Below are 57,671 nucleotides of genomic sequence, written 5' to 3' on the forward strand. Positions count from 1 at the left end.
GTCCCGGTCGACCTGGCCCAGCTGGGGGTTCCAGCCGATCGCCGTCGTCCCGTCGCACCGGGCCGCCGTCCGGTTCCAGGGCCCTGAAACCATCGTGAAACCGCGCTGAATGCGCCCTGCCGCAAGCTCTGCGGCATGACGACAGCGACATCGCACTCACTCGCCATCGCGGCCAAGGGGCTGCGCAAGGCCTACGGGGACAAGACGGTCCTCGACGGCATCGACCTGGCGGTGCCGGCCGGCACGGTCTTCTCCCTGCTCGGCCCGAACGGCGCCGGCAAGACCACCGCCGTCAAGATCCTCTCCACCCTCGTCACCGCCGACGCCGGCGACCTGCACGTCGGCGGCCACGACCTGGCCGCCGACCCGCAGGCCGTGCGGGCCGCGATCGGCGTCACCGGGCAGTTCTCCGCCGTCGACGGCCTGATCACCGGCGAGGAGAACATGCTCCTCATGGCGGACCTGCACCACCTCTCGCGCCGCGAGGGCCGCCGCACCGCCGCCGAGCTCCTCGGGCGCCTCGACCTGGTGGAGGCGGCCAGGAAGCCCGTCTCCACCTACTCCGGCGGCATGAAGCGCCGCCTCGACATCGCCATGACGCTGGTCGGCGACCCGCGGATCATCTTCCTCGACGAACCGACCACCGGCCTCGACCCGCGCAGCCGCCACAACATGTGGGGGATCATCCGCGAGCTGGTCTCCGGCGGCGTCACCGTCTTCCTCACCACCCAGTACCTGGACGAGGCCGACGAACTCGCCGACCGCATCGCGGTGCTGAGCGACGGCAGGATCGCCGCCGAGGGGAGCGCCGACGAGCTGAAGCGGCTCGTCCCGGGCGGGCACGTGCGGCTGCGGTTCTCCGACCCGTCCGCGTACCGGTCCGCCGCCGTCGCCCTGCGCGAGGTCACCAGGGACGACGAGGCGCTGTCACTGCAGATCCCCGGCGACGGCAGCCAGCGCGAACTGCGCTCCATCCTCGACCGGCTGGACTCGGCCGGCGTCGAGGCGGACGAGCTGACCGTGCACACCCCTGACCTCGACGACGTGTTCTTCGCCCTGACCAGCGGCACCGACGCCCCCGACCAGCCCCAGGAGACCGTCCGATGAGCGCCCTCTCCCTCGCCGTCCGCGACTCGACCACGATGCTGCGCCGCAACCTGCTGCACGCGCGGCGCTACCCGTCCCTCACCCTGAACCTGCTGCTCACGCCGGTCATGCTGCTGCTGCTCTTCGTCTACATCTTCGGAGACGTGATGAGCGCGGGTATCGGTGGCGGCGGCGCCGACCGCTCCGAGTACATCGCCTACATCGTCCCGGGCATCCTGATGATGACCATCGGCAGCACCGTGATCGGGGCCGCGGTGTCCGTCTCCACCGACATGGCCGAGGGCCTCATCGCCCGCTTCCGCACGATGGCGATCCACCGCGGCTCCGTGATCATCGGGCACGTCGTCGGCAGCGTGCTGCAGGTGCTCGCCAGCCTGGTCCTCGTCGGTGCCGTCGCCGTGGCCATCGGTTTCAGGTCCACGCACGCCACGGCCCTGGACTGGCTGGCGGCGTTCGGGCTGCTCGCGCTGTTCGCCCTGGCGCTCACCTGGATCGCGGTCGGGATCGGCATGGCCAGCCCGAACGCCGAGGCGGCCGGCAACAGTGCGATGCCGCTGATCCTCCTCCCGCTCATCTCAAGTGCCTTCATCCCGGCCGACACGATGCCCGGCTGGTTCCAGCCGATCGCCGAGTACCAGCCGTTCACGCCGGCCATCGAGACCCTGCGCGGCCTGCTGCTCGGCACCGGGATCGGCGACAACTGGTGGATCGCGGTCCTCTGGTGCGTCGGCCTGTCCGCGCTCGGCTACCGCTGGTCGACGGCGTTGTTCAACCGCGACCCGAAATGAGCGCGCGGGCTGCCTCCCGCAGCTCGTCCCGCCCCAGGGCGGCGTACTCCGACACCGCGTCGGCGTACGCCGCCCGGTCGGCGTCCTCGGCCGCCCTTCGGGCGCGGTCCGCCGACATCGTCGGCTGGAAGTCGCGCAGCACCAGCAGCCGTTCGGCCAGCGCGATCATCCGTACGGTACCGGCGTCGCCGGACGCGAGCCCCGCCAGGCCGAGCGCGTGCAGCACCGTCCCGAACACCGGGAGCTCCATGGGCAGGCGGGACGGGCCGGAGAGCAGCGTCCGCAGCCGCTGCCGCAGCCGGTCGACCGGCTCCGCGACCAGCGCGATACGGCCGGCGTGCGCGTGCGCCGTCACCGACGCCGACTGGATCTGAAGCGCCCACGGGTCGAGCCGGGCGTCGTCGCCGTGCGTCGAACCGGCCGCGAGCATGCGCTCCACGGCGCCGCGCCACAGGCCGAGCCCGGTCTCCGTCAGTCCGCGGGCGAGCGCGATCTCGGCGCGCCCGCCGAGGTCGGGCCGGTAGAAGGCGTCCCGCTGCGGGGTGTCGTCGCTCTCCGTCTGCCGCAGCCAGTGCTCGGCCTCGTCGGGGTCGTCGCGCTGCAGGCAGGCGAGGACGAGGAGCGAGCGGATGCCGATGTGGTCGTGGCCGTCGCCGAGCCGCGGCAGCACCCGGAGCGACGCCTTGAGGTGCTCGTACGCTTCCTCCCCCTGCCCCGTCCGCAAGCACAGCTCGCTCAGCCGGGAATGCACCATGAGCCGCACGGAAGGATTGTCGACCGGTGCCAGTGCGACGACCGTCCGGCGGGCCGAGGCGAGCGCGCGGTCGATCTCGTGCTCGTGCTCCCAGACGTAGGAGGCGATGCACTCGGCGACGCCGGCGACCAGCGGCTGCTCGCTGTCGCAGAGCTCGCGCAGCACGTCGTAGTCGGGAGGCAGCATTCCGGGGACCGCGCTCAGCACGAACGCGGTGGCGCGCAGCAGCGTGTCCGGCGGGGCCGGGGGCAGCCGCCGGAGGGTGACGAGCTGGCGTACGGCGCGCGGGCCGTGGCCCATGAACAGGCTCGCCGCGCACAACACCGCCGCGGTTCGGGCGACTTCGACGTGTTCGGGCCCGGGGTGGTAGTGCGACAGCGGCGGGCCGGTCTCCGCGGCGAGGGCGGCGAGGCGGGGAAAGCTGGAGTCGGTGGACCACAGAGCGGCGAGCACGGCGGTGAGGGCGGCGATGCTGGGGCCGTCGGTACGGGCCAGGGCGTGCCGCAGGGCCGGCACGAGGTTGTCCTGCTCGGCCTTGATCCGCTCCCAGGCGGCCGTCGACTCCGAGGCGAAGAGCGCGTCGTGGTACGCGACCCCGAAGTCCCGTGCCCAGGCGAGGAGCCGGCCGACGGCCTCGTCCTCCTCGCCCGCCGCCGTGCGCCGGGCGGCGCTGAACTCCCGTACGGTCTCCAGCATCCGGAACCGCACGCCGGCCGGGGTGTCGGCGACGGTGAGCAGCGACTGATCGGCCAACTGCTCCAGGAGAGCCGGCGCGTCCTCGCCGAGCACCTGCTCCGCCGCTTCGCCCAGGAAGCCGCCGGGGAAGACGGAAAGCGTGCGCAGCGCCGCCCTGGCGTCCTCGGCGAGCAGGTTCCAGCTCCACTCCACGACCGCGTGCAGCGTGCGGTGGCGCTCCGGCATGTCCCGCGCCCCGCCCCGCAGCAGCGCGAACCGGTCGCCGAGACGGCGGGCGATCTCCGGCACCGACAGCACCCGCACCCGCGCCGCGGCCAGCTCCACGGCGAGCGGCAGCCCGTCGAGGTGGCGGCACAGCTCGGCCACCGCGTCCGGCGGCAGCCCCACGCCGGGCCGGGCGGCCCGGGCCCGCTGGGTGAACAGCTCGACCGAGGTGTCGAGACCGAGCTCCGGCAGTGCGTACACCGCCTCCGATGTGAGGCCCAGCGGGGCCCGGCTGGTGGCGAGCACCCGCAGGTCCTTCGAGGACGAGACCAGGGCCTGTACGAGGTCGGCGGCGCCCCGGACGACCTGCTCGCAGTTGTCCAGCACCAGCAGCGCGGGCCCGGAGCCGAGCACGCCGAGGATGCCGGACACCGGGTCGGCCGAGGCGTGGCCGCTCACCGCGCCGGGCCGCCCCTCGCCCGCGCCGAGCGCGGAGGCCACCTCCGCGGCCACGTCCTCGTCCGCGGTGACGCCGGCGAGCGGCACGAAATACACCACGCGCTGCTCGGCCCGGCGGCTGACGGCGTGCGCGAGCCGGGTCTTGCCGAGGCCGCCGGGGCCGACGACGGTGACGGCGCGGGAGGCGCGCAGCAGCCGTTCCACCGCCGCGATGTCCTCGTCCCGCCCGAGCAGCGGGTTCGGCTCGTGCGGCACGCCGTGCCTGACCACGGGCGCCTCGCCGCGCAGCAGCTCCCGCTGTACGGCCTTGAGCCCGGCGCCCGGATCCGTGCCGAGTCCGTCGCGCAGCTCACGGCGGTACGCCTCGTACCGCGTCAGCGCGGCGGACGGGCCCGCCGTCGCCGCCTCGCCGCGCAGCAGTTCGGCGAGCACCTCCTCGTCGCGCGGATGCGCCGAGGCGGCGACGGCCAGTGGCCCGGCCGCCTCCGCGTGCCGCCCCAGCCGGGCGAGCGCGAGCGCCTGCGCGCGTACGAGCGTGCCGCGGACGGGGGCGCGCTCCGTGCGCAACGCGGCTATGGGGCCGGTGTCGGCGGCCGCGTCGGGGGTGCCCTTCCACAGCGCGAGCCCGGCATCGGCCGCGGCCAGCGACCCCGCGTGGTCCCCGGCCCTGGCCCGGTCCGCGCTCGCGGCGGCGTGCAGCAGCAGGGCGGAGCTGTCGACCTGGTCCTCGCCGAGGGTGAGCCGGTATCCGGTCGGCGTGCTGACGATGACGCCGGCGCCCAGCTGCGCCCGGGCCCTGGACACGAGGACCTGCAGCGCCTTTCCCGGCCGCTCCGGCAACGCGTCCGGCCACAGCCCCGCCACCAGCCGCTCGGTGCCGCAGCCCGTGCGCAAGTCGCCCGCGAGCAGCGCGAGGAGGGCACGGAGCCGGGGCGCGGTGACCTCCTGTCCGCGATAGGCGACACGCGGCAGCAGGGTCAGGTCGGTGGTCACCTGGGTAGATTAGCCAAGGCGCCGGCCACCGGAACTCCCGCTGCGCGGGCCCCGCACTCCCACCGGCCGAACTCCCGCTGCGCGGGCGGCCCTTGCCCAACGCGCTTCCGCCCACACGAAACCCTGATCGGCAGGACGGTTCCCGTGCGGGGGGCCGGAGTCGGCCGACGAGGTCAGCAACGGCCGCCCCGGGTCAGTCGCGTCCTCGGTGTGATGCCCACCAGGTGAGCGGGGCCGGCGGGAGGCAGACCGTCAGGTAGATCGCCACCGCCGGCAGCACCGGCTCGCCCAGGCGGTGCTGGTCGGCCGCGAGCAGTCCCAGGAAGAGCACCAGCACGCCGTAGACCGGCCACGGGGCGCGCTTGGTGATCCTCATGCCGCACTCCTTGGTCGGGCGGGCTGGGCGTTCTCCAGGTCTCCGCTGCGGCTGATCGTGGATGTCCGGTTCGCCGGCGGGCCGGCGGGTGGGCGGGTCAGCGCCGGATCGCGGGGGCGGCGGACGCGCCGTAGGCCCGCAGCCGTCTCTCCCGGCCCTGGGGCCGGACCCACCCCAGGTCCGTTCCACAGACGCCGAGGACCGTGCCGAGGGCGTGGCTCATCGCCGCGTGGACGGCGGACCGGGCAGCCGTCGCCGACCCGGCGGCGGGGGAACGGCTGTCGGCGAGATCGGAGAGCCGGCGGGCCGGGTTCCAGCCGAGGTCCACGACACCGGCGGTGTCGTCCTCGTCGCCGGAGGGAGGGCACGGTCCGAGCGTGACACCGGGAGCGCCGAGGTGGCCGGCGACGGGCAGCCCGGCGAGAGCGGCGCTGCGCCGGACGGCCCCGACGGCCTCGGGGCCCAGCCCGAGTTCGGCCGGTGTCCGCCCGGGCGGACGCCGCACCAGGACATCCGGCGGAACGTGCACCCCGCTGCCGCGCGTACCGCCGACCCGCAGTTCCCAGCCGAGACGGTCCCGGCGGGCGTCGAGGCCGAAGGCCGGGAGGAACTCGGCGAGCGCGGTCTCCATGCTCGCGGTGACGGTCTGCCGGGCCGCGAAGGCCGGCTGCTGGGGCCGTTCCATGGCTGCCGCGTCGGACAGCCGGCGGGAGGACCGCCAGTGGAGGGCTATCAGCCCGTCGCACCGGTCGTCATCGTCGAGCGGATCCGCGGGGCACAGGTGCACCCCGGGGCCCTGGCCGCCGAAGGCGACCGGCAGGCCGGAGAGGAGGACGGCCTCGGTGATGCGGTCGGCCAGCAGCGGATCGACCTGCCTCGGCAGGTGCGCGAACCGCCCGCGGATCCCGTCCAAGAACACCCCCCGTTCGACCGGTCGGGCCGCCGGCGAGCACCCGCCGCGAGGTTACCGGCGCACCCGGGCGGGCCGCCCGCGAATCCGGAATCTGACCGGATTCCGCCGGTCGGCGGCGCCGAGTACCGCTGCCGGCCGCAGGGTTCGCGGCTCTGCCCTTACGGGCAGTACCGACCGGCGGACGGGCCAGGTTCGCGGAACCACCTTGACATGGCGTCGGCGGGGCGATGAGGTCCGTCGGCGTGCTCGCCGAGGCCCTCGTCTCCGGTCGGCGCCAGATCGCCACCGAGCTGCGGGCGGGCGACCGTCAGTGACGGCTGCCGGCCGCTCCCCGGGTGGGGAGCGGCCGGCAGGCGGTGCCGCGGCCGGGCCGCCGGGCCGCCGGGCTCAGGAGGCCGGGTTGCCGACCAGCTGGAGCGGGCCGTTCAGGGTGTTCGGAGTGCAGCCCGGACCGGCCAGGGTCAGCTGGTCACGGGTGTTCACCACGCTCAGCGGGCCGGTCAGGTTGGTGCCGCAGAACCGCACCGTGCCGGCGCCCACCGCCTGGACCGGGCCGGTGAGGTCCGATCCCGTGACGACCAGGCTCGCCCCGGCGCGGACCACGACCGGGCCGGTCTGCTGGGCGTCGGTCAGGCAGGTGGTGCCGGTGCCGACCACGAGCGGGCCGGTGTGGCGGCCGGTGACGGTGCTGGTGCAGGCCGGGCCGGTCGCGACCTTGGCGCGGAAGTCCAGGGCGTAGGCGAGCTTGCCGGGCTTGGCATCGGTGATCGGCGCGCTCAGCTTGCCGAACTCGCCGCCGGTGGGCTTCTTTCCGGCGTTCCACGGGGTCAGCCGGCCCAGCTGGTCGGCGGTGCGGCCCTCGGCTATCACGGTGTCCCCGGGCGCGGCCGACATGGCCTGGGAGGCCGTTCGGACCGCCGCCAGGTAGGAGGCGGAGTCGGCCGGGTCGTAGGAACCGGGCAGGCCGATGCCCTGGCCCCGCAGCCAGTCGCCCCAGAGGAACTCCAGGTACTCGGCCGCGTCGTCCGGCACCGAGTAGCCGATGTCGCGGGTGAAGTAGACGAGGCTGCGGTACGGGTCGTCGTGGAAGTACGCCAGACCCAGGTGCTGCGGCAACTGCTCGACGGTGAGCGGCTGGTTCCTCTCGTCGACCAGGCGGACCCAGTCGCGGGCCCGCATGGCCTGCCAGAAGGCGGCCGGCGACAGGTCGCTGAAGTCGGCCCGGACGATCAGGCGGATGTGCAGCTGCGGACCGCCGTCCGGGGCCTCCAGGAAGGAGGTCAGGGTGTGGTGACCGTCGGTCAGGTAGAGCGCGCCGCCCGGTCCCACCACGACGGTCTTCATCCCGGCGCGGCTGGCGGCGGTCTCCTGGCCCGGCGCGAGGGCGCAGGTGAAGGTCGACGGGTCGGCGAGCCGGGCGCCCGGCCGCACCGTCACGGCCTCGCCCTGACCGTTGGTCTCGCACCAGTCGTTGAAGCGCTTGTTGACGGACCCGTTCAGCTCGTCCTTGGGCGAGGTGTAGCGGCCGAGCTTGTAGTAGACCTCGTCGTAGCCGATCGAGGACTGGGTGGGGCGCAGCTGGTCCAGGCTCACGTCCAGCAGGTCGCCGGGCTGGGCCCGCAGGGCCGCACCCGCGGCGGGCGCGGTGGCCGCACCGGCCGGGGCGGCGAGCCCCGCCAGGCCACCCAGTGCGAGCGCGCCGGCCGCCGCGGCGGCGAGCAGCCCGCGGCCCGGGCGACGACGCCGCGACAACGGTGCGGGGGTGGGGCCGGTGTTCATGGTTCTCCTGCGGGTCGACGGCTGACGGCAATGCGGTGCTGGCGCATATCCATCCATCACCTGCGGCTCGACCGATAGCCGCAGGGCGGCATCGGGGTGGCGGGAGCGTGAACTCTGTTCGTCACGGCGGCCGGCGGGCCCGCACCGGCCACCGCAGGACCGCCGGATCCCCGCCCCTGTCATGCACGCACGACCGGCGGTCCGCCCGGGTGGAGCAACCCGTTCACCTGACCGCAGCAGCACGGGTATTCGTCGCACGACCGGTCAGTTCGTCCACTGCTAGCGTCGCGTTCGGCGAATGCGCCATGCTCGCCGTCCCCCGCTCCTTCCGAAAAGGAAGAAGAAATGGCCACTACGGCTCCTGACATCATCACTCTCAAGATCGAGAAGATTTTCAATGCCCTCGACACCGACCACAACGGGTACGTCGAGTGGAGCGACTTCCAGCAGCTCGTCGACCGGCTCCTGACCGAGTACCGGCTGGACCGCGGTGACCGCCGGGCCACGGCCCTCCACGCCGGGTACGCCATGTTCTGGCAGGAGCTCGCCCGCCACGCGGACGCCAACGGCGACCAGCGGATCTCCAAGGACGAGTACATCGCGGCGGCCCGCGCCTCGATCCTCGACAACAGCCGCTTCGACTCGGTCGACGGCCTGAGCAATGTGCTGTTCGACGTCATCGACGTCAATGGCGACAACGAGATCGACAAGAGCGAGTTCGCCCGGTTCCTGGGGAACGTCTGGGGTGTTCCGGCGCCCGACACCGCCCAGGCGTTCGCGGCCCTGGACACGGACGGCGACGGACGGATCTCCCGTTCCGAGTTCGTCCGGGCCGCGCGTGAGTTCTTCATGTCCAACGACCCGGCGGCGCCCGGCGGTCGGCTGTTCGGAGCCGTCTGACGCCTTCTGGATCAGTCGGTTCGCGGCCGGGCCCGGTCGCACGGCGCGCAGCCGTGCGGCCGGGCCCGGCCATGTGTCACCCGGCCGACGGCCGGATCCGTGGCCGGTGGTTGGGCCGGTGGAGTGAACCGCTTCGAGGTGGCCCGGTATCTGTCCGCGGTTCACCGTCCGCGGCAGTAGGTTCCGGCAGCGGGCAGGCAGGCGTGGTGCGGAAGAGGTGCGTGTGATGACAGGGGTGCTCGACTGCCGGGGTGTCACGGCCGACGGCCTGATGCGGGTCGATGACGCGGACTGCGGGCCCGAGTGGCTCAGGGCGGCTCTCCAACTCGCGGTCCTGCTGGAGCTCGCCACGATTCCCGTCTACTCGTGCGGCCTCTGGTCGATCAAGGACCCGCACGCCGACGACGCCGTTCACACGGCGCTTCGCGACATCGTCTTCGACGAGATGACCCACCTCGCCCTGGCGGCCAACATCCTCCGCGCCACGGGCTCCGCGCCGGTCCTGACCGACCCGCGCACCGTGCCGGCGTATCCGGGGCCGCTGCCCGGGGGCCTTCGGCCCGGCCTGACGGTCCACCTCACCGGGCTCGACCGGCAGGCCGCCGACATGTACGCGCGCATCGAGCTGCCCGACCGCCCGCTCGCCGCCGACGCCGGTGCCAGTACCGGTGCCGGCGGCACCATGGGCGCGTTCTACGCCAAGGTGAGGACGGCCGTCGCGCACAACCGGCACCTGTTCGACGCGGACCCGGGCCCGCAACTGGACGTCGACCTCTCCAAGCGGTACGCCGGCGGCAGCGCCATCACCCCCATCCGCGGCTGGCAGGCCGCGGACACCGCCATCGGCGTCATCATGGAGCAGAGCGAAGGCACCGGAGACCGCCCGGACAACCCCTACCCCGCCGGCCCGGGCGAGCCGGCCCACTACTACGTCTTCCGTGAGATCGCCCGCGGCCGCAAGCTCGCCAGAACCGGCGAGGACGGCGAACCCGGCGTCCCGGCCTGGGACTTCACCGGCCCTCCGGTCCCGATGCCGGCGACCCACCCCATGGGGCGCGTGCCCGGCGGGGGCTGGGCGAACGACCCGGTCAACAGGCCCACCGGCGGCGTCGAGGTCGTCCTCGACGACTTCAACGCCCACTACAGCTCCATGCTGCGGGCCCTGGAGTCCGTGTGGCGGGCGACGTCGAAGGCCGCCCAGTACGCCGAGCTCAGCAACGCGATCAGGTCCATGGGGCACATGCGGGCCCTCGCGCGCGTCCTGGTCCGCATCCCCCTGCCGGACGGCCAGGGGGCCACCTACGGACCGGAGTTCCGCTACGTCGACCGGGAACCCTGACCGCGCCTCCGCCGCCCCGCCGGGCGGGATCCGTACCGCCGAACCCCGAAACGAGAGGAGAACCGGTGACGCCCCCCGCGTACACCCTGGCCAGTGCCCCCGGTGCGCTGCCCCTGCTCGGCCACACGCTCGCGCTGGTACGCAGGCCGCTGGAGCTCGTGGCGTCCCTGCCCGCCCATGGCGACCTGGTGCGTATTCGCATGGGCCCGCACCGGGCGTACGTGGTCTGCCATCCCGACCTCGTCCACCGCGTCCTGACCGAGGACCGCACCTTCGACAAGGGCGGCCCGTTCTACGACAAGTTCCGTGAGGCCGCCGGCGACGGGATCTCCAGCTGTCCGGCCTCCGCCCACCGCCGGCAGCGCAGGCTCGTCCAGCCCGCGTTCCACCACACGCGGCTGCCGGGCTACGCGGCGACGATGACGCGGGAGATCGCCGCCCTCACCCGGCACTGGCACCACGGCCAGGTCCTGGACGTGCCCACCGAGATGAGCCGGCTCTCCGCCGCCGTCACCGCCGGATGCCTGTTCACGCTCGACAGCACCGCCCTGCCCGGGGTGTTCGACAGCGTCACCGCGATCAGCACCTCCGTCGCCCGGCGCGTGATGCTCGCGCTGCCGATGGCCGACCGGATCCCCACCCCCGCCAACCGGCGCTTCGCCCGGGCCCGCGCACACCTGCGCGAGCTCACCGAGGTGCTGATCGCCGACCGCCGCGCCACCGGCGTCCACCAGGACGACCTGCTGTCCACCCTGCTGACCGCCCGGGACCAGGACGGCCGGGGCCTGACCGACACCGAGATCCACGACCAGCTGGTCACGTTCGTCATCGCGGGGGTGGAGACCACCGCCTGTACGCTGTCGTGGGCCTGGCACCTGCTCGGCACGCGCCCGGACATCCGGGCCCGGGTCCAGGCCGAGGCCGATGCCGCCCTCGGCGGCCGCACCGCCCGCTACGAGGACCTGCCCGCGCTCGGCCTCACCCGCCGGGTCGTCGCCGAGACCCTGCGCCTGTACCCGCCGGGCTGGCTCATCACCCGGAGGACCACCGCCGACACCGAACTCGGCGGCCACCACCTGCCCACCGGCACCACCGTCGTCTACAGCTCCTACCAGCTCCACCACCGCGCCGACCTCCACCCCGACCCGGAGTCCTTCGAGCCCGACCGCCCGCACCGGGGCCCGAAGCCCGCGCACGGCAGCCTGGTGCCGTTCGGCGGCGGCGCCCGCAAGTGCCTCGGCGAGACCTTCGCCCTCACCGAGACGGTCCTCGCCCTCGCCTCCATCGCCGCCCACTGGCAGCTGCGGCCCGTTCCCGGACCGCGCGTCCGCCCCTCTCGCCGCGCCACCCTCGGCCCCCACCGGCTCACCATGCGCCTGCACCGCCGCCACGCGACCGGCGCCCTGGCCGGCTGAACCCGGGCACGGCAACGAGCCACCACCAAGGAGACACCCAGTGCCCAGGACCAGCGTCGCGGTGATCGGCTCGGGAGTGGGCGGGCTGACCGCCGCCCACCTCCTCCAGCGCTCGTACGACGTCACCCTGTACGAGGCCGCGCCCAGGATCGGCGGCCACGCCGAGACCCACACCGTGCCCGACGGGGCGGGCGGGAGCGTCGCGGTCGACACCGCCGTGATGATGGTCCACGCCCGGGGCAATCCGCACCTGATGCGCCTGTTCGACGAACTCGGCGTCACCACCAGGCCGTTGGGAGAAATCACGCTGAGTGTCGTCTGCGAGGAATGCGGATTCGGGAACCCGGACGCCCACGACCTGCACAGGCCCCCGCCCCAGCCGCAGGCGGTGCCCGCGGCCGCGTGGCAGCGCGTCACCGAGCAGACGAAGCGGTTCTCCGACGACCTGACGGCCGCACTGGGCGCCACCGCGGCCGACCGCACCCTCCACGAGCTGATCGACGCCGGGGAGTACGGCGACTACGTCGTCGAGCACGTCATCATGCCGGTCATGGTCACCATGGGACTCGTCCCCGCCGACCACGTCCGGCGTTTCCCGCTCGGCCACCTCTTCGAGACGCTGGACCACAACGGTGTCCTGGCCGGTGACAACGGCTGGCGCTCCGTCGTCGGCGGCACCGCCTCCTACGTCGAACGCATCGCCGCACGGCTGACCACCGTCCTGCGGTCGACCCCGGTCCGCTCCGTGCGCCGAACCGCCCGCACCATCGACGTCCGCGACGCCACCGGCACCGTCCGCTCCTTCGACAAGGCCGTCATCGCCACCCACCCCCGGCACGCACTGGACCTGCTGGCCGACCCGTCCGGGCTCGAAACGCGAATCCTCGGCGTCTTCGACTACGTGGCCAACCCCGGTGTCCTGCACACCGACGCCTCCGTACTCCCCACCGCACCGGGCATGCGCCGCACGCACAACTACCGCCAGAGGTCGTGCCGCCCCGTGAACGCGGCACCCTCGCTGAGCATCGACCTGAACCGGCTCCAGGGCATCGCCTCGGCCGCCCACCACATCGCGTCCTACAACGACGAGGCCCGGCGGGCCTCCCCCGCCACCGTCATCGCCCCGCTCAGCTACGAACACCCCGCCTGGACCCCCGAGAGCGCCGCCGCGCAGCGGCTCCTGCCGCTCGTCTCCGACCACCGGCTGGCCTTCGCCGGCGCCTACCACCACGCGGGCGGCTACCACGAGGACGGCTGCCTGTCCGGAGTGCGCGCCGCGGCATCGCTCGGCGTCCCCTGGTGACAGACGGCTCCCCCGGCACGGCGCAGCGGCCGCGCCGGGAGCGCCCTCCGCCACCGGGCCCGTCACCCGCCGCGTACGGCCCGTCCGCGCGGCCCGGGCACCACCGCGTTCCCGCCCGTCACAACGAGGAAGCGTTCCAGCCCGGGCGTGTACGTACTCACCGTCGACACGCCGTTGGAAGCCCGGTGCAGCACGCACGCGAACGGCCGGAACCCGCGCGCGCCGAGCATCGCGACCAGGTCGTCCAGGTGCCCCCGGGCCGTGGCCGGTGCGGCGGTCTCCCGGAACGGCACCTCCACCGCACCCGCGAGGTGCGGCCCGAAATCCGCCCGCCCGGCGGCCAGCAGCCGCGGCCGGCGCCTCAGCGCCCCGAAATCGCGCGGCACCCACAACGCCCGCTCCGCGGGCGCGGAGATCTGCAGCAGCTCGCGCAGCGCGCGCCGCACCGCATGGGCCGCCGACAGCGAAGCCCCGTACCCCTGGAACCTGAACCCGCCGTCCGGCGCGGCATGGGCGCAGTAGGCGGGCACCCGCAGATCGGTCGTCATCTCGATCAGCCGGACCCGCCGCCCCACCCGCCGCTCGGCGTACCCGAGCAGAGCGGCGAGGGCGTCCGGCAGGGTGCCGGGGTCGACCAGCCGCAGCCGCGCCGGAGACGCCGCGAGGAAGGTGTCGACGAGCAGGAGCGAGAAGGCGTCGCGCTCGACCGTCTCGGCCAGCGCGTGCACCACCGCTTCGGTGGTCGAGGCACCGCTCGCGGTACCGCTGTTGTTGCTGTAGCGCGAGGCCGACGCGTACGCGAACGTGTCACCGGCCAGGCCCCGCAGCCGAGCGCCCTCCGCGCTGCTCACGTACGAGGGACAGGTGAGCAGGAGCGGAACGTCGAGCGTCCCCGTGCCGCACAGCGCGGTATGACGGCGGCAGGCCACCCCTGCGGCGGGGCTCCGTGCCAGCAGGGGGACCCCCGGTTCGTCGGCCAGTTCGCCGGCGGCGAGGTCGCCCGCGCGGTGCCGGACCAGGTCCTCGGGGCGCACCCGGGCAGCGTGACTGTGGTAGTGCTCAAGTGCCTCGAACAGCGCGCCCACCCGTGCCGCGGCCGGGTCGCCCTTGCCCGATCCGGTGGCGCCGGGCGGCCGGGAGCCGTCCGTGCGCAGCAGGTCACAGCGCCACGCGTCGCCACGGTCCGACAGCCGTGCCGCCAGGCCGGCTTCGGCCGCGGCGTCCTGCCCGCGGCTCCACGCCTCGACCAGGTCCAGTTCCCGCTCCCCTGCCTGGACCGGGGTGGTGGTGGTTCGGGGTGATGTCGTCATGGTCCGGCCCGGCCCGGGGCCGGGCGCTCCTTCCTACGGCGTGGTCGGTGCTGCGGACACACGCCGGGTGGGCGCCGGCCCGATGCCGTACGCCCACCCGGATGTGAGCCCCGGAGGTCAGTTCGCGTCGCCGGCGCTGTTCTCGATCTCGTCGAGCTGGCGCTCCTCCGCCGGGGTCAGGTCCTCCCCTTCCGGCGACGCGTCGTTCAGGCACCAGGCTGCATCCGCACCCATGACATCTCTCCCTTCGGTGAAATCGAGTAGCCGATCGGCTACGGCAGGGGGCGTTCCCCGGGGCGTCGGTGGCGAGCACCTGCGGTGGCCGGAACACCGGGACAGCGCAACGCTTTCACCCGCGCGGGGCAGCCGGCGCCCGTCGCTCGGCCATCCGGCGGACCGGGCCGACCGGGCCGGGCCGCCGGGGCGGGGCGGGGTGGACGATGGAGTGAGTGGCGAGTCGCGCTCCGCCGACCGTCCTGGCCGGGCCCAGGAACCGGGTGGAGGGTGCCGCGAGGAAGGAGCCGGAGATGGCAGCGTCCGCTGGAGGCCTCGTCCGCACGGTGGCGTGGGTGGTGGAACGTCCGGGCCCGATGGCGTCGGGCCCGTTGAGACGCGTGGAGCGAACGGTCTCCGAACCCGGTCCGTGGGAGCTGCTGGTCGAGGTGGCCGCCTGCGGTGTGTGCAGAACGGACCTCCACCTCGCCGAGGGCGACCTCGGGCCGCACACCCCGCGGTGCACGCCGGGCCACGAGGTCGTGGGCCGCGTCCTTCACCGCGGCCATGAGGTGCGGGACTTCTCCCCCGGTGACCGCGTGGGTGCGGCCTGGCTGGCGGGTACCTGCGGCGTGTGCCGGTACTGCCGGGCCGGCCGCGAGAACCTCTGCCCGGACTCGCGGTACACCGGCTGGGACATCCACGGCGGCTACGCCCGGTACGCGGTGGTCGACGCCCGCTTCGCCTACCGGCTGCCGGAAGGGCCTCCCGACGAGGAACTGGCGCCGTTGCTGTGTGCCGGGATCATCGGCTACCGGGCCCTGGAGCGGGCCGAACTGCCGGCGGGCGGCAGGCTGGGGATCTACGGGTTCGGCGCCTCCGCGCACCTGACGGCGCAGCTCGCCCTCGTCCGGGGTGCCACCGTGCACGTCCTGACGCGCGCCGAGGAGGCCCGGCGGCTGGCGCTGGAGCTGGGCGCGGCGTCCGCCCGGGGCGCGTACGAGGCACCGCCGGAGCCGCTCGACGCGGCGATTCTCTTCGCGCCGGTCGGCGACCTGGTACCGGTGGCCCTGTCCGCCCTGGACCGCGGCGGAACGCTGGCGGTGGCCGGCATCCACCTCAGCGACATCCCCGTGCTCGACTACCAGCGGCATCTCTTCCAGGAGCGGACGCTTCGCAGCGTCACCGCCAACACCCGCGAGGACGGCCGCGCCTACCTGGCCGAGGCCGCCCTCCACCACCCGACCGTCCGCGTTCGGCGGTACAGCATGGACCGGGCCGACCGGGCGCTGGCGGACCTGGCGGCCGACCGGGTCACCGGCGTCGCCGTCCTGCTCGCGGACTGACAGCGCGCGGGAGAACCCGGACGTGGCATTTCGCGACGGCGGCCGGCTTCGACCGGGCTGCTCTCGTCAGGACGCCGGGTGGATCCGGGGGAACCGGGGCAGGGCAGCTCAGCGGATGCCGCGTTCTCGCAGGCAGCGGCTCGGCGTGGTACCGAGGGTGCGGCGGAACGCGGTGTGGAAGGCGCCCGCGGTGGCGTAGCCGACCGCGTGGGCGCGGCCGTCGACGGGGGTGGGGGCCTCGACGGGCAGGGCCGGGAGCGGTCGCAGGAGGTCGAGGACCACCGCCGCGGCCCGGTGACCGGCCCCGGCGGCCCAGGGCCGAGATCGCCTTCCGGGCCGTCAAGGCCGGGCGGGCCGGGCGTCTCCGCGCCCGGCGGCGGAGGAACCCGGTCGCCGGGAGGGGTCAGGCCGACGGTCCGAGCAGGAATCCCAGCAGGTCGAACTCGCCCGGCGAGGGCAGCGCCTTGCGGTGCAGGCCGGCGAGCATGGCGGCCACCGCGGTGGTGACCGGGGCGGTGCGGGTCCGCTGCTCGGCCCAGCGCCAGTCGCCGTCCGGGTTGACCTCCAGGAAGACCGGCGTGCCGTCGCTGATCAGGAAGTCGAACGCGCCGTAGCGCAGCGACATCGCGGCGGCCAGGGTCCTGGTGGCGGAGGCCACCGCCGGCGGCGGCGGCACGGGGCGGATCTCCATCCGGTCGGGTGCGGTCCAGGGGTCGGCGGGTGAGGCCTTGCCGACCTGGAACGTGTGGAGCCGCCCGGCCACGTAGTAGACGCGCAGCTCCGCCTCGTGCTCGACGTACTCCTGCACGATCACGGGCGGCCCGGGGCACGGACCGGCGGGCAGGCCGTGCGGGCCGTCCCGCTCGACGACCGTGGGGAAGACCCCGGTCAGCCGCCCCGGCGCCGGTTCGACGAAGTGGTGGTGTGCCGCCTTGACGACCAGCCGCGGGCAGTCGAACTCGTCCCGGGCGTGGGACGGGTCGGTGGTCAGCATCGTGCGCGGCACCGCGATCCGGTGCCGCCGGGCGAGCCGCAGCTGGGAGAGGATCCCCGGCCGGCCCGGGCGGATCGTCGTCCCGGAGACCGCCGCCAGCTGGCCGGCCGCGGCCTGCCAGGACTCCCGTACGAACACGGTGTGGGCCGGATCCCGCGTGCTCTCGATCGCGGACACCGAGAAGTGCCTGATCCAGGTCACCGTGGGGGTCAGCCAGCGGCCGTTCAGCCGGACCGCACGCCCGTCCGGGGCGACGAGCAGGTCGGTGGCGACGAGTTCCTCGGCGTTCAGCCGGGCCGACCGGATCCCCGCGGCACCGAGCAGGTTCTGTACCGCGTCCAGGTCGCCGTCGCACGCGCGGCTGAGCAGCAGCACAGCCGGGACGGGCCGGGGCCGGACGTCGACGACCCGGGCGGGTTGCCCGAGCTGGGCGAGAAAGGCCGGGTGACCGTCAGCCATCGCCGGTCAGCCGTCGCCGTCGGGCGGCAGGTCGTCGGGCGGCAGGTCGTCGGCCAGCAGCTCGTCGGCCATCACCAGGAGCTTGGCCACCGTCGCGCCCACCTGCTCGGATGCCGTGGGCAGCCGCTCCGCCACCCGTTGCAGCAGGGCCGTGTCGAGCCGCGGGAGCCGGGCCTTCCCGGCCCGCGCGCCGTGCTCGGCGTCCCTCGACCGGAGCTGGAGGAGCAGCTCCAGCACCGTCGCCATCTCGGTCGCCAGCAGCCCGAGGGAGGCCATGTCGCCGAGGTCGCAGCGCTGCCGGCTGTCGCGGTCCAGCACCTCCAGCACCCCGACGCAGTCGCCCGCGCAGATGAGCGGCGCGGCCATGATGCTGCGCGGCACATAGCCGGTGAACTCCGCCGCCTTGCGGGCGAACCGGGGGTTCTCCGACACGTCGTCGATCACCAGCGGCTGGCCGGACACCATCGCCCAGCCGGCGATCCCGGTGCCGCCCGGAAACCTCGTCCCCAGCAGATGGTGCTCGCCCTCGCCGGCGACCGCCTCGAAGACCAGGTCCCCGTTCTCCTCGTCCACCAGGAGAACGGAGGCGGCGGCCGCGCCGAAGACGCTGCGGGCGACCTCCACGATCGACTGGAGCAGTCTGCGCTGCGGGATCTCGGCACTCTCCAGCGGGTCAGTCGCCACGTGGGCCTCCATCGGGTACGGCTACGTTCTCGGCGGCCAGGTAGAGGACGGACTTGAGCTGGAACGGCGTGAGCGAGCGGTGCTTGCTGAGGATGAGCGCGCAGATGCCCGCGATGTGCGGGGTCGCGAAGCTGTTGCCGGTGCTGAGCAGCTGCCGGTGGCCGGGGCCGGCCACCGGCACCCGGACACCCCGTGCGTAGAACTCGACCGGCGGTGACGGGTTGTAGTAGTAGGTCATCGGGTTGGGGACATCGTGGCTGGCGACCGAGATGACCGAGGCGAACGGCCACGGGTAGCTGCGCACCGGCATGTTGTGGGCCGACGCGACGATGACACAGCGCCGGAAGTAGGCGGAGTCCGACAGGTCGCGCAGGCCGTCGCGGAAGTCGGTCTTCGTCGTCGAGAGGCTCATGTTGATGACGTCGAAGCCCTCCTCGATGGCCCAGGTCAGTCCGGCCAGCAGGGCGGCGCCGCTGCCGTGCCTGCCGCTGGACAGGACGCGCACCGAGGTGAGCGACACCGCGGGGGCGATGGACCGGATCACGCTCGCGCAGGCCGTGCCGTGCCCCGCCGCGTCGCCGGGTTCCGTGGGCGTGACGGTGAGGTCGCCGTCCTCTCCCCTGGTCACGTCCATGGCCCGGTCGAGCCCGCCGACCAGCGGGTGGTCGGCGTCCACGCCGCTGTCGAGCACGCAGACCCGGACCCCGGAGCCGTCCGCGTCCCCCCAGGCCCACTCCGGGGTGACCGGGCCGAGCGGGCTGACGTCGAAGGGCTCCTGCGGCATCACGGACGCGGGCATGCTCCACGCGGGCACGCCCGGGAAGTGGTCGCGCGGTGGCCTGCGCCAGGGCGGGAGGTCATTCACCGGTACCACCCGGCCCCGGTTCGCCGGCATCGAGCCACGCGCGGACCCGGGCGGCCGGCAGCGTGGCGCCCTTGGCCTCGAACCTCCGCAACGCCTCGGTCCCTTCGGCCGTCGCCCGTCCGGTCGTCCCGGCCGCTCTGAGCACGATCGCCAGGTCGAAGAGGGCCTCCCCGGTCAGGCACAGGTCGTCGGAGCCGGCGGCCAGGGACCGGGCCGCCATGGCTTCGGCGACCGCCTCCTCGTGGCGCCCCCGGGCGGAGGCGATCCGGCCGCGCAGTGCGGCCGAGCCGAGCCGCGCCCGCAGGCCCGCCGTCCCGGCGTCCCGGTCGATCCGGTCCAGCGCCGACGCGGCGACGGCCACCCGGCCCTGGGCGAAGAGCTCCCTGGCGATCGCGACCTCGGTGCTCCGGGTGTCCGGGGCGTGCTCCGCGGCGCGCAGCACGCCCAGGCTCTGGCGGTATCGCGCTTCGGCCGCCTCGTGTGCCCCGGCCAGCGACTCCACGAAACCTGAGGCGTCCAGCACCACCGCGTCGGCCAGGTCGAGGTGCACGTCGCGGGAGTACGTCAGCGCGTCGGCCAGGGTGCGTCGTGCGCCGTCGAGGTCGCCGCCGAGCGCCTCCAGGTGCGCCCGGGTCACCAGCACCGGGATGAGCAGGGTGCGGCCGGCCGCGAACCGGTGGCCGAGCATGGCGCACAGCTCCAGCCCGGTGGCCACCGGCGTCGGCGCCCACTGCGCCAGCTCGCAGACGGCGCAGAGCAGCCGGTCCTCCTCGTAACGGTCGTTCATGGCCCGCGCCCGCGCCAGCGCGAGCCCCAGCGAGGCTTCGGCGGACGCCGCGCGCTCCGCGGCGAGTTCGAGGTAGGCCCGCAGCTGGTGCAGCCGGCACCAGCTGAGTTCGTCCCCGGGGTCGTGCTCCAGCTCCGCCGCGATCCCGGCCGCGGCCGCCGCCACGGATTCGGGCGGCGCCAGGCCGAGCCGGAGCTCGACGATGCCGCGCTGGACCGCGCAGGTGGCCGCGGACCTGCGGTCGCCGGGCAGCGCGGCCTCGGCGGCGGCGAGCGCGCCGCGGCACCGCTCCTCGTCCTGCAGCCAGAGCCCGGCGTCGCAGAGGTGCAGTGCGAGCGCCGTCTGGCGGGGATCCCCGCTCGGCAGCAGCTCCCGCCCGCGCTCCAGCAGCTGGACCGCCGCGGGCAGGTCCTTGCGGGCCAGGGCGTTCATGCCCTCCGCGATCAGGGTGTTCGCCGCCGGCCCGGCCAGCACGGGCAGTCGCGGGTCACCCGGCCGCAGCTGCCGGCGCAGTCGGCAGGTGGCCTCGACGTGGTACGCCACGGCCATCGCGTCCTGCGGCTGCTCCCGGGAGAACCATTCGGCCAGGAAGTCGTGCCAGCGCTCGCGGCGGGTCTTCGGGGTGAACTCGTAGGCGGTGTCGCGCAGCAGTGCCTGGGCGAAGCGGAAGGTGCCGGCCGGGCCGCGTTCGAAGACGCGCCGCCGGGCCAGTCCGGCCATCGCCGCGTCGGCCGCGGCGGCGCCGGTGCCGTCCGCTTCGGCCATCACCCGCAGCAGCTCCCGGGTGAACTCGCGCCCGATCACCGCGGCGAGCTCCAGCAGGCCGCGTTCGGTTCCGGGCAGCTGGTCCAGCCGGGCGCCCAGCATCGCCTGGATGGTGGGCGGGATCTGGGTGCCGGGGGCGGTCTCGGCGAAGACGTCCATGAGCTGCTCGGCGAACAGCGGATTGCCGTCGCAGAGTGCGGCGACCCGGCTGTTCACCTCCTGGTAGCCCTGCGGATAGACGTCGTTGCGCAGCGTCAGCTGCCCGACCAGTTCGGCGGTCTGATCGGTGGTCATCGGTCCGAGCTCCAGCGTCGTCGCGCAGGGCTTCCCGCCGCCCCAGGCGCTGCGGATGTCCAGCAGTTCGGGGCGGGCGACGCACAGCAGCAGCACGGGGACGCCGTGCAGCCAGGTCGCGACCTCGTCGATGAGGTCCAGCAGGGTCTCCTCCGACCAGTGCAGGTCGTCCCAGACCATGATCACGGATCGTGACCGGCCGAGGGCTTCCAGGAGGGACCGCACCGCCCAGGCGATGTCCTCGACACCGACCTGGCCGGGGCCCCCGTCCTGGTCGACGACCGTGCCGAGGGTGTGTGCCACCAGGCCGTGGGCCGGCGTTCCGCCCGCCGGGTCGGTGTCCTCCGCCAGGAGCCGGGTGAGTGCCGGCCAGCCGCCGGGGAGCGAGCCGAGCATCTCGGCCAGCGGCCGGTAGGTGATCCCCCGGCCGTAGGACGAGCAGCGTCCGGACAGCACGGTCACCTCGCCGTCCGGCAGGGTGGCGAGGAACTCCCGTACCAGACGCGACTTTCCGATTCCGGGCGCGCCGATCACCGTGGCCAGGCACACCTGTCGCCGCCGCCGGACCCTCCGGAAGCTGTGCTCCAGTTCCTCCAGTTCGTCGGCCCGGCCGATGAACGGGGTGGTCGGCGGGGCGTCGGCGACCTGCACCGGAGCGGTGACCCGCCAGGCCGGCACGGGGTGGGCCTTGCCCTTCAGCCGCAGCGGGGCGACGGGCTCGATGCCGACCTGCGAGCGCACCATGGCGGCGGTGTCGGCGCAGAGCAGCACCTCGCCCGGCCGGGCGGCCGTCTGCAGCCTGCTGGCCGTGTTGACCGAGTCCCCGATGACCCGGAAGTCGTCCCCCGCCCTGGTGATCACCACGACGTCACCCGTGCAGACGCCGGCCCGTGCCTCCAGCTTCACCTGGTACTCGGCGTCGAGTGCGGCGGCGAGGCCGGCGAGCGCGGCGAGCGCCCCGGTGGCGGCGCGCACCGCGCGCACCGCGTCGTCCTCGTGGGCCACGGTGGCGCCGAAGGCGGCGAGGATGGCGTCGCCGATGAACTTCTCCACCACGCCGCCGTGTTCGGCGATGCAGGCTTCGCAGCTCGCGAAGTACCGGTCCATGACCTGCCGCAGCGGCTCCGGGTCCAGCCGTTCCGCGAGCGCGGTCGAGCCGACGAGGTCCAGGAACAGCATGGACACCTTCCTGCGCGTCTCGCGCTGTGCGGCGTCGGCCGCCAGCGGCGCGCCGCAGCCGGCGCAGAACCTGTCCGAGTCGGCGGCGCTCCGTCCGCACGCGGGGCAGTTCACGGTGCGCCCTTCTCCAGGGCGGGTTCGGACGGCGCCGGGTCGGTCGGCGCGGGGTCGGACGCGGCCGGGTCGGTCGGCGCGGTGCCGGAAGCGTCGGCCGGCGCGGTGTCCGTGACGGGGAGGGCGATCCGGGCGTAGACGCCGGAAAGGACGATGACGACTCCGGCCGTCGTGAGGATCGTGTCGATCGGGCCGAACCGCAGGCCCGCCACCGAGCCCGAGAAGTCCCGCAGGCCGTTGCTGGCGAGCCAGCCGGAGACCACCGCGGCCAGCATCGACGCCAGTTGGGTGGCCGGATAGAACACCGCGACCACCCGGCCCCGGAACTCCCGGGGGGCCGCGGCGAGCAGCAGCGGTGACATCGCGGTGTTCAGCATGGTGAGCGGAACGGCGAAGACGAAGAGCAGCGCCACCGCGGCGGGGAAGACGACCTGCCGGGAGTACAGGACCAGCAGGGTGCCGCTCACCAGCAGGCCCATCCAGGTGGTTCTCCGGGCGCCGATCCACTGCACCACCCGGCCCGAACCCAGCGCGCCGAGGATCCCGCCGATCCCCATCGCCATGCCGAGGTAGCCGTACAGCCGGGCGGACACGTCCAGGTTCCTGGTGGCGAAGAAGACGTTCAGGGTGCCCAGGGCGCCGATGCCGAACTGGCCGATCACGGCGAGCAGCAACAGCGCCACCAGGAACCGGCTGCCCGCGAAGAAGCGCACGCCCGCCGTGAACTCCTTGACCAGCCCGGGTCGTTCGGCGCCCGGCCGGTCCCGGCCCGCGGCCGGTGCGGGCCGGACGTCCACCGAGCGGATGGCGATGTACGACACCAGGTAGGAAACCGCGTTGAACAGCAGCGCCCACTGCAGGCCGACCGTGAACAGCAGCGGCGCGGCGAGCGGCGGTCCGATGATCCAGGCGGTCTGACCGGTCGCCTGGGCGATGCCGGCCGCTCGCGCGCGGTCGGCCTCCCCCGTGACGAGCTCCGCGATGACCGAGAACCGCGCCGGTGCGAAGAACTGGCTGGCCGCGTTGAGCACCAGCACCGTCCCATAGATCAGGCCGAGCCACACCCCGATCGGGAGGTCGCCGGCCGGCAGGAAGGAGACGGCGGCCAGCACGGCCACCAGCCCGCCGCGGACCACCTCGGTGCGGAGCATCGTGGCGCGCTTGTCCCAGCGGTCGACGAACACGCCCGCGACCGGGCCGACGCACAGCACGGCTATGCCGGTCGCCAGCACGACACCGCTGACCGCCTGCGGTGCCCACGGCTTCCCCTTGACCAGCACGGTCGCCACCCACAGGACCAGGGTGGTGCTGAAGACGGCGTCTCCGACGGACGAGACCGCCTGCCCGAACCACAGGCGGGTGTAGTCGCGGTTGATGAGGGTCAGCCGAAGCCTCATGAGGCTCGCGCCGATGAGACGGCCAGCGACATGAGGGCGGTCACCAGGGTCGTGTGATAGGCCTTCTCGAAGAACGCTCCGGCCGGTTCCGCCGCCGTGGCCCTGGTACTCGCCGACCGTCCGGGAATCGCGCCGTCGGGCCGCTGGGCCCGGGCCAGGCACTCGACGGCGGCGACGCCCAGGGGCGTGCGGAGCGGATCCGCTCCCAGGCAGGCCTGGGTCATGACGAGTTCCGCGACCAGATCCCACCAGTCGTGCCGGACGCAGTACTCCAGCGTCCGGCGGACCAGTTCCGTCGCGCCGGCCACCGCGTCGTCGGACAGCGCCGGGCCGGTCCGGCCGAAGTCGCTGAAGTAGAAGGCGGAGTGGGTGATGCCGTACGCCTCCGCGATGGTGACCGGCGGCGCGTCGTCCGGCGCCGTGCTGTCCGGCGGCGTGCCGTCCGGCGCCGGCTGGTCCGCCTGGTCCGGCCGGTCCGTTCCCGGCGCCGCGGCGGCCAGTGTGACGAGCACGTTCTGTCCGGCGAGCTCCTCGTAGGGTTCGATCGTGTGGCGGACCCCCGCCTTGTCCGCGTAGTACCGGAACTCCAGTCGCTGGTAGGGCGACTTCCCGCGCGGTGACAGGTCGTCGTCGGTCAGCCGCGCCAGCCCGGCCCGGCACTGCGTGTCATCGATCCCGTCGGGTGCCAGCGCGGCGTAGACCAGCGCGTACTGGGCGGCGTACCTGGGACTGCCGGTGATGAGCCGCGGGAAGTCCGGGTGCTGCCAGACCGTGCGGACCACGGCGGTCGCCTTGCCCAGCCGGGCGTCGTCCTCGTCGCCCAGCCGCGCCCAGCAGTGGCAGAGCAGCGCCAGCTCCAGCGCGGCCTTCGCCTTCCCGTGCTCCAGGGGCCGGGCGCTCGCCGAGTACGGATCGAAGTGGTCCAGGTTCCGGACCAGCCAGCCGAGCGCGCCGGCCGACAGCCGGTCGAGATCTGATGACATGTCTACAGTCGCCCCGTCTCATCCAGGTAGTCGAGCAGGGCCGCGTCCACGGTGTCGTGGAAGGCCGCCAGCGTCCGCTCGTCCTCGCCGTGCCGGTACAGGTCCTCGCACCCGACCCACCGCTCCCGGGTCTGTGCGCCGGGCAGGTATCCGCCGGTGACCGTGCCGACCTCCCAGTCGGGCCTGCCCGCGGTCTCCCAGCAGCTCGACAGCGTCCCGTCCGCGCTCACCACCGCGCCGTAGCGGCCGTCACCGTAACCGCAGGTGGAACACGGCTGATGGGACTGCGGGCGGCTCACGCCGAACCCGAGGTCGAGCGCCCGGCGCTGCCACCTGGTGAAGCGGGCCGACAGCTCTCCACCGTGCAGCAGGTCGTTCCCGTAGCCGACGCCCACGTCCCCCACCTGGGCGAAGTACAGGGTGCACCGGTCGGGGTCGAGCGCCGCGGCGAGCCGGTCGATCAGCGCGTCGACCCCCTGGAAGGTCTCCTGGGAGACGTTCACCCGCAGGATCCACCGGACCGGGGCCGCCTCGGACGCCCGGACGATGTTGCGGACGATCGTGTCGAAGGTCCCGCTGCCGTGCGACCTCCGGACCCGGATCCGGTCGTGGTCGGGGCGGTCGCCGTCGAAGGTGACCTGGATGGACTCCAGCCCGAGCGCGGCCAGTCGGCCGGTCAGCGCCGGGGTGAGCAAGGTGGCGTTGGAGATCATCCAGGCGGACACCAGCCCGTGGTCCGCCGCTCGCTCCAGCAGTTCCAGGCAGCCGCGCGGGTTGAGCAGGGGCTCCCCGCCGAACAGCAGGATCCTGAGCCGCTCCAGGCCGGCCGCGGCCATCTGCCGCTCGGTGAAGTCGAGGATGGAGGTGATGGTCTCCGAGGTCAGACGGGTCTGGGCGATCCGCGGCGGGCGGCTGCCGCCGGCCGGATCCTGCTCGGTGTTCTGGAAGCAGTAGCCGCAGCCCAGATTGCAGTGCGTGCTCGTCAGCACCGTCAGCGCGTAGGTGCGCGGCGGCGCGGCGGGCAGCAGTCCGTGCTCGCGGAGCCGGCGTTCGGTGCCCGGCCGCAGTGCTCCGTCGGCGGTCAGCTGCCCGGGACGCAGGCGGGCCACCCCGCCGCCCGGGCCCAGGAACCACCAGTTCCGCTTGCCCTGGAGGATGCGCACGCCGTCGACGCGGTCGGCCTGTGCCCGGCTCACAACGCCTCCCGCACGGCCGGTGACCGCTCCTCGGTGACCACGCCGCCGGCCGGCCGGCCGGCGGCGTGTCCGCGCGAGACGATCACTGCGGCCAGCGCCGTCACCAGGGTCGCCTGGTACGCCACCCGGAAGAACTCCACGGCGGTCGCGGCCGCGTCGGCCCGGTCGGTGGCGGACCGTCCGGGGATCGCGCCGCCGGACGACTGGACCTCGGCGAGCATCGACAGACCGGCCGCCCCCGAAGGGGTCCGCAGCGGATCGATGCCGAGGCAGTACTGCGCGAGCACGAGCTTTCCGACGAGGTCCCAGTCCCCGCGGTCCACGCGGTGGTCGGTGAGCCGGCACACCGTGCGGCGGGCCCGCTCCAGGTCCTCGCCGGTCAGTCCGGGATCACGGAAGCCGAAGTCGCTGAGGTAGAAGACGGTGTGGGTCACGTCGCACACGTCCAGGCCGGCCACCGGCCGCCCGTCACCGTGCCGGGCCAGCAGGCTGGCTTCGTACAGCTCCCGGTAGGAGTGCAACCGGTGGCCGACGCCCGCGAGATCGGCGTAGTACCTGGTCTCCAGATGGAGGTACGGCGACTTCCCGCGCGGCGTCAGAAAGCCGTCGTCCTCGACCCGGGCGAGCGCGGCCCGGTGCGGCCCTCCGGCGAGCCCGGCGGGTGCCAGCGCGCCGTATATCAGCTGGAACGCCCGTGCGTAGCGCGGGTCGAGGGTGAGCAGGCCCGCGTGGTCCGGGTTCTGCCAGACCCGTTCGACGGTCGCGGCCACCTGGCCCAGGCCCGGGTCCGACGGCGCGGCCTTCTCCCAGCAGCGGTACAGCAGGGCGAGTTGCAGCAGCGCCTTCACCCGAGGGGTCACCGGAAGCTCGGCACGACCTGACGCAGAGTCAAGATAGGCCGAGTGCAGCCGTATCCACCGTAGCGCTCCCTCCGACAGCCTCTCCACGGCCGCCTTGTCCAGGCCGGTGGACCGAGTACCCATGCTTCTCCCTAGTCCTGGAGGTCGCGGACCGCTGAGCCGCCCGCTCGATGACATCGGCCGCGCGGACCGGGTTGTTCGCCGCGGCGAGCCGGTGGCCGAGTTCGCGGGCGCGTTCCCGCAACAGGTCGTTCTGCCAAGCCGATTCGAGCGGACCGGAGGGGTCCGGCGTCACCGCTCTCGGGATGTGCGCGGCGACACCGGCCCGCAGACAGGCCCCGGAGAGCAGCGGCTGCTCGGCGCCGTTGGGCGAGACCCCGAGGACCCGGCCGCGCACCAGTGCGGCCAGCACCGGGGCGGACGTGCCGTTGGTCAGCACCAGTCCGGCCAGATCGATGAGCGGCCCCATCCACGGCTTGCGCACGAGCAGGATGTCGGCGCCGGGCGCGGGCCACGGATCCGTCGACCGCCCCTGCTCGACCACGGCCTGGAACCGGCCGTCGGTGAAGGTGGCGTTGAGGCGGGGCCACGGGGTGCCACCCCCGAAGAAGCGGCCCAGATGCACATAGACGACGGGCTTGCCGGACAGCTCCACCTGGGCCCTGACCGCCGCGAGCTCGGCCTGGTCGGCGGCCGGCTCCCACGCCAGCGGCCCGACGTGGTGCACCCGTTCGGGCAGCACCGCTCCCGGACACTCCAGCACGGGGTCGCCGCGGAGCAGCAGCGCGTCGCCCAGCAGCGGGCTCTCCGGCCACCGGGGACGCCGCCCGGCCAGACCGGCCTGCTCCCGGGTGGCGGTGTACAGCTCCAGGCACGCGTGGGTCCGGTTCTTCCTGGTCCGGCCCAGCTGCGGCTCATCGTCCCCGCCGGTCCGGTAGTTCCACAGGTGGACCGAGAGCCCGATCACCACCACCGGAATGTCCAGCGCCTCGGCGGCGAGCAGGGCGCCGTTGCACAGCACCGAGGTGACCAGCAGGTCGGCCCCGGCCTGCCGGGCGGCGCGCACGGTCGCCCGGTACTGGGCCGGCCCGGTGGTGCCCCAGCAGGCGGCGGAGAAGGCCCGCCGCCCGCCGAAGTCCTCGGCCGCCGCGAACGGCAGGCCGGCCTCGGCCGCGACGGGCGCGGCGGCGGACCGGCCGAGCACGCCGACCTGGTGACCCCGGCGCCGCAGCTCACGCCCGGCCGCGATCGCGGGGTAGAGGTAGCCGCCGTCACTGAGCGGGCAGAGCAGGATGTTCACGGCGCCTCCGGGGCGGTCGGGCGTCGAGCGGGCCACCCGGCCTCCGGCAGCCTGTGCCGGAGGCCGGGCGGCCCGCTCAGTCCTCACGACTCGACGTGTCGGGTCAGAGCGCCGAGCTGTTGTTGACGATGCAGCCGGCGGTGTCGTCGTGCGCACCGTGCGCGACGACGTCGACGTCCTCCTCCTCGGCCTCGACCTCGGTCGGCTCCGGGTTGATGTCCTCGGACATGCTGTCCTCCTCTGCGATGGCGGCGTCCGCTACGCCGGTTCAAGAGAAATCTTGCGGATCTCCGGTTTGACGGCGACTGGTCAGCGGTTTGATATCGGTATGACGATTGGTCAGCGTCTCGACACCGTCCCGCACAACCCGCCCGGCAGGGCCCGGGGATCGACGTGTCGGGTCAGAGCGACGCGGTCAAGTTGACGATGCAGCAGGCGTCGTCGTCGTGCGCACCGTGCGCGACGACGTCGACGTCCTCCTCCTCGGCCTCGACCTCGGCCGGCTCCGGGTTGACGGACTCGGGCATGCTGTCCTCCTCTGCGATGGCGGCGTCCGCTACGCCGGCTCGGGAGACACCGTGCGGGCCCCCGGTATGACGACGGCTGGCCGGCGGTTCGACAGCGGCATGACGATCAGTCAGTGACTCGACGCCGGTACACGGTCGGCCGCGCGGGCCGCCAGCTCCCGCGCGTAGGCGTAGGGCAGCGCCGGCATCTCGTACTGCACCGTGTGCGCGAGCACCTCCACGTTCGGGACGGTGAGCAGGCTGGCCTCCAGCAGGTGCTCCAGCACCCGCACCGCCGTGTCCGGGTCGGAATCCAGCACGGCGGCGGCCTGCTCCAGCGTGAACACCGGCTCCGCGAGCCTGCCGAGCCGCAGGACCGCCCAGTGCGCGGCCTCGGGCAGGTCCTCGATCGACTCGGCCAGCCGGGCGCGCACCGCCGAGTCGCCCCCGCACAACTCGTCCAGCAGAGCCCTGGTGCCCGCCATCCGCGCGCCGTACTCCCGCAAGGGCACATGGCGCAGGAAGGCCAGCCGGTCGGCCACCAGCCGGACGCCGAGGGGCAGCAACCCGGCCGCCCTGACGATCCGCCCGGCGGACTCGCGGTCCGCGTCGACCCGGTCCATGCCGATCACCCGGCCCAGGAACTCCACCGCCTCCTCCGCCGCGAAGGGCGAGAGCCAGAGCCGGTGGGCGCCCTCCAGACCGATCAGCCGGGGCCGGGCCGTCACCACGACGGCGCTCTCCCCGGCCTCCGGCAGCAGCGGCCGCACCTCGCACTCCCGCCGGGCGTCGTCGACGACGACCAGGGCCCGGCGCCCGGTCAGCCAGAGTTGCCAGGCCCACCGCGGGTCCGGCGGGCCCGGCTGTTCCGGCCGGCCGGGCGAGGCCGCGGCCAGCAGCTGGCGCAGCACGTCCTCCAGCGGCCGCAGTCTGCCGTCCTCGCCACGAAGCCGCACGAACAGGCGGCCGTCCGGGAAGTGGTCGCCGAGCCGGTGCGCGACGTGGACCGCCAGCGCGGTCTTGCCCGCGCCGAGCGGGCCGGTCACCACGGCCAGCCGGTTGCCGCCCCGGACCAGCCCGTCCGTCAGGTGCCGGGTGGCCGACACCCGCCCCGTGAAGGCCGGCGGATCGCAGGGCAGCAGGTTCGGCGGGACCTCCCGACGCGGGCGCGGAGCGGCCGGCCGCGGTTCGGCGGGCACCTGCTCGCACAGCAGCGAACGGTAGAACCGGGCCAGCGCCGGGCTGGGCGGCAGCCCGAGCTCGTAGGCCAGCGACTGACGCAGCTCGTCGTAGACCGCCAGGGCCTCGGAGCGCCGCCCCGCCTGGCACAGCGCGGTCATCTGCAGCATGCGCAGCCGCTCCCGGAACGGGTGCTGCTGAGCGATCTCGGTGACGCGCTCGATCGCGGCGGGCCCGCCGCCGGCCGCGATCTCCGCCTCCGTCCAGTCCTCGAAGACCCCGAGGAAGCGCCGGTCCAGCCGTTGAGCGGCGGCGTTGATCAGTGGTACGTCCCGGAACCCGTCCAGGGCCGAGCCGCGCCACAGCGCCAGGGCCTCGGCCAGTTCGCCGGCCCGGGCCCGCTGCTCGAAGCAGAGCGAGTCGAGCTCCCCGACCGCCGCGTGGAGCACGTACCCGCCGGCCTGGTGGCTGATCCGCGAGCCGGACTCCGCGCCGACCAGCCGGCGCAGCGCGGATATGTACACCTGAATGTTCTTGCGGGCCGTTCGCGGCGGCGCGTCGTCCCACAGCGCCTCGACCAGGGCGTCGAACGACACCCGTGAATTCGCCTGGCACAACAGCGCGACCAGGAGAATCTGCTGTTTCCGCGTTCCAGGGTCCACTGAACGGCCGTCGTCCAGCACTCGGAGAGGGCCGAGAATCCCGAAACCAACGGCCATGTCACGCCAACTTGATAGCGGTGGAATGCCCTTCTACCTCGGCGTCCGAAACAGCGTCCAGCCGCTCTTTGACGGAGTTGAGGACCGCCACCTCGTCCTCGGTGAGCCGGGAGAGAACGTCCTGCTGCTCCGGCGTCAGCAGATCGACCGGGTTCCCCGCTTGCCGAAGGGCGGCGAGGGCGTCAAAGGTCATATTCCCCTCCTGTGTCGTGTCCCAGAACGTCATCGTCCTCGGCCCGGGCGACGCCCATGGGACCTCTGGCCACAGGGCGCCACCGGCCGGAGCCGATGCGACAACCAGCGCGAAGAGTCCGGCCTGAAACCTGGACTGAAGTCTCAGTTCCGCCGGCCGCGCTGCCCTCATGCTGACGCCAGTGCCCGGCACCGGCAAGAGGGCGTACCAGCCCTGATCGTGCCAACATATCTGCGAGGCAAAGGGTTTGGGACGTGACCGGACATCCGGAAGGGCCCCTGGACCAAGGCGCGGAGGCCCGCCGGAATCGATCGCGGCTCGTCGGCCGTTCCACACCGGTCGGTGGCGACGAGGGGGGTCAGGAAATGACCTCCCGGCCGGCCCGATCGCCGACTACGGTGCGGTCATGCGCACGCAGCCCCCGGGCGGCGGACCCTCGACGCCCCCGCCGGGCCTGCTCGCGGTCCACGCCCGTCCTGACGCCCCGCACCGGTACGGCCGACCCGCCCGGCCACTTCGCCGGAGGGTGGCCCGGCGGGTGGCCGGACGGGTGGCCCGACGGGTGGAGGCGGTCGGGCATCCCGGCGCCCCCTCGGCCGTTTCACCCGCTCCTTTCCCCCGCGGCCAGAACATGAGGAAAACTCATGTTCGTGATTCGCCGCCGGAACACCGGATGCGGCACAGTGGCCCCATGAGCGCGGACACGAGGAGCCACCAGGCGGCCGGGCGGACCGTGCCTGCCCGGCGGCGGCCGGTGCAACAGCGCAGCCAGGAACGCTACGAGCGGATCCTGGACGCCTGCGCCGGGCTGCTCGACGAGGCCGGCGCCACCGCGCTCACCACCAAGGAGGTCGCGCACCGCGCCCAGGTGCCGATCGGCACGCTCTACCAGTTCTTCTCCGGCAAGGAGGACCTGCTGGCCGCGCTGGCCCACCGCAACCTCGACCACTACCTCCAGCGCCTCGACCGCCGGCTGTCCGCCGGGGCCCCCGCCGGACCGGCCGGGTTCACCGACCTCGCGGTGGACGAGTTCGTCGCGATGAAGCGGGACGTCCCCGGCTTCGGCCAGGTGGACTTCGGCCTGGCCGGCACGAGTGGCCCGACCGGTTTCCGGGGCGACCGGCACCTGCTGGACACCGATCTGGACAACAACGCGGCCGTCGCGCTGCGGCTGCAGGCCCTCGGCGGCGAAGTGTTCGCGGCGGCCGACCCGGTGGCCCTCACCATCGGCCTGCGGGTCGCGCTGGAGGCGGCCGACGCGGTGCTCAATCTCGCCTTCCGGAGCGATCCGGACGGCGACCCGGTGCTGATCGCCGAATGCAAGCGGTTGGTCCGCTGCTACCTTGCGGAGCAGCTGGGACACGATTGAGCCGAGGCGTTGCGAGCCCGCTCCCGCCGCCGCACAGTGGAAGCAGAACGGCCGCCGAGGCGGCCACCGCGACCCGAGGAGCAGACCATGCACGCAGCGGTAGGTGACCAGCTCCACATCCACAGTCGGTCGGTGGGCATGGTGGACCAGAAGGGCGAGATCATCGAGATCCGCGGCACCGAGGGCGAACCGCCGTACGTGGTCCGCTTCGAGGACGGCCACACGGGCCTGATCTACCCAGGCCCCGACTGCGTCGTCGAGACCCGCCAGGCAAGTCACTGACGCGCCCGCCCGCCGGCCGCCGCCCGGTACCACGGAGGCGGCCGGGGGCGGCGGCGTGCGGCAAAGCGGCCGACGCCCGGCGTCAGCGCAGCGGGAACACCTCGAACGGCACGGCGAACCGCACCCCGAGCCGGCAGCCCGCGCCCCGGCCGAAGCCCTCCAGGAACTCCCGCGGGTCGCCCATGGCGCCGCCCAGCCCGGCCAGATAGGCCCGGTGCTCCTCCAGCGAGGCCACCCCCCGGTCGAAGTACCCGGTGGTGTCCACCGCGTGCCGCGCCAGCGGCGAGGCGACCGCCCAGATCTCCCGCACCCCGTTCCAGGGCTCGTGGCCCTCGGCGGTCAGCTCGCGGAACACCCACCGGTTGCCGGCGTCCCGCACCGCGTCCAGGGTGGCCCGGCCGACCGCGATGTGGTCGGCCTGGTTGAGGAGCGTCCCGCCGTACGTCTCGCGGAAGTTGCTGGTGATCACGATGTCCGGGCGGTGGCGGCGCACCGCGCGGGCGATGTCGCGGCGCAGCGGCAGACCGTACTCCAGCGCACCGTCCGGGTAACCGAGGAATTCGACGGTGTCGACGCCGACCACGGCGGCGGAGGCGATCTGTTCGGCCTCGCGCAGCGGGCCGCACTCCTCCGGGCTCAGCGAGTCGATCCCGGCCTCGCCGCTGGTGACCATGACATAGACGACCTTCTTGCCCTGGGCCGTCCAGCGGGCGACGGCGGCGGCCCCGCCGTACTCCATGTCGTCGGGGTGGGCGACGACCGCCAGCGCGGTCTGCCAGTTCTCGGTGACGGGCTCGAACGGCTCGGGTGCCTGCTCGCTCATGGTGGTGCTGCCTTTCCGGGCGGGTGCGGTCGCGCGGTCGTACGGCCTTTCCTTCGGACGGTCGTACCGCGGGTGACTCTAGAAGATCACCGTCCGGTCGGCCGCCGGACACCGCTGCCACCCCGGTGGGCCTGCCCCTGACGCACGGGTCAGGGATTGCGTCCCGGCACCCGCAGCGGCCGGCCGCGCTGAACGCCGAGATCGAGCGGCTCACCCGGCTGCGCGACGGCCTCGCCCGCCACGCCGCTACGGGCGGGGCGGGCGTGGCCGACGGGGCCGGCCGAGTGGTCGGGGCGGAACCCTAGGAGGCGTCCGGGGTCAGCCGGTCGGCCAGGGCCAGGTCGTCGCCCTGCGTGCCCGCGTCCTTCTCCAGCGACGGCCAGCGGATCTGGGTGGCGCACAGGGAGACGACGACCGCCGAGGCGGCGACCGCGCCCATGCCCCAGACCAGGCTGGTGGCGTTCGCGATGAAGCCGATCACCGCGGGGCCGGCCAGCAGACCGGTCGTCCCCATCGCGGCGACCAGGGCCAGCGCCTCGGAGCCCTGGCGGGCCGCGGCCACGTAGACGCACGGGGTCACGGCCGCGACGCCCAGGCCGACGCAGGCGAACCCGAGCAGCGTCGGCACCACGCCGCCGACCAGCAGGGCGAGCGCCAGCCCGGTACCGGCCAGCACGCTGCCGACCCGGACGATCCGGCCGTCGCCGAAGCGGCTGCGCCAGCCGTCGGCGAAGATCCGGGCCAGCACCATCATCACCGAGACGACCGCGATGCCCATCGGGGCCAGCGACGGCGCCGCGTGGACGACGTCCTTGATGTAGAGCGCCGACCAGTCGTTCATGGCGCCCTCGGTGACGGTGCCGAACACCATGGCGGCGCCCATCCAGATCGTCACCCGGGACGGCAGGCTGAGCTTGCGGCGCTCCTTCTTCTCCGCCTTCTCCGCCTTCTCCGCCTTATCGGCCGCCTCGCCGGGCCGCTGGTCCTCCGTCAGGAGCCCGGGCCGGGCCAGGCCGAGGAGCAGCACCAGGAGCACGGCCGCCACCGCGAAGTGCACCATCAGGGTGGTGGTGAACGCGTTGACCGCGGAGGCGAGCAGCGCGGCGAGCAGCGAGCCGGCGCTGAACGTCGCGTGCAGCTTGGACATCGCGGTCCGCTGGAACCTCACCTCCAGCGCGGCGCCCTGCGCGTTCATGGCGACGTTCAGACAGCCGACGGCCATGCCGTCGGCGCAGAGAACCAGCAGGGCGACCGGGTAGTTCGGCACCACGGCGAGGGCCGGCAGCAGCAGACCCAGGCAGAGCGCCGACAGCCCGGCCAGGCGCCGGGAGCCCAGCCGCTTCATCAGGACCGCCACGAGCGGGAAGGAGACGGCCGCACCGACGCCGCAGGCCATCAGCAGCAGGCCGATCTCGGCCTCGCTCAGGTCGAGCCGGGTCTTGAGCGCGGGCAGCCGCGACACCCAGGTCGCGTACTGAAAGCCAAGCAGGCAGAACAGTGCTGCGATGGCCAGTAGTGCTCGGTGGAATTCATCGCGAACACGGAACATGTGAATCAGCCCACTTCGTCTTTCGGTGGTGACCCGTACAACGGATCGCTGGTGTGCTTCGAGGGCTCGGCCGGGGCCGCCCCCAGGGCCATGGACATGTAGACCGCGTGGGCGCCGTAGCTCTCCGGGAACGCGACCTCGGGGTGCGCGCTGTACCCCAGCGGGGACCAGAGCACCTCGGTGCCGCCGACCGCCACCATGGAGAGCCGCTCGTACCCCTGCGCCCGGGCGGTCCGGGCGAGGTGGTTCAGCAGCCGCGGGGCCAGCCCCCGGCCGCGCAACTCCTCGGCGATCACCACGTCGTGCACGTGCAGATTGCTCGACCGGAAGCCGGCCCGCTCCTCCCGGGCCAGGTCCGGGCAGTGGAACAGCGGGTAGGGCAGGGACAGCAGATAGCCGCCCAGCCGCCCCCGGCGCTCCACCGCGAAGCAGGTGGTGGGCGAGGAGCGTCCCCGGGACTCCAGCGCGGCCCGCCCCTCGGAGAGACCGCTCGCGCTGTAGGCGCCGGCCTCCAGCGCCGCGACGCCCTCCCAGTCGTCGTCGGCCAGCGGCCGGATGCGGATGTCGTCGTCCATCTACTCAGAACCTTCCGGGGAGTCGCCGGCACCGCGGACGCAGGTGTACGGAAGCGGGTGGAAGCCGTTGAAACCCTGGGTCGCGTAGCTGGTGGCGTAGGCACCGCAGGAGTGGATCCAGACCGGATCACCCGAGGCGGCGGCCTCGGGGACCGGGACCAGGTCGCCCTCGTGGGCGTAGGCGTCGTCGCTGTCGCAGGTGGGGCCCGCGACCACGGCCGGCACCGACGTCCCGCCGGGGTGGGTGGGGAACTCCAGCCGGTACCGCAACTCGTCCATCTCGTACAGGCCGTTGAACTTCCCGCAGCTCAGGTAGAGCCAGTGCTGCCGCTCACCGGTGAGCTGCTGACGGGACGACAGCCGGGACACGTGGGCCCGGATGGCGCCGTGGTCGGCGACCAGGTGCCGCCCCGGCTCCATGAGGAACTCCAGGGGCGACTCCGACACCTCCCGCAGGCGCTGCATGCCCTCCCGGAGCACGGCGAACATCTTGTCCAGCGGCGGGTCCAGCAGCCGGCCCCGCTTGTCGAGACAGCCGAGCGCGGGCAGGCCGCCGCCGAGGTTGACGTGGTCCAGCAGGATCCCGCGCCGGTTCAGCGTCACCAGGACGTCGGCCAGCGAGTCCAGGGCGCTCTGCCAGGCCTCGGAGGTCATCTGCTGCGAGCCGACATGGACCGAGAGGCCGGACGGTGTCAGGCCCGCCGCCCGCGCGGCCTCCAGCACCCGGACGGCGTCGTCGGCCGAGCAGCCGAACTTCTGGCTCAGGCCCCAGAGCGCCCCCTCCCCGGTGGTGGCGAGGCGGCAGAACACCCGGGCGCCGGGGGCGTGGGCGGCGATCGCCGCCACGTCCTCCAGACTGTCGGTGGCGAAGTCCCTGACCCCGAGCCGGTACGCCTCGGCGATGTTCCGGTCGGACTTGATGGTGTTGCCGTAGTGGATCCGGTCGACGGGTACGCCGGTCCGGAGGGCCTGCTCGATCTCGTGCGGGCTGGCCGCGTCGAAGCCGGCGCCCCGCCCCGCGAGGCAGGCCAGGACCTCGTCGACCGGGCACGCCTTCATGGCGAAGCGCACCGCGATACCGGGCAGTTCACGCAGCAGTGCCGCGTACTGGCCCTCGATCCCGGTGAGGTCGAAGACGAGCAGGTCGTCGGTGGCGGCCGCCAGGGCCGCGCGGATGGATGTGTTCTGATGCATGTCGATGCTCCGGGTACGGCTACCGGAGTAGCTGGTCGGTGCCGACGGCCTTGCTCGCCTGCACCAGCGGGCCCCACGCGTCGATCAGCAGCGCGAAGTACTCGATGTCCGCCTGGGCCTCGTCGAGCAGGCGCTCGCGCAGGGGCCGCAGGTGGTCGGCGAACTCGGCGTACTTGCCGCCCAGTTGACGGTAGGAACGGTCAAGGACGTCCAGTCGTCGGATGTTCTCCGCCCGGTCCGCCCCGGCGCTGCGCCGGACCGAGCCGGCGATCGCGGCGACCCGCACATGGTGCTGCTCGTCGAGCAGCAGCCCGCCGGCCGCCTCCATGTCGTGGTAGACGGGGTAGAAGTAGAGCATCGACAGCAGGAACTTGGTGAACCGCAGCTGATAGGCGGTGAATCCGGGACCGGTCCGCCGCTCGGGGGTGTAGTGGTTCACGATGTTGCGGTTGTGCACGACCCCCGGCAGGGCGGCGTCACGGATCAGGTGCAGCAGGAAGTAGTCGCTGCCGATGGTGGCGGTGGCCGGCGGCAGCGGGACGCGCTCGTAGACCTCGTGGTCGAAGCCGATGTTGCACATGTCCAGCCGCCAGATGTCGGGGCTGCCCAGCGTCGACCGGTCCGCACTGAACGGCTCGGTGCCGGAGCCGACGAACGAGTCGTCGACCAGCTCCCGGCGCTCCTCCTCCGAGGCACCGGCATCGGCCCAGAGGCCGACCACCTCGTAGTAGACGGCGGGGTCCAGCTCCCTGATCTCGCCGATGTCCACCGACAGTTCACCGATGAAGGAACTGCCCACCAGCGACACCGGCCGCTCGGCGAGCGCCGGCTCCAGCTCGACGTCCGTAACGCCCGGCACCGCCTCGGCCGCCCGCTTGCCGAGCGACAGCAGTTCGTGGTGGACCGGGAAGACCGGTTCGCCGTCGAGGACCTGGTAGTCGCTGTCGGAGTCCCGGCGGAGGACGGCCTGGCAGCCGAGCGCGCCGGCGATCAGGAACGCCCGGTTGGTGCAGGCGCCGTAGGAGACGGCGTCCGGCAACATCAGGTCCAGCACCAGCTCCGGCTCGACGACCCCGGACCGCTGGATCACCTGCCGCAGGAACGCGCGCTGCCGCTCCTCGTCGACGTGGTGCACGACCACGTTCGCCGCCGCGGGCAACCCGGCGACGGCCTTGGCGTGCAGGGCGAAGGTGGCCTCGTCCGAGGAGTCCAGGATCAGCAGATGCACCTCGACGTCGAAGGTCTCCGCGCCGTACACCGCCTCACCGTGGACGGCCGGGATCGTCGCGACGCACTCCCGGTTGGTCGGAAGAGTCAGGCAGACTCTGCGCATTCCGGCTCCCCCGTCGCCTCGTCGAACTCCTGGCCGCGCCACGACTTCAGCCCCAGCAGCTTCTCGCCGAGCCCGTTCAGCGCGGCGGTGCCGTAGCGGAGGGACTCGTGCCTGGTCGCGTCGCCGACCAGCGTCGCGTTCCAGTCCGGCGTGCTGAGGTGGCGCCAGGAGTCCACCCGGGAGCGGCGCAGCTTCTCGGCCTCCTCCAGGGCGGGCATCATGGACAGGTACTGGACCGAACGGACGCCGCTCTCCGAGGTGTTGCGGGCCACCCCGTGCGCGAGCAGGCCGTTCCAGATCAGCAGGTCGCCGGCCTTGAGCTCGGGCCGCACCACCGGGAACTCGTCCCAGTCGACGGCGGGCCGGATCGGGTCCCGGTCGGCCGGCTGGGAGATCTTCCACGGCTCGAACCGCCGGAACAGCTCGGGCGAGCACTGGAAGCCGCCGTGGTCCGGCTTGGTGTCGTTGAGCGCGATGATGCCCTGCACCCGCTGCGGCAGCACGCCGAGCGTGGTGTCCACGTCCCAGTGCAGCTCGATGTCGAAACCGGTGTCGGTGGGCGCGATCAGCTTGCGGTCGCGGTTCCGGACGTTCGGCGGGTTCAGGTTGAGCCGGTCCAGCGTCACCCACAGCTCTTCGCAGTCCCAGACGTCGACGAACGCGTCGTAGACGCGCCGCGCCTGGCGGCTGTCCCAGACGAGCTGGTGGTGGTAGGCCTCGACGAAGCCGTAGACGTACAGGTCCCGGTCCAGATCGTCGCGGAACTCCCGTTCGGTGTACCAGTCTTCCGGCCGGGTCGGGTCGAGCCCCTGGAAGTCCCAGGTGAACTCCAGCAGGCGGGCCGCCGCCTCGGCGGGGATCGCCTCCTTCACCACGACGTAGCCGTAGGTCTGCCAGAACTCGAAGTCCTCTTCGGAGAGCACGCGGAGCGGCCGCGACTTCCGGATGTCCCGCAGCTGCGTCCGCGCCAGGTAGGTCTCGCCGTCCGCGCTGAAGTACGGGACGTCCGAGGCTGCTCGGTGCAGATATCCGTCAGGCGTCGACATGCAATCACTCCAAAGCTAGAAATTTCTGCGGCCGGACAGCGCGGACCGCTCCCACGAGCGGTACGCGAACGGCCTCGGCACGGCCTTCACCACCAGGCCCGCCGGAAGTACGGTGTTCGAGAGGACGGCTGACACGAGATCACCTGTCGCGAAGGGGAATCAGCCGGCCGGGCGCGATCTCATCCGCACACGTTGAAGCAAGGCCCGCCCGAGGGCGGAAAAGGACGGAAACCGACCTGCGGTGGCATATCGCGCCAAGTGGATCGGGCCCAGGGACAACGGAATTGCTGGGCACCTCCGGCCGCTTCGGCCGACTGCCCGGTGGAGGTGGCGGTTTTCCGCGCGAAAACAGCCGGAATTCCTACCTCCTCGTACTCGGCGCCCCTCACGGGACGCGGACACCCACAGCAAACTTCGCGAAGCTGGTCGGCCAACTCGCGGATCGGGCAAGGGTCTCGTTCCGTCTTCACCTTGCCGAACTTACGTTCCACTACGGTGGACTAGACCAACTTCCGGTGTCAACCCTCGACCTGGGGAGACTCGGTGACGGGACACCAGAAATCCGGAAACGCACCGCCCCTCATGAACGAACCACGCCCGTCCGCCTTTTGTTCCGTCAAACGACATACACCGGAAGCGGATCGCTCCACTCGACCGGAACCGGGCGGCTCGTCTTTTGTTCCGTTAATCGACATTCATCGAAGACGGGTATGCCATTCACCGCCCATAAGCGGCGAGGCCCGCGTCGCATGCCGCGCGGCGCATGCCGACCGGACGGACGGAGTGGACGACCTCACCGAACACGCGAAGGCTTCCGCCCCGACGACCGCCACCACAGGCCTCTCCTCCACAGAGACACCTCTACAGAGACCTCTATGCAGAGAGTCCTCTGCATCATAGGATGCCGACATGACCGAGCAACCGGAACAGTCGCCCCCGCCCGCTAGCGCCCACCGCCGGATCGACGCCCGCAGCCTGCGCGGGCTCGCCCATCCGCTGCGGATGCAGATCTTCGAACTGCTCAACCTGGACGGCCCCTCCACCGCCACCCGGCTCGCCGAACGCCTCGGCGAGAACACCGGCACCGTCAGCTGGCACCTGCGCCACCTCGCCGAGCACGGCTTCATCGAGGAGGAGACCGGCCGGGGCACCAGGCGCGAGCGCTGGTGGCGGCGGGTGCCCGTCGCCACCCAGCTGAACAGCGCCGACTTCCACGACGACCCCGACAGCCGGGGCGCCCTCTCGCTCTACCTGCACGAGCTGGTGCAGCAGTACTTCACCCGGGTCTCCTCCTACATCAGCGAGGACTGGGAGGACGACTGGCGCAACGTCGGCACCATCTCGGACTGGAGCCACCTGCGACTGACGCCCCAACAACTCAAGGACCTCAACGAGGACTTGGCAGCCGTCATCGCCCGCCACACCCCCGGGCCGGGCACCGAGCCCGAGGCCGGCGCGCTGCCGATCGTGGTCCAGCTCCAGTCCTTCCCGCGCAAGCCGCGTGACACCGCATGAGCGCCGACGCACGCGGCGGACTGCTCCGCCGCCACCGGGACTTCCGGCTGCTCTGGTGCGGCGAGACCGCGGGGAGGTTCGGCGCCTCCGTCTCCGGGGTCGCGATGCCGCTGATCGCCGTCACCGACCTGCACGCGAGCACCTTCGAGATCGGCCTGCTGTTCGCCGCCTCCTGGGCCCCCTGGCTGGTCATCGGCCTGCCGGCCGGCGTCTGGGTGGACCGCTTACCGCGCCGCCCGATCATGCTGGCCACGGCCGCGCTCTCGCTCGGGCTGTTCGCCGCCGTCCCGGTGGCCTCCTGGCTCGGCGTGCTCAGCACCGGTCTGCTGCTGGCCGTCGCGCTGCTCAGCGGCACCGCCGCCGTCTTCTTCCAGACCGCCTACACCGCCTACCTCCCCAGCCTGCTCGACCCCGCCGACCAGCCCGAGGGCAACGCCAAGCTGCACGGCAGCGCCTCCGCCGCGCAGATCGCCGGCCTCGGTTCCGGCGGCCTGATCGCGCAACTGGCCGGAGCGGTGAACGGCATGCTCACCAACGCCGCGACCTTCCTGGTCTCCCTCGTCTGTCTGAGCCGCATCCGGCACCGGGAGGCGCCGCCCGCCCGGCCGGACCGGCCCAGGGCGCTCGGCCGCGAGATCGGCGAGGGTCTGCGGCTGGTCGCCGGGGACCGCTGGCTGAGAGCGCTGACACTGTTCGGCGCCGCCTCCAACCTGTCCCTGATGGGGTTTCAGTCCATCCAGGTGGCCTTCCTGGTCCGCGAGGTCGGGCTCGCCCCGGGCACCGTCGGCGGGCTGATCGCGGCCGGGGCGAGCGGCGGCGTCGCCGGGGCCTTCGCCGCCCGCCGGGTCGCCGCCCGGATCGGCACCGCCCGCGCGATGATCCTCTTCGAACTGTGCCTGCCCGTCCTGGCCCTGCTCATCCCGCTCACCGCCAAGGGCACGGGCGTACTCGTCTACGTGGCGGGCGGGTTCGGCGTCTCCGCGGGCGTCGTGGCCGGCAATGTGATCAAGTCCGGCTTCCAGCAGCGTTACTGCCCGTCCGACCTGCTGGGCCGCATCACGGCCAGCACCGCCGTCCTCAACTACGGAACCATCCCGCTCGGCGCCCTCCTCGCCGGCGTCCTCGGCACCGCCCTCGGGCTGCGCCCCGCGATGTGGATCACCACCGCCGGAGTCCCGCTCGCCGCGCTCGTCCTGCTCTTCTCCCCGATCGGCCGCACTCGCGACCTCCCGACCTCCCGCACCGGCGAAGCCGCGGCCCCCACCGGCCGGGAAGCGCCCTCGCAGCCGGCGGCCTCGACGTGATCCGCCCCCGGGACCGGCGTCCGGGCCGCCCCGGGGTCACTTCGGAAGCCACCCCGGGCGGCCGTCGGCCGGGGCGGGGCGCGTAGGCTCGGCGGATGTCCCTGCTCAGCCTGCACGACCGGGCGGCGCTGACCGACCGGTTCCGCGGTGATCCCGGCCTGCATCTCTTCGAACTCGGCGACCTCGACGACCTGTTGTGGCCGCACACCGCCTGGTACACGGTGTCGGACGACGGGCCGGTGGCGCTGCTCTACGCCGTGGGCGAGATCCCGACCCTGCTCGGGTTCGCGCCCGAGGAGCGGTGGCGGTCGCTGGAGGAGCTGCTTCGGGCCATGCTGCCGGTGCTGCCACGGCGGTTCCTGGCCCATCTGTCCGGCCGGGCGGAGGAGGCCCTCACCCCGGTCTACCGCGTGGAGCGGCGGGCGGCGCTGCTGAGAATGACGCTGTCGGACCGGTCGTGCCTCGCACCGCACCTCGACGGCCCGTGGGCCCCGGCTCCGCTGGGGCGGGCCGATCTGCCCGAGTTGCGCGCCCTCTTCTCGGTGGCCTACCCGGGCAACTGGTTCGACGAGCGGATGCTGGACACCGGCCAGTACGTCGGTGTGCGCGAGGGCGGCGCCCTGGTGGCGGTCGCCGGGGTGCACGTCCACTCCCCCGCCCACCGGGTGGCCGCGATCGGCAACGTCGCCACCCACCCGGCGGTGCGCGGCCGGGGCGCGGCCGGCGCCTGTGTCGCGGAGCTGTGCCGCCGCCTGACCGGCACCACCGACCACATCGGGCTCAACGTCCGGGCCGACAACCCGGGCGCCGCCGGCCTCTACCGGCGGCTGGGGTTCACGGTCGTGGCGGAGTTCAACGAGTCGCTGCTCAGCGCCCGTTGACCCCGGTTCCGCCGGGGTGCGGCGGACCCGGGGTCAACGGCAGGTGCTGCGGGGTGGCGCGGGAATCAGGCGAAGGCGGTCAGGGGAGGGTGATCAGGCGAAGGTGTTGGTGCTCCAGATCGCACCGCCGACGCCCTCGCCGCCCTCCTCCTTGTAGATCACGAGGTTGCCGTCGTCCTGGAGCTTCATGAAGGCTCCGGCGCTCCAGAAGGTGCCGGAGCTCCAGACCGAACCGACGCCGTTGCCCTGGCCCGCCGGGTAGACGACCGCGTTGCCGTCGGCCTGCATGACGAAGTAGCCGAAGGTGCTGGCGTAGGTGCCGGTCGACCAGAGGTGGGCGCCGTCGCTCTTGCGGTACAGGGCGAAGTTGCCGTCCCGCTGCATGATCAGCACGGTGGACTTCGACTCGGTCCACTGGGCGGACCAGACCGGCTGGCCGGAGCCGATGGTGCTGCCGATCCGGGTCGAGCCGGCGCCCCAGGCCGCGCCGCCCGAGAGCGGGCCGCCGCCCTTCTTGTAGACGACGATGTTGCCGTCGTCCTGGAGGCTCAGGTAACCGCCCGGGGAGCTCCAGGTGGCGGTGTTCCAGATCGGGTGCTTGTCGGCCGTGTAGACGACGAAGTTGCCGTCGGGCTGCATCTCGGCGTAGGCGCCGGCGTTCCCGCCGGTACCGGTGGCCCAGATGATGCCGTTGGGGGCGTTCTTGTGGGTCAGCGTGAGATTGCCGTCGGCCCGCATGGTCAGCCGCAGGTCGCGGCCGGCGAGCGTCTGGCCGGAGGCGAGCCGCGCGCCGGGGCCGAGCAGGGCCTGGTCGACCGAGGAGCTGTCGAGGATCCACTGGCGGATGTCGTCGACCCGGCTCTCGACCGCGTCGGTGCGGGTCTCGGTGGAGCCGAAGCAGCCGCCCTGCCAGGAGAGGCTGTGGATGCCGGCCAGGACCGCGGTCGCGCCGTTCTCCCGGAAGGTCGGGCCGCCGGTGTCGCCCTTGCAGATCGCGCCGGTGGCCGGGGCCTTGGCGGCGATGCCGACGGTGGTCGCCGCGGTCGACTTGACCGTGACGGCCGCGCCGTGGAGGCGGTTCGGCACCCACTCGTCCTGGGTGCGCCCGTAGCCGGTGGCGCGCAGGGTGTCGCCCACCGCCGGGGCGGTGTCGGCGAGGGTCACCGGGGTGACGCCGAAGACCGGGCCGGCCAGGCGGGCGACGACGAGGTCCCGGTCGGCGCGCGGCTTGAGGTCGATCACGTCGACGGAGACACCGGTCTGGCTGCCCAGGTCGGTACGGCCGACGGTGATGACGGCATGGTCCTTGGGCTTCCCGGCGGTCACCGTCGAGGGGTCGGCCGGGTCGGCGGCGAAACAGCTGGCGGCGGTGATCACCCAGGTCGGGTTGATCAGGGCCGCCGAGCAGGAGCGCTTGCCGTCGCCGATGTCGAGCCTGGCCGTGAAGGCGTAGCCGCCGTCGGCCACCGGATCGCCGACGACCGCGTTGGCGGGGACCGTACCGAGGGCACAGACGCCGGCGACGGCGGTGGCGAGAACGCTGGTCATCCACGCGGCGCGTGGACGCTTGAACTGCATCTGTCGATCACCTTCGGGTCGTGGTGGAGGAGCAGGGCTACTGGCATGCGCCTGCCAGACCGGCGCTCGGACCGGGGAACGGATCAGGCGGGCGGGACCTGCTCGTGAAGGCGGCCCGGGGCGCTTCGGAGCGCGCTCGGGCGGCGGGGGAACGGAAACGGGCCTACTGCCCCGCGTCCGGCTTTCAGAGAGGGGCGGGCACGGTGGCACGCGTCCGGTCCGGCGACAACCCGGTGTCCGGCGGCCGACCGCCGATATGTGCGTCCATCACGCCACAACCCCCGTTTTCTGGCATGCCGATCAGTGGTGTGGGAGAGCGACGCCCCCCATCACCGGATCGATCTTCATACTGATATCACCCCTGACCTGCCCAGCGGCAGATGATCACACGAAATCCATCACCGGCCGGGCGAAAATCGTCCGGTACGTGATCTCCGTTCAGATGGGCTCCACACCCGGGCGACTGACCGTTCATCACACTGCGGACGGCCCGGACGCGCGGGGAACCGGCCGGTTCAGGCCACCCGCCGGGCGCTCCACAGCGGCAGGCCCTCGAAGAAGGCCACCGCCTCCGCGCGCCAGTACGGGCGCCAGCCGGCGGCCTCGGCGCGGGCGGCCTCGGCGTAACGGCGCAGGTCCGCGCGGAGGCGCTCGTCCACACCCCGCTGCCGGGCGATGGCGCGGACGCGCTCGACCGTCCCGGGCGGGCAGTGCGGATCGCCGAGCGCGGACTCCACGACGGCCCGCTCCGCCCCGGCGGTGGCGGCCAGGAGGGCGGTGACGGCGTAACTGCGGCGCCCCGCGCGGAGGTCGGCGCCGGTGGACTTCCCGGTGGCGGCCTCGTCGCCGAACAGGTCGAGGTAGTCGTCGCACAGCTGACCGCCGATGCCGACCAGGGTCGCGTAGCGGCGCAGCCGCCCGTCGTGGGCGGCCAGGTCCTCGCCTGCGGCCAGCAGCCCGAGCCGCAGCGGCGCGAGGACCGAGTACCGGGTGGACTTGTACTCGCAGACGGTGTGCAGCAGTTCCTCGTCCGGCAGGGCGTGGGAGTCGCGCTCCAGGTCGACGATCTGGCCCACGACCGTCTCCGCGCCCGCGCTCAGCTGCACCTCCAGCATGGCGTGCCGCAGCCGCGCCGGCACCTCCGCGTCGAGCAGGACCCGCATGGCCAGGAAGGCCGCGAGATCCCCGGCCAGCACGGCCAGGCCCAGCGCCGTCCGCTCCCCGGCCGGGAACTCCCCGCGGTAGGCGTAGTACGTCGACGGGCCGCCGCGCCGGACGGGCGCGTCGTCGATGATGTCGTCGTGGACGAGCCCGTGCGTCTGGAGCAGTTCGATGCTCAGCGCGGCCTCCGCCAGCCCGGGCACCGGCTCGGCGGTCACCAGCCGGGCCGCCTCGTACAGCAGGGCGACCCGCAGCCGCTTGCCGCCGCGCAGCGAGAGCTCCCGCAGGAGCTCCAGGCAGCGGGGGGTGAAGCGGCTGAGCGCCGGGGTGTCCAGGTGCTCCGGCAGGGCCGCGAAGTACGCCGCGAAGCGGGCGTCGAAGCGGCGCCTGTGGGCGGCGGCCCGTTCGTGGGCGGCGGCCATGATCGTCTCGTCCATGGGCCCACCCTTCCAGCCGGACGGACCGGACCGGCAGCGGGGGCGGGCCCCGGCCGGATGTGTGCCCGGCCGGGGCCCGTCGCGACTACCGCACCATGGCGGCGAGCACGCTGCGCCAGTCCTCGCCGGGCTCCGGGCGGAGCAGGTCCGCCAGCGCCTCGGCCCGGTAGTGCCAGGGTCGCCGCAGCTCCGGTTCGGCGTCCGCCCGCAGCTCGACGGCGCTGGGCGAGCCGAGCAGCCGCACCAGCTCGGCCGCCAGCTCGGCCCAGGCCACCTGGCCGGTGACGGCGTTGACCGTCCGCCCGGACGCCCGGCCGGTCCCGTCGGCGCAGCCGACGACGGCCCGGGCGAGGGCGGCGGAGTGCACCCAGGAGGCGCCGTACCAGCCGTGGCCGTCCGCCGCCGGGGTGGGCAGCACGATCGGCCGGCCGGCCAGCGCGGCCTGGTAGAGCGCGCCGGTGGAGCCCCAGCGGAGCTGGTCGCGCAGCCGCCGGTGCGGGCCCCAGACGATCGGGGAACGCACCACCGTGCCCGCGCCGCGCCCGCCCGTCCCGGCGGCGGCCAGCAGGATCCGCTCGCAGTCCAGCTTGGTCTGCCCGTAGGGGCTGACCGGGGCCTCGGCCGGGGCGCCCTCGGGGACGTCGGCGGCGGCCGGTCGGCCGTAGGCGTCGACGCTGCTGACGAAGACGAACTCGCCGCCCCGCCAGCCGTCCACCAGGGTCCGCATGGCGGCGAGGTCGGTCCGGTGCTCGGTGAAGGTGCACGCGGCGTGGATGACGGCGTCGACGCCCTCGACCGCGCGGCGCAGGCTGTCGTGGTCGGCCAGGTCCCCCTCGGCGGCCTCGACCCCGTTCGCCGCCACCAGGTGCGCCGACTCGGGCCGGACCAGCGCCCGGACCGGGCGGCCCTGGGCGATCAGCTCCTGCAGGACGGCGGCGCCGACCCCGCCGGTGGCGCCGGTGAGCAGCACGGTGCCCGCCCGGGTGGTGCGGTGACGGGCGGCCGGCCGGGCGTGGCCGGTCGGCCGGGCGGCGGTGGCGGCGCGGCGCTCGGCGGCGCGGGTGTCGAGCAGCCCGGCCAGGGCGCGCGGGGTGCGCTGCTCCAGGACGTCGAGCCCGGTCAGCGGGAGGCCGGTGCGGGCCCGCAGCCGCTCCGCCAGCTGAACCGCCATCAGTGAGTGGCCGCCCAGGTGGAAGAAGTCCGCGTCCGCCGTCGGCCGGCCGCTCAGCAGTTCGCCGAAGACGGTCCGCACCGCCGCCAGCGCCCCGGACTCGCGGGCGGCGGGCGCGCCGGGCAGCCGGGCCCGGTCGACCGTGCCGTCGGGGTGCCGGGGCAGCGCGTCGACCAGGGTGACGGCGGCGGGGAGCCGGTCGGCCGGGAGGCGGTGGCGCAGGGCGGCGCGCAGCTCGGTGCCGCTCGGCGAGGCGGGGCCGCGGACCACCGCGTACGCGAGGGCCGGCCGGCCCTCGGCGGCCACCACGGCGGCCTCGACGATCCGGGGGTCGGCCAGCAGCGCGCCGACGGCGGGGTGGTCGGGCCCGGCCGCCGGTCCGCCTGTGCGGTCAGGACCGGACCAGCGACCAGGGGCGGCGGGCAGGCCGGCGAGGGGGCGGTCCGCGTCGGCCGCGACGGCCGTCAGCAGGTCGGCGAACCCGGTGAGCAGTCGGCCCGCGGCGGCCTCGTCGAGCGCCGCGACGTCGTGCTGGACGAGGCAGCGCGGCCGTGGGCCGTCCTCGACCAGCAGGGCGAGGCCGAACTTGGCGAGCCCGAGGTCGATGTCGACGGCCTCCGCCGCCAGGCCGGGCAGCGCGAGGGCCCCGGCCGGCCGGACGAGGTCGCAGCTGACGGCGAGCAGCGGATGGCCGCCCTCGCCCCGGGCGGCGGCCCCGAGCCGTTCGACGACCAGGTCGAACGGGACGTCGCGCCGTTCCTGCGCGTCGAGCAGGGCGCTCCGGACCCGGGTCAGCGCCTCGGTGAAGGTCGGCTCCCCGGAGAGGTCGGCCCGGACCGGCAGGGTGTTGACGCTCAGGCCGACCGTCCGGCGCAGCTCGGGCCGGGCGCGGTGGCCGCTGGCGCAGCCGACGGTGAGGTCGGGCTCGCCGGTGGCGAGGCGCAGGGTGGCGAAGGCCGCCGCCAGCACGACGGTGAACAGGGTGGCGCCGTGCCGGGTGCCGAGCCGCCGCAGGCCGTCCAGGGTCTCCGGAGTGAGCGGCGCGGTGTGCAGGGCGGCCGGCCGGGCACCCGGGCCGGGGGGGACGGGGCGCAGCAGCGGTACCGGCCGGGCACCGGTGAGCCGGGCGGCCCAGGTGTCGGCGGCGGCGGCGAGTTCGGCGGCGCGGGACCGCTCCCAGCGGGCGTAGTCGGCGTACTGCGGCCCGGCCGGGGGCAGGTCGGCGGGCTGCCCGGTGAGCGCGGCCCGGTACAGGGCGGCGAGGTCGGCGGCGAGCACGGGCAGTGAGCCGCCGTCGACGGCGATGTGGTGCAGCGTCAGCAGCAGGGTGTGGTCGTCCGGGCCGTGCCGCAGGAGCAGGGCCCGCAGGACCGGGCCGGCGGCGAGGTCGAACGGGCGCCCGGCCTCGGTGCGCAGCAGGGCGGGGGCGGCCTCGGGGGTGGCGGGCAGCACCGGGACGGGTACCGGGGTGGCCGGTGCTGCCTCCTGGTAGGGGTGGTCGCCCCGCTGCCCGTAGCGGGTGCGCAGGACGGCGTGGCGGGCGGTGAGCGCGGCGAGGGCGGCGGCCAGCGCCTCGGTGTCGAGCGGGCCGCGCAGGCGGGTGGCGAGCGGTACGTGGTAGCCGGCGCCGCCCTGGCCGAGGCGGTCCATCAGCCACATCCGCTGCTGGGCGTGCGAGAGCGGGACGGGGCCCTCGGCGGTCTGCCCGGCCGGAACGGAACCGGTCCGGGCGGAACCAGCTGGGGCGGGGGCGGTCCGGGCGGGACCGGCGCCGGCCCGTCGGCGGGCGAGCCGCAGCAGGTCGGCCTGCCGGGCGGCCTGGTCGGTGGCGGTCATCGGGCCGACTCCCCGTGCTCCCCGTGCTCCCCGTGCTGCACGTGCTGCACGTGCTGCACGGGGCCGGCGGCGGCCGCCTCGCCGTGGGCGGCGAGGAGGGCGCGTTCGATCAGGGCGGCCTGGGCGGCGACGGTGGGGTGGTCGAGGAACTCGGCGAGCGAGAGCTCCACGCCGAGGTCCTCCCGGAGGTCGTCGACCACCCACATGGCCAGCAGCGAGTGGCCGCCCTCGGCGAGGAAGTCGGCGTCCGGCGCGGTCACCGGGCGCTCCAGGGCCCGTGACCAGGCCTCGGCGACGGCCTGCTGGATGGGCGTCAGGAGGGCGGTGGCGGCCGGGCCGGTCCCGGCCGGCGGCTCGTCCGCGGCGAGCGCGCGGCGGTCGACCTTGCCGGTGCCGGTGAACGGCAGGGCGTCCAGCACGGTCCAGGCGGTGGGTACCAGGTGGGCCGGCAGCCGGTCGGCCAGCCGGCGGCGGAGCGTCTCGGCCACCGGCCGCGTGCCCTCGGCGGGGACGACGTACGCGGCGAGCACGGCGTCCTCCTGACCGGGGCGGCGGACCACGACCGCCGCCTCGGCGACCTCGGGGTCCTGCCGCAGGACGTGCTCGATCTCTCCGGGTTCGATCCGGAAGCCGCGGACCTTGACCTGGTCGTCGAGCCGGCCGTGGAACTCCAGGGTGCCGTCCGGGCGCTCCGAGACCAGGTCGCCGCTGCGGTAGGCCCGCCCGAGGCCGGGGATGTCCCGGAAGCGCTCCGCCGTCAGGTCCGGCCGGCCGAGGTAGCCGAGGGCCAGCCGGGCGCCGCCGATCCACAGCTCACCGCGGGTGCCGGGGGGCACCGGGGCCTGCCGCTCGTCCAGGACGACGGTGCGGGCCCCGCCGAACGGGCGGCCGATCGGCACCTGCCCGGTGCGGTCGGCCGGGCCGATCCGGTGCAGGGTGGTGATGGTGGTGGACTCGGTCGGCCCGTAGGCGTTGACCAGGTCGAGCCAGGGGAACGCCCGCAGCACGGTGGCCGCGTGCCCGGGCGACAGGGCCTCGCCGCCGACGAGCAGCGTGCGCAGCACCCCGAAGATCCGCGACTCGCGGGCGGCCAGCCGGTGGAAGAGGGCGGTGGTGAACAGGGCGGTGGTGACGCCGAACCGCTCGATGTCGCGGGCGAGTTCCTCGGCGGTGGGCCGCTCGGCGGGCGAGACCGCGACGGCGGCGCCGCGCACCAGCGGGGCCCAGAGCTCGAAGGTCGAGGCGTCGAAGGTGGCGGGCGAGTGGAAGAGCACGCGGTCGCCTGGGCCGAGCGCGATCGCGTCGGGGGCGGCGACCAGGTCGGCGACCGCGCCGTGCGGTACCTGGACGCCCTTGGGGCGGCCGGTGGAACCGGAGGTGTAGATCACCAGGGCGACCGCCGCCGGGCCGGTCACGGCCGGTGCCTCCGGGCTCTCGGGCGCCTCGAAGGCATCAGGGGAATCGAAGGCGTCAGGGGCGTCGGTGAGCCCGGCGGCGGCCAGCACGAGGACCTGGCCGGCCGGCAGACCGGCCTCCGCGAGCAGCGTCTTGTCGCCGAGGGTGAGCCGGACCCCGGCGTCCTCGATCATCGCGGCGGTGCGCGGACGCGGGTACGCCGGGTCCAGCGGCACGACGTGGCCGCCCGCCCACCAGACGGCGAGCTGGGCGACGACCAGGCGGGTGGAACGGGCGCAGAGCAGGCCGACGGCGCTGCCGGGGACGATCCCGCGCGCGGCCAGTTCACCGGCCAGCTGTCGTGCGGAAGTGATCAGTTGACGATACGTCAGGACAGTGGAGCCGTCCGTCACGGCGAGCGCCCGCGGACATCGGTCGGCCTGCCGGGCGATCAGGACGGGGACGGAGTCGGCCCCGGCAACGGAGCCGCCCGGCGCGGACAGGGCCGCGGGCCTGGCGGGTGCGGGCATGGTGGGTGCGGACATGGTGGTTCCCTTCCGGGCGCCCCGGCTTCGCGCCGGGGCGCCCTGCTACGGCGTGTGGTCAGGAGGCGGCGACGGCGCTCGGGCGTTTCTCCTCGACCAGCCGCCCGACGCCGCGCAGGTCGGGCTGGCGCAGCACCTGGGGGGCGCGCAGCCGGACCTCGTACTCCTCCTCCAGAGCCGCCAGCAGACGGGCGGCGGCGAGCGAATTGCCGCCCGCGTCGAGGAAGTTGTCCAGCGGACCGAGGTCGGGGCGGCCCAGCAGCTCCCGGCAGAGCCGCAGCACGGTCCGCTCGATGGGCGTGGCGCCCTCCTCGGCGGCCCCGGCGCCGCGGGTCTCCTCCTCGGCCGCGAGCAGGGCGGCCCGGTCGACCTTGCCGTTGGCGTCCAGCGGGAAGGCGTCGACCACCCGGACGACGGCCGGCACGGCCTGCTCCGGCAGCCAGGCCCGGACCTCCGGCAGCAGCTCGGCACCGGTCGGGCCGCCGGTGCCCAGACCGCCGTCACCCGGCGCCGGCTGGACGAAGGCGACCAGCTGGACCCCGCCCGCCCGGTCCTGCCTGGCCGCGACGACGGCCCGGCGGACCCTGGCGTCACGCTCGAACGCCGCCTCGACCTCGGCGGGTTCGATCCGGACGCCGCTGACCTTGACCTGGTCGTCGAGGCGGCCCAGGAACTCCAGCACGCCGTCCGGCCGCATCAGCACCCGGTCGCCGGTGCGGTAGACGCGGTCGGCGCCCTCCACCCCGTCCGGCGCGGGGACGAAGCGGCGGGCGGTGAGCTCCTCGTCCAGGTAGCCGAGGGAGAGGCAGCGGCCGCCGATCCACAGTTCACCGGAGTGTCCGCGCGGCACCGGCCGGCCGGCCCCGTCGGCGACCAGCAGCACCGCGCCGGGCACCGGCCGGCCGATCGGCGGCGCGCCGGTGCCGTGGTCGGCGCCGGGCGCCATGGTGTGCGTGGTGGTGACCACGGTGGCCTCGGCCGGCCCGTACATGTTGTGCACGGTGGCGGTGACGTCCGGGCCGGGGGCGCGGCGCAGCCGGTCGCCGCCGATGCCGAGGTGGCGCAGCGCCAGCCCGGTGGGCCAGGGCCGGTCGAGCACGGGTTCGGCCAGCGGGGTGGGCAGCACGCTGACGGTGACCCCCGCCGAGCGCCACCAGTCGGTGAGCGCGCCCCGGTCCCAGCGGACGGCTTCGGGGGCCACGACGAGGGCGGCGCCGGAGGTGAGGGTGGCCCAGAGCTCCTTCACGTGCGGGTCGAAGGCGACGCCGATCAGCAGGCTGTGCCGGTCGCCGGGGCCCAGGCCGGTGAGCTCGCGGTACCAGTGCAGCAGGGAGCCGAGGGAGGGCTCCCCGACGGCGACCGCCTTGGGGGTGCCGGTGGAGCCGGAGGTGAGGACGGCGTAGTGGGTGCCGGCCGGGGCGCCGACCGCGCCGGCCGGGGCCGGGGCGAAGGCGGCGACCACGGTGGGGTCGGCGACCGCCCCGGCGAGCGGGGCGGAGAGCGGGAGGTGCTCGCCCCCGGCGTGGGCGGGCGGCAGCAGCGCCGGGTCGCCGACCAGGCAGGCCAGTCGCAGGTTGCGGGCGACGGCCTGGAGCCGGCGTTCGCCGGGGCGCGGGCCGAGCGGCAGGTGGACGGCGCCGAGCCGGGCGACCGCCAGGGTGACGGCGACCAGCCCCGCCGAGTGGTCCAGGCAGACGCCGACCAGGTCGCCGGGACGCACCCGGTCGCGCAGGGAGTCGGCCAGCGTGTCGGCGAGGCGGTCGAGTTCGGCGTAGCTCCAGGTGCGCGCACCGTCGACGAGCGCCGGGGCGTCCGGGGTCCGGCGGACCCAGTCGGTGAAGAGGCCGAGCACGGCGCCGTCCTGGTGCGGGCGGCCGTACGCGACGCTGGAATCAACCTGATTGTTCGTCATATCGCGCCCTCCGGGCGGGTGGTGGTCGGCCGGCCCAGACCCATGGCCTGCGCGACGATCACCTTCTGGACCTCGGAGGTCCCCTCGATGATCGTCATCATCCGGACGTAGCGGTACAGGAACTCCAGCGGGTGCCCGCGCACCCAGCCGGTGGCGCCGTGCACCTGGAGCGAGCGGTCCACCGCGCGGACGGCGGTCTCGGAGGCGGTGAGCTTGGCGAGCGCCGCGTTCTCGGGCGCCTCGGTGCCGTCGTCGACCAGCCGGGCGCAGGCCAGGGTGAGCAGCTTGGCGGCCTCCACCTCGGCCCGGGTGCTCACCAGGTGCTCCTGGACGTGCTGGTAGCTCCCGATCCGTTCGCCGAAGGCCTGCCGTTCCCGGGCGTACTCGACGCCGAGCCGCAGCGCGTACTCGGCGACGCCGTTGCACATCGCGGCGACCACCAGGCGGCCCCGGGAGAGGCTCTCCATGGCGAGGGCCGTGGCGGCGCCGACACCCCCGGCGCCGCCGATCACCGCGTCCATCGGCACCCGGACCCGGTCGAGCGTCAGCTCGAACAGCGGCTCGCCGGACATGCCCTCGTACCGCTGGCCGATCCGCAGTCCCGGCTGGTCCATCGGGAGGGCGAAGGCGGTGGCTCCGGCGGTCGGGCCGGCGCCCCGCCCGAGGTCGGTGGCGGTGACGACGAGGGCGAGGTCGGCGCGGTCGGCGTTGCTGACGAAGGTCTTGCGGCCGTCGATCACCCAGCCGTCGCCGTCGCGGACGGCGGTGGTGGTGAGCCGGAACGCGTCGGATCCGGCGTGCGGTTCGGTGAGGGCCAGGCAGCGGGCCGCCTCGCCCCGCACCAGCGGCAGCAGCCAGCGCTCGATCTGCTCGGGCGTGCCGTGCCGCAGCAGCGGGCTCGGGCCGTCCGAACCGGCCAGCGCGTACGGCGCCAGCGGGCAGCCGCTGCGGCCCGCCGCGTGGTGCAGCAGCACCACGGCCGTGAACGGCATGCCGGAGCCGCCGAGTTCCTCCGGGTAGTCGCCGGCGTAGAAGCCGAGCGCGGCCGAGCGCTTGCGGACGTACGCGCGCAGCTCGGCGGGCGGCTGGTCGGCGGTCTCGGGCAGTTCGGCGGCCAGCGGGACGAGTTCGCGGCGGACGAAGCTCTCGAACGCGTCGACCAGTTCGCGGTGGTCGCGTTCCAGGACGGCGGAGGGTGCGGCGTTCACCGGGCGCCTCCGGTCAGGGCGCGGGCCTGGTCGGCGAGGACGGGGTGCTGGAACAGCGTGCGCAGCGCCGGTCGGCCGCCCAGGTGCGGCTCCAGCCAGGCGGCCAGCCGGGCGGCGAGCAGCGAGTGGCCGCCGACCTCGAAGAAGTGCGAGTCGGCGGTGAAGCGGTCGTGGCCGAGCACCTCGCGCCAGGCCTCGGCGACCAGGTGCTGGCCGGGGTCGGCGAAGGCGGTGGCCGTCGGCGCGGTCCGCTCGCCGGGGGCGGGCAGTTCGGCGGCGATCCGGGCGAGGGCGGCCCGGTCGGGCTTGCCGCCGGGCAGGGTCGGCATGGTGTCCAGCGCCGTCCAGACGGCCGGGACGAGCCCGCCGGGCAGCCGCAGCGCGAGGGCGGCGTGCAGCGCGGCCTGGTCGGGCTGTCCGGTGCCCTCCAGGAACCCGAGCAGACGGGGGCCGACGTCCTGCCCCTGCCCCTGACTCTGCTCCCGGTCCCGGTCCTGGTCCTGGTCCTGGTCCTGGTGCAGCACCACCGCGCAGGACCGGCCGCCGAGTTCGGCCGAGGCGGCCGCCTCGATCTCCTCCAGCTCGATCCGGTGACCGCGGAGCTTGACCTGGTTGTCCCGGCGGCCGAGGAACCAGAGCCGGCCGGTCAGGTCGCGGTACCCGCGGTCGCCGGTGCGGTACACCCGCTCGCCGCCGAGCGCCGGCACCGCGACGAACCGGGCGTCCGTGAGATCGGGGAGGCCGAGGTAGCCGTCGGCCAGCGCGGCGCCGCCGACCGCCAGCTCACCGACGCACCCGGCGGGCAGCGGCTGGAGCCCCTCGTCCACGACGTGCACCCGCACGCCCGGCAGCTCGACGCCGAGCGGGATCTCGGCGTCCCCGGCCAGGTCGGCCGCGGTGACCTCGTGCACGGTGGAGGTGACGGTCGCCTCGGTGACGCCGTAGGCGTTCAGCACCGTGGTGGCGGTGCCGTCGGTCAGACCGCGCAGCGCCCGGGCGGGCAGCCGCTCACCGCCCAGCACGAGCAGCCGCGGGGACCACCGCCCGTCCGCCAGCGCCTCCCGCAGGTCCTCCCGGACGGCCAGGAAGTAACTGGTCGGCAGGTTGGCGACGGTGACGCCGCGGGCGGCCAGCACCGCGACCAGCTCCGGCCCGGTCGGCACCTCGCGCTGCGGCAGGACGAGGGTGGCGCCGGCCGCCAGCGAGGGCAGTACCTCCTCCAGCGCCACGTCGAAGGAGGGCCGGGCGAACAGCAGCACCCGGTCGGCGGGGCTCAGCCCGTACCGGCGGGCGAGGGCGGCGACCCAGCCGGCCAGCGCGTCCCGGCCGACCAGCACCGGCTTGGGCACACCGGTCGAGCCCGAGGTGTGGATCAGGTACGCGGCGCCGTCGAGCACCGCGGCCGGCTCCGCCTTCGGGAACGCCGGACCGTCCAGCAGCGCCGGGGTGACGCCCTCGGCGGGCAGGGCGAGCGCGCTCTGCCGGGTGGCCAGGACGAGGGCGGGGCTCAGCCGTTCCAGCAGCAGGCCGAGGCGGGCCGCCGGGTCCTCGGCGGACAGCGGGGCGTACACCGCGCCGTGGCGCAGACAGGCGAGCAGGGCGACCACGCTGTCCACCCCGCGCGGCAGCACGGCGGCCACCGGCTGGCCGGGGGTCACTCCGGCGGCGCTCAGCCGGTCGGCGAGCGCGCCGACCCGGCGGTCGAGGTCGCCGTAGGTGAGCCGCTCGGCGCCGGCGACCAGGGCGAGCGCGGCCGGGTCCTGCGCCGCGGCCGGGTCGAGGACGACGGGGGCGGCGGCCTCGACCACGGGCCCGGCGGCGGGAACGGGCCCGGCCGCCAGCTCGGCCAGGGCCGCCTGCGGCCGGTCGAGGTAGCAGCGCAGCAGCTCCAGCAGGCGTTCGGCCAGCAGCCCGGCGGTCTCCTCGCCGAAGAGGTCCGCGTCGTAGTCCCAGACCAGGGTCATCCCGGCGGCGCCGTGCTTCTCGCCGACCACCCGGCGGTCGTCCGGCAGCAGCACCAGGTCCAGGTCGAAGCGGGTGGTGCCGGTGTTGAAGCCCTCGTACAGCGAGACCTCCAGGCCCGGCGCCTGGACATCGGGCAGCGCCGCGTCGTGCGCGCTGAACATCACGCTGAACAGCGGGTTGTCCGCCCCGGTGGTGTGCAGCCCGAGCAGCCGCGTCAGCTCCTGGACCGGCACGTCCTGGTGGGGCAGGGCGCGGAGCAGGACGTCGGTCGCCTCGTCCACCGCCTCGGTGCCGGGCGCGGCCGGGTCCAGCCGCAGCCGCAGCGGCACCGTGTTGACGAACATGCCGACGGTGCCCTCGAAGCCGGGCGGCCGGTTGCCGACGGCGGTGCCGACCACCAGCTCCCGGTGGCCGCTGTGGCGGCGCAGCAGCTCGGCGAAGAGGGTGAGGAGGGTGCTGAACGGCGTGTGGCCGTCCTGCCGGCCGCGGTCGCGCAGCCGCTCGGCCAGGTCGGCGCCGATCGACTGGCGCAGCTGGCCGCCCCGGTGGCGGCGGACCGCCCCCGGGCGGGCCAGCCCGGGCAGGGCCAGGGCGAGCGGGGCGTCCGTCAGCTCGCGGCGCCAGAACTCCAGGCCGCGGGCACGGTCCCCGTCCCGGGAGCCGTCGGTGCCGGTCCGGACGTGCTCCTCGTAGGAGGGGGCGGCGGGCAGTTCGGCCGGCTCGCCGAGGACGTGCCCGCGGTAGACCGTGAACAGGTCGCGCAGCAGGATCGCGAACGAGTGCCCGTCGTGGACCAGGTGGTGTTCGACGTGGATCAGCCGGTGGTGGTCCTCGCCGAGCCGGACGAGGTGCCAGCGCAGCAGGGGCGCCTGCGTGGTGTCCAGCGGCTCCTCGGCCTCGGCGGCGAGCAGCGCGCGGAAGGCGCCTTCGGGGTCGGCCTCGCCGGAGAGGTCGCTGGTGCGCAGCCGCGGTTCGGTCCGGGCGCCGACCCGCTGGCCGGGCACGCCCTCCGGCCGGGCGACGAGCTCCAGCCGGAGGCCGGGGTGGTGGGCGAGCACGGCGGTGAGCCCGGCGCGCAGCGCGTCGGGGTCGAGCGCGCCCCAGAGGTCGAGGGCGGCGGTGAAGTTGTAGGCGCGGCTGCCCGGCAGCATCTGCTCGTGCAGCCAGACGATCTCCTGCGAGGAGGAGAGAGCGAACATGGACGGTCCCTTGGCTGTGGCGGGTGGGTGTTCGTTCGGGATCGGACGGCGGGCGGGCGTGGTGGACCCGCCCCTCGGGTCGGTGCGGGCGCCGGGGGTGGTGGCGCCGGACACCGGTGGTTCGGGCGGACGGTGGTCGCGGGCGGACGGAGGGTCGGAGGGAGGCGGGCGCGCCCGGGTGGGCTCAGGCGGCGCCCAGGTGGTGGCGGAGCGTGGACAGCAGCGCCTCGAACGCGGCCTCGGCGGCGGCGTCCGGGCAACGGTCGCGGTCCCAGGCGAGGCGGACCAGCAGGTCGTCCCCGTGCGAGGCCGAGACCGCGAGCGGGGCGGCGAGCGGCCGCCCGGCCAGGTGGGTCTCCCGGCCCGCCGTCCCGGCGAGCACCAGCGGCGGGCGCCGGTCCAGGTCCTCGAAGGTCAGCGCCGCGTCCAGGGCTCCCGTCCAGGGCGCCCCGGCGGACCGGACGGCGCGCACCAGCTCGTCGAACGGGGTGTCGGCGTGGTCGAGGTCGTCCCACCAGGCGGCGCCGAGCGCGCCGAGGTCGCCGGCCGTTCCGGCGGCGGCCGGGTGCACCAGGGTGTTCAGGAAGCAGCCGAGGACCGGCGGCGCACCGGGCGGACGGCCGCCCCACGGGTAGCCGAGCGCGAGCGCGCGGTCCGGGCGGAACGCCCGGTGCGCGGCGACCGAGACGGCGTCCAGCAGGGCGGGGAAGAGCGCGGCGCGGGCCGCGCCGGTCACGGCGGGCAGCCGGTGGACGACCATGCCGGTGGGGCGCGGCGCCGCGCCGCAGGGCGCCGGGCCGCCGCTCAGTCCGCCGAGCCGGGCGGCCCAGTGGGCGTGCGCGGCGGGGCTCGCGGCGGCGGCCTCGGCGGCCAGCTGAAGCTCCACCGCCTCCCGGTAGGCGGCCAGGCCGTCGGCGGCCGGCCCCGGCCCGGACAGCCGCCCGTCCTCCGCGGTCTCCGTGGCCGCTGTGACCGCCGCGCCGTCCGCCGTGTAGGCCGCGCCGAGTTCCGCCGTGGCGAGGCC

General features: G+C 74.4%; 44 protein-coding genes and 1 pseudogene (1 of these 45 running past the window's edge). 12 read left to right on the forward strand and 33 right to left on the reverse strand.

Features of this window, described 5'->3' with window-relative positions:
- Positions 1-135 precede the first annotated feature (135 nt).
- Together AB0P06_RS17180 and AB0P06_RS17185 are read left to right on the forward strand one after the other, a co-directional pair.
- Complete coding sequence (locus AB0P06_RS17180) at positions 136-1,107, forward strand: ATP-binding cassette domain-containing protein (RefSeq protein WP_363608106.1); 972 nt, start codon at positions 136-138, stop codon at positions 1,105-1,107.
- Entirely contained in the window at positions 1,104-1,895 is a 792-nt protein-coding gene (locus tag AB0P06_RS17185) for an ABC transporter permease (RefSeq protein WP_363608107.1), read from the forward strand. Before AB0P06_RS17180 ends, AB0P06_RS17185 begins: the two co-directional genes overlap by 4 nt.
- On the opposite strand, the gene AB0P06_RS17190 is transcribed toward AB0P06_RS17185, so the two are convergent.
- The 4 genes from AB0P06_RS17190 to AB0P06_RS17205 form a co-directional block, all read right to left on the reverse strand.
- Positions 1,876-5,001 carry a BTAD domain-containing putative transcriptional regulator gene (locus AB0P06_RS17190; protein WP_363608108.1) on the reverse strand — a complete coding sequence of 1,042 codons (3,126 nt, stop codon included), beginning with the start codon at positions 4,999-5,001 and terminating at the stop codon, positions 1,876-1,878. The genes AB0P06_RS17185 and AB0P06_RS17190 overlap by 20 nt on opposite strands.
- 193 nt (positions 5,002-5,194) lie before the next feature.
- Positions 5,195-5,377, reverse strand: coding sequence for a hypothetical protein (locus AB0P06_RS17195; RefSeq protein ID WP_363608109.1), 183 nt, complete (start codon positions 5,375-5,377; stop codon positions 5,195-5,197).
- Between the two features lie 97 nt (positions 5,378-5,474).
- Positions 5,475-6,290, reverse strand: a complete 816-nt coding sequence (locus AB0P06_RS17200; protein ID WP_363608110.1) for a hypothetical protein — start codon at positions 6,288-6,290, stop codon at positions 5,475-5,477.
- A 387-nt stretch (positions 6,291-6,677) separates the two neighbouring features.
- Positions 6,678-8,069: a ParB/Srx family N-terminal domain-containing protein gene (locus AB0P06_RS17205; protein ID WP_363608111.1), complete on the reverse strand. Its 1,392-nt coding sequence runs from the start codon at positions 8,067-8,069 to the stop codon at positions 6,678-6,680.
- Positions 8,070-8,414: 345 nt separating this feature from the next.
- Between AB0P06_RS17205 and AB0P06_RS17210 the strand changes: the two genes are divergently transcribed.
- From AB0P06_RS17210 to AB0P06_RS17225, 4 genes are all read left to right on the forward strand, one after another.
- Complete coding sequence (locus AB0P06_RS17210) at positions 8,415-8,969, forward strand: EF-hand domain-containing protein (protein WP_363608112.1); 555 nt, start codon at positions 8,415-8,417, stop codon at positions 8,967-8,969.
- Positions 8,970-9,195: 226 nt separating this feature from the next.
- Positions 9,196-10,308 carry a ferritin-like protein gene (locus AB0P06_RS17215; protein WP_363608113.1) on the forward strand — a complete coding sequence of 371 codons (1,113 nt, stop codon included), beginning with the start codon at positions 9,196-9,198 and terminating at the stop codon, positions 10,306-10,308.
- Positions 10,309-10,373: 65 nt separating this feature from the next.
- The gene (locus AB0P06_RS17220) at positions 10,374-11,723 is read left to right on the forward strand and encodes a cytochrome P450 (protein ID WP_363608114.1); all 1,350 of its coding nucleotides are present in this window, start codon (positions 10,374-10,376) and stop codon (positions 11,721-11,723) included.
- Positions 11,724-11,763: 40 nt separating this feature from the next.
- The gene (locus tag AB0P06_RS17225) at positions 11,764-13,026 is read left to right on the forward strand and encodes an FAD-dependent oxidoreductase (protein WP_363608115.1); all 1,263 of its coding nucleotides are present in this window, start codon (positions 11,764-11,766) and stop codon (positions 13,024-13,026) included.
- Between the two features lie 62 nt (positions 13,027-13,088).
- Here the strand turns inward: AB0P06_RS17225 and AB0P06_RS17230 are convergent, their stop codons facing one another.
- Positions 13,089-14,336: a YcaO-like family protein gene (locus AB0P06_RS17230; RefSeq protein WP_363608116.1), complete on the reverse strand. Its 1,248-nt coding sequence runs from the start codon at positions 14,334-14,336 to the stop codon at positions 13,089-13,091.
- 527 nt (positions 14,337-14,863) lie between these two features.
- Between AB0P06_RS17230 and AB0P06_RS17235 the strand changes: the two genes are divergently transcribed.
- Positions 14,864-15,895 (forward strand): zinc-binding alcohol dehydrogenase family protein, encoded by a 1,032-nt coding sequence (locus AB0P06_RS17235; protein ID WP_363608117.1) that lies wholly within the window; start codon positions 14,864-14,866, stop codon positions 15,893-15,895.
- A 108-nt stretch (positions 15,896-16,003) separates the two neighbouring features.
- Here AB0P06_RS17235 and AB0P06_RS17240 read toward each other — a convergent pair.
- The 14 genes and pseudogenes from AB0P06_RS17240 to AB0P06_RS17305 form a co-directional block, all read right to left on the reverse strand.
- Positions 16,004-16,189: pseudogene (locus AB0P06_RS17240) on the reverse strand (hypothetical protein); the annotation flags it as partial.
- Positions 16,190-16,298: 109 nt separating this feature from the next.
- Positions 16,299-17,348, reverse strand: coding sequence for a hypothetical protein (locus tag AB0P06_RS17245; protein WP_363608118.1), 1,050 nt, complete (start codon positions 17,346-17,348; stop codon positions 16,299-16,301).
- A gap of 6 nt (positions 17,349-17,354) precedes the next feature.
- Positions 17,355-18,032 (reverse strand): GAF domain-containing protein, encoded by a 678-nt coding sequence (locus tag AB0P06_RS17250; protein ID WP_363608119.1) that lies wholly within the window; start codon positions 18,030-18,032, stop codon positions 17,355-17,357.
- Positions 18,022-18,897 carry a S8 family serine peptidase gene (locus AB0P06_RS17255; protein ID WP_363608120.1) on the reverse strand — a complete coding sequence of 292 codons (876 nt, stop codon included), beginning with the start codon at positions 18,895-18,897 and terminating at the stop codon, positions 18,022-18,024. Before AB0P06_RS17255 ends, AB0P06_RS17250 begins: the two co-directional genes overlap by 11 nt.
- The gene (locus tag AB0P06_RS17260) at positions 18,890-22,036 is read right to left on the reverse strand and encodes an adenylate/guanylate cyclase domain-containing protein (protein WP_363608121.1); all 3,147 of its coding nucleotides are present in this window, start codon (positions 22,034-22,036) and stop codon (positions 18,890-18,892) included. Before AB0P06_RS17260 ends, AB0P06_RS17255 begins: the two co-directional genes overlap by 8 nt.
- Positions 22,033-23,433, reverse strand: a complete 1,401-nt coding sequence (locus AB0P06_RS17265; RefSeq protein WP_363608122.1) for an MFS transporter — start codon at positions 23,431-23,433, stop codon at positions 22,033-22,035. The genes AB0P06_RS17260 and AB0P06_RS17265 overlap by 4 nt, the downstream gene beginning before the upstream one ends.
- Positions 23,430-24,416: a hypothetical protein gene (locus AB0P06_RS17270; protein ID WP_363608123.1), complete on the reverse strand. Its 987-nt coding sequence runs from the start codon at positions 24,414-24,416 to the stop codon at positions 23,430-23,432. The genes AB0P06_RS17265 and AB0P06_RS17270 overlap by 4 nt, the downstream gene beginning before the upstream one ends.
- A 2-nt stretch (positions 24,417-24,418) precedes the next feature.
- Positions 24,419-25,612: a radical SAM protein gene (locus AB0P06_RS17275; protein ID WP_363608124.1), complete on the reverse strand. Its 1,194-nt coding sequence runs from the start codon at positions 25,610-25,612 to the stop codon at positions 24,419-24,421.
- Positions 25,609-26,472, reverse strand: a complete 864-nt coding sequence (locus tag AB0P06_RS17280; protein WP_363608125.1) for a hypothetical protein — start codon at positions 26,470-26,472, stop codon at positions 25,609-25,611. Before AB0P06_RS17280 ends, AB0P06_RS17275 begins: the two co-directional genes overlap by 4 nt.
- A gap of 28 nt (positions 26,473-26,500) precedes the next feature.
- Complete coding sequence (locus tag AB0P06_RS17285; protein ID WP_363608126.1) at positions 26,501-27,772, reverse strand: glycosyltransferase; 1,272 nt, start codon at positions 27,770-27,772, stop codon at positions 26,501-26,503.
- Between the two features lie 103 nt (positions 27,773-27,875).
- Positions 27,876-28,001, reverse strand: coding sequence for a hypothetical protein (locus AB0P06_RS17290; protein WP_363608127.1), 126 nt, complete (start codon positions 27,999-28,001; stop codon positions 27,876-27,878).
- A 172-nt stretch (positions 28,002-28,173) separates the two neighbouring features.
- Positions 28,174-28,299, reverse strand: a complete 126-nt coding sequence (locus AB0P06_RS17295; protein ID WP_363608128.1) for a hypothetical protein — start codon at positions 28,297-28,299, stop codon at positions 28,174-28,176.
- Between the two features lie 110 nt (positions 28,300-28,409).
- On the reverse strand, positions 28,410-30,176 hold the full coding sequence (locus AB0P06_RS17300; RefSeq protein WP_363608129.1) for a BTAD domain-containing putative transcriptional regulator: 1,767 nt from the start codon (positions 30,174-30,176) through the stop codon (positions 28,410-28,412).
- 1 nt (position 30,177) lies between these two features.
- Positions 30,178-30,369, reverse strand: a complete 192-nt coding sequence (locus AB0P06_RS17305) for an aroma-sacti cluster domain-containing protein (RefSeq protein ID WP_363608130.1) — start codon at positions 30,367-30,369, stop codon at positions 30,178-30,180.
- 691 nt (positions 30,370-31,060) lie between these two features.
- Between AB0P06_RS17305 and AB0P06_RS17310 the strand changes: the two genes are divergently transcribed.
- The gene (locus AB0P06_RS17310) at positions 31,061-31,738 is read left to right on the forward strand and encodes a TetR family transcriptional regulator (RefSeq protein WP_363608131.1); all 678 of its coding nucleotides are present in this window, start codon (positions 31,061-31,063) and stop codon (positions 31,736-31,738) included.
- Between the two features lie 87 nt (positions 31,739-31,825).
- Positions 31,826-32,020, forward strand: coding sequence for a DUF1918 domain-containing protein (locus tag AB0P06_RS17315; RefSeq protein ID WP_363608132.1), 195 nt, complete (start codon positions 31,826-31,828; stop codon positions 32,018-32,020).
- 82 nt (positions 32,021-32,102) lie between these two features.
- On the opposite strand, the gene AB0P06_RS17320 is transcribed toward AB0P06_RS17315, so the two are convergent.
- From AB0P06_RS17320 to AB0P06_RS17345, 6 genes are all read right to left on the reverse strand, one after another.
- Positions 32,103-32,843 (reverse strand): PIG-L deacetylase family protein, encoded by a 741-nt coding sequence (locus AB0P06_RS17320; protein WP_363608133.1) that lies wholly within the window; start codon positions 32,841-32,843, stop codon positions 32,103-32,105.
- 301 nt (positions 32,844-33,144) lie between these two features.
- Positions 33,145-34,392: an MFS transporter gene (locus tag AB0P06_RS17325; RefSeq protein ID WP_363608134.1), complete on the reverse strand. Its 1,248-nt coding sequence runs from the start codon at positions 34,390-34,392 to the stop codon at positions 33,145-33,147.
- Between the two features lie 5 nt (positions 34,393-34,397).
- Positions 34,398-34,967 (reverse strand): GNAT family N-acetyltransferase, encoded by a 570-nt coding sequence (locus tag AB0P06_RS17330; RefSeq protein WP_363608135.1) that lies wholly within the window; start codon positions 34,965-34,967, stop codon positions 34,398-34,400.
- Complete coding sequence (locus AB0P06_RS17335) at positions 34,968-36,161, reverse strand: type III PLP-dependent enzyme (RefSeq protein WP_363608136.1); 1,194 nt, start codon at positions 36,159-36,161, stop codon at positions 34,968-34,970.
- Positions 36,162-36,180: 19 nt separating this feature from the next.
- Positions 36,181-37,494 carry a DUF6271 family protein gene (locus AB0P06_RS17340; protein ID WP_363608137.1) on the reverse strand — a complete coding sequence of 438 codons (1,314 nt, stop codon included), beginning with the start codon at positions 37,492-37,494 and terminating at the stop codon, positions 36,181-36,183.
- The gene (locus AB0P06_RS17345) at positions 37,476-38,540 is read right to left on the reverse strand and encodes a phytanoyl-CoA dioxygenase family protein (protein ID WP_363608138.1); all 1,065 of its coding nucleotides are present in this window, start codon (positions 38,538-38,540) and stop codon (positions 37,476-37,478) included. The genes AB0P06_RS17340 and AB0P06_RS17345 overlap by 19 nt, the downstream gene beginning before the upstream one ends.
- Before the next feature lie 909 nt (positions 38,541-39,449).
- Between AB0P06_RS17345 and AB0P06_RS17350 the strand changes: the two genes are divergently transcribed.
- From AB0P06_RS17350 to AB0P06_RS17360, 3 genes are all read left to right on the forward strand, one after another.
- Complete coding sequence (locus AB0P06_RS17350; protein WP_363608139.1) at positions 39,450-40,055, forward strand: helix-turn-helix domain-containing protein; 606 nt, start codon at positions 39,450-39,452, stop codon at positions 40,053-40,055.
- The gene (locus tag AB0P06_RS17355) at positions 40,052-41,359 is read left to right on the forward strand and encodes an MFS transporter (RefSeq protein WP_363608140.1); all 1,308 of its coding nucleotides are present in this window, start codon (positions 40,052-40,054) and stop codon (positions 41,357-41,359) included. Before AB0P06_RS17350 ends, AB0P06_RS17355 begins: the two co-directional genes overlap by 4 nt.
- Before the next feature lie 95 nt (positions 41,360-41,454).
- A complete protein-coding gene (locus AB0P06_RS17360; protein WP_363608141.1) occupies positions 41,455-42,240 on the forward strand; it encodes a GNAT family N-acetyltransferase in 786 nt (261 codons plus the stop codon).
- A 93-nt stretch (positions 42,241-42,333) separates the two neighbouring features.
- Here AB0P06_RS17360 and AB0P06_RS17365 read toward each other — a convergent pair whose 3' ends face one another.
- From AB0P06_RS17365 to AB0P06_RS17400, 8 genes are all read right to left on the reverse strand, one after another.
- Positions 42,334-43,818: a trypsin-like serine protease gene (locus AB0P06_RS17365; RefSeq protein ID WP_363608142.1), complete on the reverse strand. Its 1,485-nt coding sequence runs from the start codon at positions 43,816-43,818 to the stop codon at positions 42,334-42,336.
- Positions 43,819-44,333: 515 nt separating this feature from the next.
- Positions 44,334-45,416 (reverse strand): polyprenyl synthetase family protein, encoded by a 1,083-nt coding sequence (locus AB0P06_RS17370; protein ID WP_363608143.1) that lies wholly within the window; start codon positions 45,414-45,416, stop codon positions 44,334-44,336.
- 85 nt (positions 45,417-45,501) lie between these two features.
- Positions 45,502-48,423, reverse strand: a complete 2,922-nt coding sequence (locus AB0P06_RS17375; RefSeq protein WP_363608144.1) for a condensation domain-containing protein — start codon at positions 48,421-48,423, stop codon at positions 45,502-45,504.
- Positions 48,420-50,363, reverse strand: coding sequence for a non-ribosomal peptide synthetase (locus AB0P06_RS17380; protein WP_363608145.1), 1,944 nt, complete (start codon positions 50,361-50,363; stop codon positions 48,420-48,422). The genes AB0P06_RS17375 and AB0P06_RS17380 overlap by 4 nt, the downstream gene beginning before the upstream one ends.
- A 58-nt stretch (positions 50,364-50,421) precedes the next feature.
- The gene (locus AB0P06_RS17385; protein ID WP_363608146.1) at positions 50,422-52,275 is read right to left on the reverse strand and encodes an amino acid adenylation domain-containing protein; all 1,854 of its coding nucleotides are present in this window, start codon (positions 52,273-52,275) and stop codon (positions 50,422-50,424) included.
- Positions 52,272-53,483: an acyl-CoA dehydrogenase family protein gene (locus AB0P06_RS17390; RefSeq protein ID WP_363608147.1), complete on the reverse strand. Its 1,212-nt coding sequence runs from the start codon at positions 53,481-53,483 to the stop codon at positions 52,272-52,274. The genes AB0P06_RS17385 and AB0P06_RS17390 overlap by 4 nt, the downstream gene beginning before the upstream one ends.
- Positions 53,480-56,647, reverse strand: a complete 3,168-nt coding sequence (locus tag AB0P06_RS17395; protein ID WP_363608148.1) for an amino acid adenylation domain-containing protein — start codon at positions 56,645-56,647, stop codon at positions 53,480-53,482. The genes AB0P06_RS17390 and AB0P06_RS17395 overlap by 4 nt, the downstream gene beginning before the upstream one ends.
- A gap of 184 nt (positions 56,648-56,831) precedes the next feature.
- Positions 56,832-57,671: the 3' portion of a non-ribosomal peptide synthetase gene (locus AB0P06_RS17400; protein ID WP_363608149.1), read on the reverse strand. The gene runs 480 nt beyond the window's last position; the window shows 840 of its 1,320 coding nt (coding positions 481-1,320); the start codon falls outside the window, past its right edge; it ends in the stop codon at positions 56,832-56,834.

Source organism: Kitasatospora sp. NPDC088351, assembly GCF_040685575.1.
Classification (GTDB): domain Bacteria; phylum Actinomycetota; class Actinomycetes; order Streptomycetales; family Streptomycetaceae; genus Kitasatospora.

Coding starts and splice junctions, on each gene's coding strand:
- AB0P06_RS17320 (WP_363608133.1), bottom strand. CDS start 32,843: ATGAGCGAGCAGGCACCCGAGCCGTTCGAGCCCGTCACCGAGAACTGG.
- AB0P06_RS17270 (WP_363608123.1), bottom strand. CDS start 24,416: ATGTCATCAGATCTCGACCGGCTGTCGGCCGGCGCGCTCGGCTGGCTG.
- AB0P06_RS17370 (WP_363608143.1), bottom strand. CDS start 45,416: ATGGACGAGACGATCATGGCCGCCGCCCACGAACGGGCCGCCGCCCAC.
- AB0P06_RS17210 (WP_363608112.1), top strand. CDS start 8,415: ATGGCCACTACGGCTCCTGACATCATCACTCTCAAGATCGAGAAGATT.
- AB0P06_RS17385 (WP_363608146.1), bottom strand. CDS start 52,275: ATGACGAACAATCAGGTTGATTCCAGCGTCGCGTACGGCCGCCCGCAC.
- AB0P06_RS17265 (WP_363608122.1), bottom strand. CDS start 23,433: ATGAGGCTTCGGCTGACCCTCATCAACCGCGACTACACCCGCCTGTGG.
- AB0P06_RS17310 (WP_363608131.1), top strand. CDS start 31,061: ATGAGCGCGGACACGAGGAGCCACCAGGCGGCCGGGCGGACCGTGCCT.
- AB0P06_RS17245 (WP_363608118.1), bottom strand. CDS start 17,348: ATGGCTGACGGTCACCCGGCCTTTCTCGCCCAGCTCGGGCAACCCGCC.
- AB0P06_RS17195 (WP_363608109.1), bottom strand. CDS start 5,377: ATGAGGATCACCAAGCGCGCCCCGTGGCCGGTCTACGGCGTGCTGGTG.
- AB0P06_RS17335 (WP_363608136.1), bottom strand. CDS start 36,161: ATGCATCAGAACACATCCATCCGCGCGGCCCTGGCGGCCGCCACCGAC.
- AB0P06_RS17180 (WP_363608106.1), top strand. CDS start 136: ATGACGACAGCGACATCGCACTCACTCGCCATCGCGGCCAAGGGGCTG.
- AB0P06_RS17305 (WP_363608130.1), bottom strand. CDS start 30,369: ATGACCTTTGACGCCCTCGCCGCCCTTCGGCAAGCGGGGAACCCGGTC.
- AB0P06_RS17365 (WP_363608142.1), bottom strand. CDS start 43,818: ATGCAGTTCAAGCGTCCACGCGCCGCGTGGATGACCAGCGTTCTCGCC.
- AB0P06_RS17345 (WP_363608138.1), bottom strand. CDS start 38,540: ATGTCGACGCCTGACGGATATCTGCACCGAGCAGCCTCGGACGTCCCG.
- AB0P06_RS17380 (WP_363608145.1), bottom strand. CDS start 50,363: ATGTCCGCACCCACCATGCCCGCACCCGCCAGGCCCGCGGCCCTGTCC.
- AB0P06_RS17215 (WP_363608113.1), top strand. CDS start 9,196: ATGACAGGGGTGCTCGACTGCCGGGGTGTCACGGCCGACGGCCTGATG.
- AB0P06_RS17295 (WP_363608128.1), bottom strand. CDS start 28,299: ATGCCCGAGTCCGTCAACCCGGAGCCGGCCGAGGTCGAGGCCGAGGAG.
- AB0P06_RS17395 (WP_363608148.1), bottom strand. CDS start 56,647: ATGTTCGCTCTCTCCTCCTCGCAGGAGATCGTCTGGCTGCACGAGCAG.
- AB0P06_RS17355 (WP_363608140.1), top strand. CDS start 40,052: ATGAGCGCCGACGCACGCGGCGGACTGCTCCGCCGCCACCGGGACTTC.
- AB0P06_RS17330 (WP_363608135.1), bottom strand. CDS start 34,967: ATGGACGACGACATCCGCATCCGGCCGCTGGCCGACGACGACTGGGAG.
- AB0P06_RS17315 (WP_363608132.1), top strand. CDS start 31,826: ATGCACGCAGCGGTAGGTGACCAGCTCCACATCCACAGTCGGTCGGTG.
- AB0P06_RS17375 (WP_363608144.1), bottom strand. CDS start 48,423: ATGACCGCCACCGACCAGGCCGCCCGGCAGGCCGACCTGCTGCGGCTC.
- AB0P06_RS17340 (WP_363608137.1), bottom strand. CDS start 37,494: ATGCGCAGAGTCTGCCTGACTCTTCCGACCAACCGGGAGTGCGTCGCG.
- AB0P06_RS17325 (WP_363608134.1), bottom strand. CDS start 34,392: ATGTTCCGTGTTCGCGATGAATTCCACCGAGCACTACTGGCCATCGCA.
- AB0P06_RS17235 (WP_363608117.1), top strand. CDS start 14,864: ATGGCAGCGTCCGCTGGAGGCCTCGTCCGCACGGTGGCGTGGGTGGTG.
- AB0P06_RS17360 (WP_363608141.1), top strand. CDS start 41,455: ATGTCCCTGCTCAGCCTGCACGACCGGGCGGCGCTGACCGACCGGTTC.
- AB0P06_RS17350 (WP_363608139.1), top strand. CDS start 39,450: ATGACCGAGCAACCGGAACAGTCGCCCCCGCCCGCTAGCGCCCACCGC.
- AB0P06_RS17300 (WP_363608129.1), bottom strand. CDS start 30,176: ATGGCCGTTGGTTTCGGGATTCTCGGCCCTCTCCGAGTGCTGGACGAC.
- AB0P06_RS17290 (WP_363608127.1), bottom strand. CDS start 28,001: ATGTCCGAGGACATCAACCCGGAGCCGACCGAGGTCGAGGCCGAGGAG.
- AB0P06_RS17185 (WP_363608107.1), top strand. CDS start 1,104: ATGAGCGCCCTCTCCCTCGCCGTCCGCGACTCGACCACGATGCTGCGC.
- AB0P06_RS17205 (WP_363608111.1), bottom strand. CDS start 8,069: ATGAACACCGGCCCCACCCCCGCACCGTTGTCGCGGCGTCGTCGCCCG.
- AB0P06_RS17230 (WP_363608116.1), bottom strand. CDS start 14,336: ATGACGACATCACCCCGAACCACCACCACCCCGGTCCAGGCAGGGGAG.